The sequence below is a fragment of the Pseudomonas haemolytica genome (assembly GCF_009659625.1).
GTDB classification, from domain to species: domain Bacteria; phylum Pseudomonadota; class Gammaproteobacteria; order Pseudomonadales; family Pseudomonadaceae; genus Aquipseudomonas; species Aquipseudomonas haemolytica.
In genome coordinates this window covers 1-55,080 of sequence record NZ_VOIW01000011.1, presented here as the reverse complement: position 1 = coordinate 55,080, position 55,080 = coordinate 1, and the positions used below count along the sequence as shown (strand labels likewise).

At 60.1% G+C, this 55,080-nt stretch carries 57 protein-coding genes and 2 pseudogenes (1 of these 59 only partly in view); 37 read left to right on the top strand and 22 right to left on the bottom strand.

Going from position 1 to position 55,080, the window contains the following annotated elements:
• The 17 genes from rplE to bfr all read left to right on the top strand — a co-directional run.
• Positions 1-525: the 3' portion of a 50S ribosomal protein L5 gene (gene rplE / locus FRT59_RS26515; protein ID WP_003194642.1), read on the top strand. The gene continues 15 nt to the left of window position 1, outside the view; 525 of the gene's 540 nt are visible here — the last part of the coding sequence; its start codon lies off the left edge, out of view; it ends in the stop codon at positions 523-525.
• 13 nt (positions 526-538) lie between these two features.
• The gene (rpsN, locus tag FRT59_RS26510) at positions 539-844 is read left to right on the top strand and encodes a 30S ribosomal protein S14 (RefSeq protein WP_003176414.1); all 306 of its coding nucleotides are present in this window, start codon (positions 539-541) and stop codon (positions 842-844) included.
• 208 nt (positions 845-1,052) lie between these two features.
• Positions 1,053-1,445, top strand: coding sequence for a 30S ribosomal protein S8 (rpsH, locus tag FRT59_RS26505; RefSeq protein WP_003176413.1), 393 nt, complete (start codon positions 1,053-1,055; stop codon positions 1,443-1,445).
• A gap of 12 nt (positions 1,446-1,457) precedes the next feature.
• Positions 1,458-1,991: a 50S ribosomal protein L6 gene (rplF, locus tag FRT59_RS26500; protein ID WP_003176412.1), complete on the top strand. Its 534-nt coding sequence runs from the start codon at positions 1,458-1,460 to the stop codon at positions 1,989-1,991.
• 10 nt (positions 1,992-2,001) lie between these two features.
• Positions 2,002-2,352: a 50S ribosomal protein L18 gene (rplR, locus tag FRT59_RS26495; RefSeq protein ID WP_003186037.1), complete on the top strand. Its 351-nt coding sequence runs from the start codon at positions 2,002-2,004 to the stop codon at positions 2,350-2,352.
• Positions 2,353-2,355: 3 nt separating this feature from the next.
• On the top strand, positions 2,356-2,856 hold the full coding sequence (rpsE, locus tag FRT59_RS26490; protein ID WP_003176409.1) for a 30S ribosomal protein S5: 501 nt from the start codon (positions 2,356-2,358) through the stop codon (positions 2,854-2,856).
• A gap of 2 nt (positions 2,857-2,858) precedes the next feature.
• Complete coding sequence (rpmD, locus tag FRT59_RS26485; protein ID WP_003176408.1) at positions 2,859-3,035, top strand: 50S ribosomal protein L30; 177 nt, start codon at positions 2,859-2,861, stop codon at positions 3,033-3,035.
• A 3-nt stretch (positions 3,036-3,038) separates the two neighbouring features.
• Positions 3,039-3,476 carry a 50S ribosomal protein L15 gene (rplO, locus tag FRT59_RS26480; RefSeq protein WP_003176407.1) on the top strand — a complete coding sequence of 146 codons (438 nt, stop codon included), beginning with the start codon at positions 3,039-3,041 and terminating at the stop codon, positions 3,474-3,476.
• Positions 3,477-4,805, top strand: coding sequence for a preprotein translocase subunit SecY (gene secY, locus FRT59_RS26475; protein ID WP_003194637.1), 1,329 nt, complete (start codon positions 3,477-3,479; stop codon positions 4,803-4,805).
• Between the two features lie 27 nt (positions 4,806-4,832).
• On the top strand, positions 4,833-4,949 hold the full coding sequence (gene rpmJ / locus FRT59_RS26470) for a 50S ribosomal protein L36 (protein ID WP_002555468.1): 117 nt from the start codon (positions 4,833-4,835) through the stop codon (positions 4,947-4,949).
• Positions 4,950-5,078: 129 nt separating this feature from the next.
• Positions 5,079-5,435, top strand: coding sequence for a 30S ribosomal protein S13 (gene rpsM, locus FRT59_RS26465; protein ID WP_003194635.1), 357 nt, complete (start codon positions 5,079-5,081; stop codon positions 5,433-5,435).
• Positions 5,436-5,465: 30 nt separating this feature from the next.
• A complete protein-coding gene (rpsK, locus tag FRT59_RS26460; protein ID WP_002555466.1) occupies positions 5,466-5,855 on the top strand; it encodes a 30S ribosomal protein S11 in 390 nt (129 codons plus the stop codon).
• A gap of 18 nt (positions 5,856-5,873) precedes the next feature.
• Positions 5,874-6,494 (top strand): 30S ribosomal protein S4, encoded by a 621-nt coding sequence (rpsD, locus tag FRT59_RS26455; RefSeq protein WP_003210056.1) that lies wholly within the window; start codon positions 5,874-5,876, stop codon positions 6,492-6,494.
• 22 nt (positions 6,495-6,516) lie between these two features.
• On the top strand, positions 6,517-7,518 hold the full coding sequence (locus FRT59_RS26450; protein ID WP_003176403.1) for a DNA-directed RNA polymerase subunit alpha: 1,002 nt from the start codon (positions 6,517-6,519) through the stop codon (positions 7,516-7,518).
• Positions 7,519-7,559: 41 nt separating this feature from the next.
• Positions 7,560-7,946 (top strand): 50S ribosomal protein L17, encoded by a 387-nt coding sequence (gene rplQ / locus FRT59_RS26445; protein WP_003176402.1) that lies wholly within the window; start codon positions 7,560-7,562, stop codon positions 7,944-7,946.
• Between the two features lie 238 nt (positions 7,947-8,184).
• Positions 8,185-9,633: a catalase gene (locus FRT59_RS26440; protein ID WP_153872793.1), complete on the top strand. Its 1,449-nt coding sequence runs from the start codon at positions 8,185-8,187 to the stop codon at positions 9,631-9,633.
• Between the two features lie 155 nt (positions 9,634-9,788).
• Positions 9,789-10,253, top strand: coding sequence for a bacterioferritin (gene bfr, locus FRT59_RS26435; RefSeq protein WP_003176400.1), 465 nt, complete (start codon positions 9,789-9,791; stop codon positions 10,251-10,253).
• 65 nt (positions 10,254-10,318) lie between these two features.
• Here bfr and uvrA read toward each other — a convergent pair whose 3' ends face one another.
• Entirely contained in the window at positions 10,319-13,153 is a 2,835-nt protein-coding gene (gene uvrA / locus FRT59_RS26430; protein WP_034116047.1) for an excinuclease ABC subunit UvrA, read from the bottom strand.
• Between the two features lie 178 nt (positions 13,154-13,331).
• Between uvrA and FRT59_RS26425 the strand changes: the two genes are divergently transcribed.
• The 3 genes from FRT59_RS26425 (at position 13,332) to tam (ending at position 16,207) form a co-directional block, all read left to right on the top strand.
• Positions 13,332-14,726, top strand: a complete 1,395-nt coding sequence (locus tag FRT59_RS26425) for an MFS transporter (protein WP_034116046.1) — start codon at positions 13,332-13,334, stop codon at positions 14,724-14,726.
• A gap of 9 nt (positions 14,727-14,735) precedes the next feature.
• Entirely contained in the window at positions 14,736-15,263 is a 528-nt protein-coding gene (locus FRT59_RS26420; RefSeq protein ID WP_010467282.1) for a single-stranded DNA-binding protein, read from the top strand.
• 182 nt (positions 15,264-15,445) lie between these two features.
• Complete coding sequence (tam, locus tag FRT59_RS26415; protein WP_153872792.1) at positions 15,446-16,207, top strand: trans-aconitate 2-methyltransferase; 762 nt, start codon at positions 15,446-15,448, stop codon at positions 16,205-16,207.
• 21 nt (positions 16,208-16,228) lie between these two features.
• Here the strand turns inward: tam and FRT59_RS26410 are convergent, their stop codons facing one another.
• On the bottom strand, positions 16,229-16,792 hold the full coding sequence (locus FRT59_RS26410) for a cysteine hydrolase family protein (protein WP_153872791.1): 564 nt from the start codon (positions 16,790-16,792) through the stop codon (positions 16,229-16,231).
• Positions 16,793-16,888: 96 nt separating this feature from the next.
• Between FRT59_RS26410 and FRT59_RS26405 the strand changes: the two genes are divergently transcribed.
• The 3 genes from FRT59_RS26405 to FRT59_RS26395 all read left to right on the top strand — a co-directional run bounded on the left by FRT59_RS26405 (position 16,889) and on the right by FRT59_RS26395 (position 19,888).
• On the top strand, positions 16,889-17,860 hold the full coding sequence (locus tag FRT59_RS26405) for a GlxA family transcriptional regulator (protein ID WP_153872790.1): 972 nt from the start codon (positions 16,889-16,891) through the stop codon (positions 17,858-17,860).
• A gap of 173 nt (positions 17,861-18,033) precedes the next feature.
• On the top strand, positions 18,034-19,143 hold the full coding sequence (locus FRT59_RS26400) for a DUF3182 family protein (RefSeq protein WP_153872789.1): 1,110 nt from the start codon (positions 18,034-18,036) through the stop codon (positions 19,141-19,143).
• Entirely contained in the window at positions 19,133-19,888 is a 756-nt protein-coding gene (locus FRT59_RS26395) for an alpha/beta hydrolase family protein (protein ID WP_034116041.1), read from the top strand. The genes FRT59_RS26400 and FRT59_RS26395 overlap by 11 nt, the downstream gene beginning before the upstream one ends.
• Before the next feature lie 4 nt (positions 19,889-19,892).
• Here the strand turns inward: FRT59_RS26395 and FRT59_RS26390 are convergent, their stop codons facing one another.
• The 4 genes and pseudogenes from FRT59_RS26390 to FRT59_RS27350 form a co-directional block, all read right to left on the bottom strand.
• Positions 19,893-20,849 carry a lysylphosphatidylglycerol synthase domain-containing protein gene (locus tag FRT59_RS26390; protein WP_153872788.1) on the bottom strand — a complete coding sequence of 319 codons (957 nt, stop codon included), beginning with the start codon at positions 20,847-20,849 and terminating at the stop codon, positions 19,893-19,895.
• Positions 20,839-22,101 (bottom strand): cardiolipin synthase ClsB, encoded by a 1,263-nt coding sequence (clsB, locus tag FRT59_RS26385; RefSeq protein WP_153839503.1) that lies wholly within the window; start codon positions 22,099-22,101, stop codon positions 20,839-20,841. Before clsB ends, FRT59_RS26390 begins: the two co-directional genes overlap by 11 nt.
• Entirely contained in the window at positions 22,098-22,874 is a 777-nt protein-coding gene (locus tag FRT59_RS26380; RefSeq protein ID WP_153872787.1) for an endonuclease/exonuclease/phosphatase family protein, read from the bottom strand. Before FRT59_RS26380 ends, clsB begins: the two co-directional genes overlap by 4 nt.
• Positions 22,875-22,888: 14 nt before the next feature.
• Positions 22,889-22,978: pseudogene (locus tag FRT59_RS27350) on the bottom strand (hypothetical protein); the annotation flags it as partial.
• Between the two features lie 211 nt (positions 22,979-23,189).
• Between FRT59_RS27350 and FRT59_RS26375 the strand changes: the two are divergent.
• Positions 23,190-25,280, top strand: coding sequence for a mechanosensitive ion channel family protein (locus tag FRT59_RS26375; RefSeq protein ID WP_034116037.1), 2,091 nt, complete (start codon positions 23,190-23,192; stop codon positions 25,278-25,280).
• Between the two features lie 131 nt (positions 25,281-25,411).
• On the opposite strand, the gene FRT59_RS26370 is transcribed toward FRT59_RS26375, so the two are convergent.
• A complete protein-coding gene (locus FRT59_RS26370) occupies positions 25,412-29,659 on the bottom strand; it encodes a DEAD/DEAH box helicase (RefSeq protein WP_153872786.1) in 4,248 nt (1,415 codons plus the stop codon).
• Positions 29,660-29,826: 167 nt separating this feature from the next.
• On the opposite strand from FRT59_RS26370, the gene FRT59_RS26365 reads away from it, so the two are divergent.
• On the top strand, positions 29,827-30,711 hold the full coding sequence (locus FRT59_RS26365) for a sugar nucleotide-binding protein (RefSeq protein ID WP_034116035.1): 885 nt from the start codon (positions 29,827-29,829) through the stop codon (positions 30,709-30,711).
• 136 nt (positions 30,712-30,847) lie between these two features.
• Here FRT59_RS26365 and FRT59_RS26360 read toward each other — a convergent pair whose 3' ends face one another.
• From FRT59_RS26360 to FRT59_RS26340, 5 genes are all read right to left on the bottom strand, one after another.
• Positions 30,848-31,546 carry an OmpW/AlkL family protein gene (locus FRT59_RS26360; RefSeq protein WP_034116034.1) on the bottom strand — a complete coding sequence of 233 codons (699 nt, stop codon included), beginning with the start codon at positions 31,544-31,546 and terminating at the stop codon, positions 30,848-30,850.
• Between the two features lie 93 nt (positions 31,547-31,639).
• Positions 31,640-32,161 (bottom strand): DUF3299 domain-containing protein, encoded by a 522-nt coding sequence (locus tag FRT59_RS26355; protein ID WP_034116033.1) that lies wholly within the window; start codon positions 32,159-32,161, stop codon positions 31,640-31,642.
• An 11-nt stretch (positions 32,162-32,172) separates the two neighbouring features.
• The gene (locus tag FRT59_RS26350; RefSeq protein ID WP_153872785.1) at positions 32,173-33,438 is read right to left on the bottom strand and encodes an ABC transporter permease; all 1,266 of its coding nucleotides are present in this window, start codon (positions 33,436-33,438) and stop codon (positions 32,173-32,175) included.
• A gap of 1 nt (position 33,439) precedes the next feature.
• On the bottom strand, positions 33,440-34,150 hold the full coding sequence (locus FRT59_RS26345; protein WP_153839498.1) for an ABC transporter ATP-binding protein: 711 nt from the start codon (positions 34,148-34,150) through the stop codon (positions 33,440-33,442).
• A gap of 6 nt (positions 34,151-34,156) precedes the next feature.
• Positions 34,157-34,756 (bottom strand): DUF2796 domain-containing protein, encoded by a 600-nt coding sequence (locus FRT59_RS26340; RefSeq protein ID WP_153872784.1) that lies wholly within the window; start codon positions 34,754-34,756, stop codon positions 34,157-34,159.
• A gap of 129 nt (positions 34,757-34,885) precedes the next feature.
• Between FRT59_RS26340 and FRT59_RS26335 the strand changes: the two genes are divergently transcribed.
• Entirely contained in the window at positions 34,886-35,227 is a 342-nt protein-coding gene (locus tag FRT59_RS26335) for a hypothetical protein (RefSeq protein WP_153872783.1), read from the top strand.
• On the opposite strand, the gene trxA is transcribed toward FRT59_RS26335, so the two are convergent.
• The 3 genes from trxA to FRT59_RS26320 are packed head-to-tail and all read right to left on the bottom strand — an operon-like array spanning position 35,224 to position 37,244.
• The gene (trxA, locus tag FRT59_RS26330; RefSeq protein WP_153872782.1) at positions 35,224-36,096 is read right to left on the bottom strand and encodes a thioredoxin; all 873 of its coding nucleotides are present in this window, start codon (positions 36,094-36,096) and stop codon (positions 35,224-35,226) included. The two genes, FRT59_RS26335 and trxA, sit on opposite strands and share 4 nt — an antisense overlap.
• A 33-nt stretch (positions 36,097-36,129) precedes the next feature.
• On the bottom strand, positions 36,130-36,792 hold the full coding sequence (locus FRT59_RS26325) for a class I SAM-dependent methyltransferase (RefSeq protein ID WP_153872781.1): 663 nt from the start codon (positions 36,790-36,792) through the stop codon (positions 36,130-36,132).
• Positions 36,789-37,244 (bottom strand): YbaY family lipoprotein, encoded by a 456-nt coding sequence (locus tag FRT59_RS26320; RefSeq protein ID WP_153872780.1) that lies wholly within the window; start codon positions 37,242-37,244, stop codon positions 36,789-36,791. The genes FRT59_RS26325 and FRT59_RS26320 overlap by 4 nt, the downstream gene beginning before the upstream one ends.
• A gap of 139 nt (positions 37,245-37,383) precedes the next feature.
• Between FRT59_RS26320 and nrdR the strand changes: the two genes are divergently transcribed.
• From nrdR to FRT59_RS26265, 11 genes are all read left to right on the top strand, one after another.
• Entirely contained in the window at positions 37,384-37,848 is a 465-nt protein-coding gene (gene nrdR, locus FRT59_RS26315) for a transcriptional regulator NrdR (RefSeq protein WP_034116025.1), read from the top strand.
• The gene (gene ribD, locus FRT59_RS26310) at positions 37,845-38,981 is read left to right on the top strand and encodes a bifunctional diaminohydroxyphosphoribosylaminopyrimidine deaminase/5-amino-6-(5-phosphoribosylamino)uracil reductase RibD (protein ID WP_034116024.1); all 1,137 of its coding nucleotides are present in this window, start codon (positions 37,845-37,847) and stop codon (positions 38,979-38,981) included. The genes nrdR and ribD overlap by 4 nt, the downstream gene beginning before the upstream one ends.
• A gap of 48 nt (positions 38,982-39,029) precedes the next feature.
• Entirely contained in the window at positions 39,030-39,692 is a 663-nt protein-coding gene (locus FRT59_RS26305) for a riboflavin synthase (protein ID WP_017135994.1), read from the top strand.
• Between the two features lie 15 nt (positions 39,693-39,707).
• Positions 39,708-40,799: a bifunctional 3,4-dihydroxy-2-butanone-4-phosphate synthase/GTP cyclohydrolase II gene (gene ribBA, locus FRT59_RS26300; protein WP_034116023.1), complete on the top strand. Its 1,092-nt coding sequence runs from the start codon at positions 39,708-39,710 to the stop codon at positions 40,797-40,799.
• An 88-nt stretch (positions 40,800-40,887) separates the two neighbouring features.
• Complete coding sequence (gene ribH, locus FRT59_RS26295; protein ID WP_003176356.1) at positions 40,888-41,364, top strand: 6,7-dimethyl-8-ribityllumazine synthase; 477 nt, start codon at positions 40,888-40,890, stop codon at positions 41,362-41,364.
• Positions 41,361-41,861, top strand: coding sequence for a transcription antitermination factor NusB (gene nusB, locus FRT59_RS26290; protein ID WP_034116022.1), 501 nt, complete (start codon positions 41,361-41,363; stop codon positions 41,859-41,861). The genes ribH and nusB overlap by 4 nt, the downstream gene beginning before the upstream one ends.
• A gap of 18 nt (positions 41,862-41,879) precedes the next feature.
• A complete protein-coding gene (thiL, locus tag FRT59_RS26285; RefSeq protein WP_153872779.1) occupies positions 41,880-42,845 on the top strand; it encodes a thiamine-phosphate kinase in 966 nt (321 codons plus the stop codon).
• A gap of 55 nt (positions 42,846-42,900) precedes the next feature.
• A complete protein-coding gene (locus FRT59_RS26280) occupies positions 42,901-43,626 on the top strand; it encodes a substrate-binding periplasmic protein (RefSeq protein ID WP_153839492.1) in 726 nt (241 codons plus the stop codon).
• Between the two features lie 129 nt (positions 43,627-43,755).
• Positions 43,756-44,373, top strand: a complete 618-nt coding sequence (gene ribA / locus FRT59_RS26275) for a GTP cyclohydrolase II (protein ID WP_162524966.1) — start codon at positions 43,756-43,758, stop codon at positions 44,371-44,373.
• Positions 44,370-44,789, top strand: a complete 420-nt coding sequence (locus FRT59_RS26270; RefSeq protein ID WP_198809803.1) for an MFS transporter — start codon at positions 44,370-44,372, stop codon at positions 44,787-44,789. Before ribA ends, FRT59_RS26270 begins: the two co-directional genes overlap by 4 nt.
• Complete coding sequence (locus tag FRT59_RS26265) at positions 44,786-45,571, top strand: cobalamin-binding protein (protein WP_153872778.1); 786 nt, start codon at positions 44,786-44,788, stop codon at positions 45,569-45,571. Before FRT59_RS26270 ends, FRT59_RS26265 begins: the two co-directional genes overlap by 4 nt.
• A gap of 19 nt (positions 45,572-45,590) precedes the next feature.
• Here FRT59_RS26265 and FRT59_RS26260 read toward each other — a convergent pair whose 3' ends face one another.
• The 7 genes and pseudogenes from FRT59_RS26260 to FRT59_RS26235 all read right to left on the bottom strand — a co-directional run.
• The gene (locus FRT59_RS26260; protein ID WP_153872777.1) at positions 45,591-47,477 is read right to left on the bottom strand and encodes a TonB-dependent receptor domain-containing protein; all 1,887 of its coding nucleotides are present in this window, start codon (positions 47,475-47,477) and stop codon (positions 45,591-45,593) included.
• A gap of 157 nt (positions 47,478-47,634) precedes the next feature.
• Entirely contained in the window at positions 47,635-49,533 is a 1,899-nt protein-coding gene (dxs, locus tag FRT59_RS26255; protein WP_153872776.1) for a 1-deoxy-D-xylulose-5-phosphate synthase, read from the bottom strand.
• Between the two features lie 110 nt (positions 49,534-49,643).
• A complete protein-coding gene (gene ispA, locus FRT59_RS26250; RefSeq protein WP_034116014.1) occupies positions 49,644-50,531 on the bottom strand; it encodes a (2E,6E)-farnesyl diphosphate synthase in 888 nt (295 codons plus the stop codon).
• The gene (locus FRT59_RS26245) at positions 50,528-50,770 is read right to left on the bottom strand and encodes an exodeoxyribonuclease VII small subunit (protein WP_003176346.1); all 243 of its coding nucleotides are present in this window, start codon (positions 50,768-50,770) and stop codon (positions 50,528-50,530) included. The genes ispA and FRT59_RS26245 overlap by 4 nt, the downstream gene beginning before the upstream one ends.
• A gap of 75 nt (positions 50,771-50,845) precedes the next feature.
• Positions 50,846-50,944, bottom strand: a pseudogene (locus tag FRT59_RS27345) (hypothetical protein); the annotation flags it as partial.
• Positions 50,945-51,054: 110 nt separating this feature from the next.
• Positions 51,055-51,468 (bottom strand): hypothetical protein, encoded by a 414-nt coding sequence (locus FRT59_RS27050; protein ID WP_162524955.1) that lies wholly within the window; start codon positions 51,466-51,468, stop codon positions 51,055-51,057.
• The coding region (locus FRT59_RS26235) for an RHS repeat-associated core domain-containing protein (protein WP_245223370.1) at positions 51,419-55,080 on the bottom strand (3,662 nt) is incomplete at its 5' end. The genes FRT59_RS26235 and FRT59_RS27050, both read right to left, overlap by 50 nt.

Genomic DNA, 55,080 nt, shown 5'->3' with positions numbered 1-55,080 from the left:
GAGATTTACCGGAAGGAAATCGCCCCTAAGCTTAAGGAAGAACTTAAGCTTGGGAACGTGATGGAAGTTCCGCGCGTTACCAAAATCACCCTGAACATGGGTCTGGGCGAAGCGATCGGTGACAAAAAAGTCATCGAGCACGCTGTTGCTGACCTGGAAAAGATCACCGGTCAAAAAGTCGTTGTGACTTACGCTCGGAAATCCATCGCTGGCTTTAAAGTCCGTGAAGGTTGGCCGATCGGCGTCAAAGTGACTCTGCGCCGTGAGCGTATGTACGAATTCCTGGATCGTCTGCTGTCGATCTCCCTGCCTCGGGTTCGCGACTTCCGCGGCCTGAATGCCAAGTCCTTCGATGGTCGTGGTAACTACAGCATGGGCGTGAAAGAGCAGATCATCTTCCCGGAAATCGACTACGACAAGATCGATGCTCTCCGCGGTCTGGACATCACCCTGACCACCACTGCCAAGAACGATGATGAAGGCCGCGCTCTGCTGCGTGCGTTCAAATTCCCGTTCCGCAACTGATTGGAGTAGGACCATGGCCAAGATGAGCATGAAAAACCGCGAGCTGAAGCGTCAGCTCACGGTTGCCAAGTACGCCAAGAAGCGTGCAGCACTGAAAGCAATCATCGTTGATCTGAACGCAAGTCCAGAAGCGCGTTGGGAAGCTACAGTAGCTCTGCAGAAGCAGCCACGTGACGCAAGCGCTTCGCGCATGCGTAACCGCTGCCGCCTGACCGGTCGTCCACACGGCGTTTACCGCAAGTTCGGCCTCGGCCGTAACAAACTGCGTGAAGCGGCTATGCGTGGTGACGTACCGGGTCTGGTTAAAGCCAGCTGGTAAGTACTTTCAACGTCCAGGTGGTCTGCATCGCAAGATACTGACCGCCGGTGACCTTGAATCTGGAACAAGCCCCTTTTGGGGCTTGTTTCATTTCCGGAGTATGTCTAAAATACGCGGCTCGCCTGAGCCCGTGTGTTTTACGCTCGGAGATTCTCGGTGACATATGTAGCCGCAAGGCTAATTTTTTTGTATTAGGAGCGTCTAGCCCATGAGTATGCAGGACCCGTTAGCGGACATGCTAACTCGTATCCGTAATGCCCAGATGGCTGAAAAGTCCGTCGTAAGCATGCCATCTTCCAAGTTGAAGGTAGCTGTTGCCAAAGTCCTGAAAGACGAAGGCTACATTGCGGGTTATCAGATCAGCAGCGAAATCAAACCACTGCTGTCCATCGAGCTGAAGTACTTCGAAGGCCGTTCGGTCATCGAGGAAGTGAAGCGCGTTAGCCGTCCAGGCCTGCGTCAGTACAAGTCCGCTGAAGATCTGCCGAAAGTTCGTGGCGGTCTGGGCGTGTCTATCGTCTCCACCAACAAAGGTGTGATGACGGATCGTGCTGCGCGCGCTGCCGGTGTCGGCGGCGAAGTTCTTTGCACTGTGTTCTAAGGGGGGATAAGCATGTCACGCGTCGCTAAGAACCCCGTTAAGCTGCCAGCCGGTGTCGAAGTCAAATTCGCAGGCCAACAGCTTTCGGTGAAGGGTGCCAAGGGTACTCTTGAACTGAACATCCATTCGTCCGTTGAGATCGTTGAAGAAGCTGGTGAGCTGCGTTTCGCTGCTCGCAATGGCGATCAACAAACTCGCGCAATGGCCGGTACCACGCGTGCGTTGGTAAACAACATGGTCCAGGGCGTAAGCCAAGGCTTCGAGCGTAAGCTCCAGCTGGTCGGTGTTGGTTACAAAGCGCAAGCAAAAGGCACGGTTCTGAACCTTGCCCTTGGCTTCTCGCACCCAGTGGATTACGAACTGCCGGAAGGCATCACCGCTGAGACCCCTAGCCAAACCGATATCCTGATCAAGGGTATTGATAAGCAGCTGGTAGGTCAGGTGGCCGCTGAGATCCGCGACTTCCGTCCACCAGAGCCGTACAAAGGCAAAGGTGTGCGCTACGCGGACGAAGTCGTCCGTCGTAAAGAAGCCAAGAAGAAGTAGGGCATAGCAAATGACCGACAAAAAAGTTACTCGACTGCGTCGCGCTCGCAAAGCACGCCTGAAAATGCACGAACTCGAAGTCGTGCGTCTCTGCGTGTTCCGCTCGTCGCAGCACATCTACGCCCAGGTCATCTCGGCCGACGGCAACAAAGTCCTGGCAAGCGCCTCGACTTTGGATAAAGAACTGCGTGATGGTGCCACTGGCAACATCGACGCGGCCACTAAGGTTGGCCAGCTGGTCGCTACGCGTGCTAAGGCCGCCGGCGTCTCGCAAGTGGCTTTCGACCGCTCTGGCTTCAAGTACCACGGCCGCGTGAAAGCGCTGGCTGATGCTGCTCGTGAAGCTGGGCTGGAGTTCTAAGTTATGTCAAATAACGACCAAAAGCGCGACGAAGGCTACATTGAGAAGCTGGTTCAAGTTAACCGCGTAGCCAAAACCGTTAAAGGCGGCCGTATCTTCACTTTCACCGCGTTGACCGTGGTTGGTGATGGTAAAGGGCGCGTTGGCTTCGGCCGTGGCAAGTCACGTGAAGTGCCTGCTGCGATCCAGAAGGCAATGGAAGCTGCTCGTCGCAACATGATCCAAGTTGATCTGAACGGCACCACTCTGCAGTACGCAATGAAGTCCGCTCATGGCGCTTCGAAGGTGTACATGCAGCCTGCCTCTGAAGGTACCGGTATCATCGCTGGCGGCGCTATGCGTGCTGTTCTCGAAGTTGCTGGCGTTCAGAACGTTCTGGCCAAGTGCTACGGCTCGACTAACCCGGTAAACGTGGTTCACGCCACTTTCAAGGGTTTGAAGGCTATGCAATCTCCTGAGTCGATCGCTGCCAAGCGTGGCCTGACTGTCAAGGAGATCTTCTGATCATGGCTACCGTTAAAGTAACGCTGATCAAAAGCATGACCGGCCGCATCCCTAACCACAAACTGTGCGTTAAAGGTTTGGGTCTGCGTCGCATCGGTCACACTGTAGAAGTCCAGGATACTCCCGAGAATCGCGGGATGATCAACAAGGCTTACTACATGCTGCGTGTAGAGGGTTAATCGATGAAACTCAATGATCTGAGTCCAGCGCCGGGTTCCCGTCGCGAAAAGCATCGTCCGGGCCGTGGTATCGGTAGCGGTTTGGGTAAGACTGGTGGCCGTGGCCACAAAGGTCAAACCTCCCGCTCCGGTGGCACCATCGCTCCAGGCTTTGAAGGCGGTCAACAGCCGCTGCATCGTCGCCTGCCTAAGTTCGGTTTCGTATCCCTGAAAGCCATGGATCGCGCAGAAGTGCGTCTGTCCGAGCTGGCTAAAGTGGAAGGCGACATCGTTACTGTGCAGACCCTGAAAGATGCCAACGTGATCAACGTCAACGTACAGCGTGTGAAAATCATGCTGTCCGGTGAAGTGACTCGCGCTGTCACTATCGGCAAGGGAATCGGCGCCACCAAAGGTGCGCGTTCGGCTATCGAAGCAGCTGGCGGCAAGTTCGAGGAATAAATGGCTAAGCAAGGTGCTCTCTCAGCGCTCGGCAAAGGCGGTATGTCTGAACTTTGGGCTCGTCTGCGTTTTCTGTTCCTGGCGATTATCGTCTACCGAATAGGCGCACACATCCCGGTTCCAGGTATCAACCCGGACCGACTCGCAGACCTGTTTCGACAGAATGAGGGGACCATTCTTAGCTTGTTCAACATGTTTTCCGGCGGCGCGCTGGAACGGATGAGCATCTTTGCACTGGGGATCATGCCGTACATTTCGGCATCGATCATCATGCAGCTGATGACCGCCGTCAGCCCGCAGCTGGAGCAGTTGAAGAAGGAAGGTGAAGCTGGCCGTCGCAAGATTAGCCAGTACACCCGCTACGGCACTGTCGTCCTCGCCCTGGTTCAAGCTATCGGCATGTCCGTTGGTCTGGCAGGGCAGGGCGTTGCGTTCACTGGTGACTTTGGCTTCCATTTCGTCGCGGTATCCACATTTGTGGCTGGTGCGATGTTCATGATGTGGCTGGGTGAGCAGATTACTGAGCGCGGTGTTGGCAACGGTATCTCGATGTTGATTTTCGCAGGTATCGTTGCCGGTCTTCCGAGGGCAATCGGGCAGTCTTTCGAGTCTGCGCGTCAGGGTGATATCAATATCTTCGCCCTGGTTGCCATCGGATTGCTGGCAGTAGCGATTATCGGTTTTGTGGTGTTCATTGAGCGTGGCCAGCGTCGTATTGCTGTTCACTACGCCAAGCGTCAGCAGGGCCGTAAGGTATTTGCTGCGCAGACCAGCCACTTGCCGCTGAAAGTGAATATGGCCGGTGTTATTCCGGCAATTTTCGCGAGCAGCATCTTGCTGTTTCCGGCTTCGTTGGGTACCTGGTTTGGTCAGTCTGAAAATATGGGCTGGCTGCAGGACCTCTCTCAGTCGATCGCTCCTGGTCAGCCGTTGAATATTCTGCTGTTTAGTGCAGGGATTATTTTCTTCTGCTTCTTCTATACGGCGTTGATGTTCAATCCGAAAGACGTAGCGGAAAACCTGAAGAAGTCCGGTGCCTTTATTCCGGGCATCCGTCCAGGTGAGCAGTCGGCACGCTACATTGATGGCGTTCTGACTCGTTTGACCCTGTTCGGTGCTCTATATATGACGGCCGTGTGCTTGTTGCCCCAGTTCCTGGTGGTTGCAGCAAACGTTCCGTTCTACCTTGGCGGGACCTCGTTGCTGATCGTGGTCGTGGTTGTGATGGACTTCATGTCCCAAGTACAATCGCACCTCGTTTCGCACCAGTATGAATCCCTGATGAAGAAAGCCAACCTGAAGGGTTACGGCAGCGGCATGTTGCGCTGAGTACCCATAAGGTTCGAGGAGTTGGTGATGAAAGTTCGTGCATCGGTGAAAAAGCTGTGCCGTAACTGCAAGATTATTCGCCGCGAAGGTGTTGTTCGAGTAATTTGCAGCGCGGAACCGCGTCACAAACAGCGCCAAGGCTGAGTGTGATCCGCTTGAAGCCCGGCAGCTAGTGCGCTGCCGGGTTGATTATTTGTTATTACAGCGATATTATCTCGCGCCCTATTTCTTGGCTTCCGGGGCGTAGGTAGCTGTCAATTGGAGTCCCACTGAATGGCCCGTATTGCAGGCGTTAACATTCCAGATAACAAGCACACTGTTATCTCGCTGACCTACATCTATGGTGTTGGTCGCACTACTGCGCAGAAAATTTGCGCAGTTGCTGGGGTAAACCCAGCCGCTAAGATCAAGGATCTGAGCGACGAGCAGATTGAACAGCTGCGTGGCGAAGTGGCGAAGTTCACCACTGAAGGTGATCTGCGTCGCGAAATCAACATGAAAATCAAGCGTTTGATGGACCTCGGTTGCTATCGCGGTCTGCGTCATCGTCGTGGTCTTCCAGTACGCGGTCAGCGTACCAAGACTAACGCGCGTACCCGTAAAGGTCCGCGTAAGCCGATCCGCAAGTAATCGCCCCAGCGAATCGACAGGAAAATTATCATGGCAAAACCTGCTGCTCGTCCTCGTAAAAAAGTTAAAAAGACAGTGGTTGATGGCATCGCCCACATCCATGCATCTTTTAACAACACAATCGTGACCATCACCGACCGTCAAGGTAACGCGCTTTCTTGGGCTACCTCCGGTGGTTCGGGTTTCCGCGGTTCCCGCAAATCCACCCCGTTTGCTGCTCAAGTAGCTGCTGAACGTGCTGGTCAAGCTGCGCTGGAATACGGCCTGAAAAACCTCGACGTTAACGTCAAAGGTCCAGGCCCAGGTCGTGAGTCTGCTGTCCGTGCTTTGAACGGCTGTGGCTATAAGATCGCCAGCATCACCGACGTGACGCCAATCCCGCACAACGGGTGCCGTCCGCCGAAGAAGCGCCGCGTGTAATCCAGGAGATTGTAAAGAATGGCTCGTTACATTGGTCCAAAATGCAAACTCGCTCGTCGCGAAGGCACCGATCTCTTCCTGAAGAGCGGCGTGCGCGCGATCGAATCGAAGTGCAACATTGAAGCAGCACCTGGTATCCACGGCCAACGCCGCGGTCGCCAGTCCGATTACGGCACCCAACTGCGTGAAAAGCAGAAGGTTCGTCGTATCTACGGCGTTCTCGAGCGTCAGTTCAGCGGCTACTACAAAGAAGCTGCTGGCAAGAAAGGTGCAACTGGTGAAAACCTGCTGCAACTGCTCGAATGCCGTCTGGACAACGTTGTATACCGTATGGGCTTTGGTTCGACTCGCGCCGAATCCCGTCAGCTGGTATCGCACAAATCCGTCAGCGTAAACGGCCAAACCGTTAACGTCCCGTCCTACCAGGTTCGTGCTGGTGACGTGGTCGCGATTCGCGAGAAAGCAAAAAACCAACTTCGCATTGTCCAAGCTCTCGATCTGTGTGCCCAACGTGGCCGCGTAGAATGGGTAGAAGTAGACACTGAGAAGAAGTCGGGCGTTTTCAAGAACGTTCCTGCTCGCAGTGATCTGTCCGCCGACATCAACGAAAGCCTGATTGTCGAGCTCTACTCCAAGTAAGGGCTAGAAAATAGGTGCATCCATGCAGATTTCGGTAAATGAGTTCCTGACACCCCGCCACATTGATGTGCAGGTTGTCAGTCCAACCCGCGCCAAAATTACTCTCGAGCCTCTCGAGCGTGGTTTTGGCCACACCCTGGGCAACGCGCTGCGCCGCATCCTGTTGTCCTCAATGCCCGGCTGTGCAGTAGTCGAGGCCGAGATTGACGGTGTGCTCCACGAGTACAGCGCCATCGAAGGTGTACAGGAAGACGTAATTGAAATCCTGTTGAACCTTAAAGGTCTGGCTATCAAGCTGCACGGCCGTGACGAAGTTACGCTGACCTTGTCGAAGAAGGGTTCGGGGGTGGTTACCGCTGCCGATATTCAGCTGGATCATGATGTCGAGATCGTTAACCCCGATCACGTAATCGCTAACCTGGCGTCTAACGGCGCCCTGAACATGAAGCTCACCGTAGCTCGTGGTCGTGGTTATGAACCGGCCGACTCGCGTCAGAGCGATGAAGACGAAAGCCGCAGCATTGGTCGCTTGCAGCTTGACTCTTCGTTCAGCCCGGTTCGCCGTATCGCATACGTGGTGGAAAACGCCCGTGTCGAGCAGCGTACTAACCTGGACAAGCTGGTTATTGATCTGGAAACCAACGGTACTCTGGATCCTGAAGAGGCTATCCGCCGCGCTGCAACCATTCTGCAACAGCAGTTGGCTGCGTTCGTCGACCTCAAGGGTGACAGCGAACCAGTGGTAATCGAGCAAGAAGACGAGATCGATCCGATCCTGCTTCGCCCGGTTGACGATCTGGAACTGACTGTACGTTCGGCTAACTGCCTTAAGGCGGAAAACATTTACTACATCGGCGACCTGATTCAGCGTACCGAAGTAGAACTGTTGAAGACTCCGAACCTGGGCAAGAAATCCTTGACTGAAATCAAGGACGTTCTGGCCTCCCGCGGTCTGTCCCTCGGCATGCGCCTCGACAACTGGCCGCCTGCAAGTCTTAAGAAGGACGACAAGGCGACTGCCTGATCGTCGTAATCACCGAACGTGAGTTTGGTAAGGAATGAACCATGCGTCATCGTAAAAGTGGTCGTCACCTGAGCCGTACCAGCTCGCACCGCAAGGCCATGTTCCAAAACATGGCGGTGTCGCTGTTCGAGCACGAGCTGATCAAAACTACACTGCCGAAAGCTAAAGAACTGCGTCGCGTTGCTGAGCCGCTGATCACTTTGGCCAAGACAGACAGCCTGGCTAACCGCCGTCTGGCTTTCGACCGTACTCGTTCGAAAGCTATCGTTGGTAAGCTCTTCAACGACCTGGGCAAGCGTTACGCTACCCGTGAGGGTGGCTACCTGCGCATCCTCAAGTGCGGTTTCCGCGCTGGCGACAACGCGCCTATGGCGTACGTCGAGTTGGTTGATCGTGCTACTGCTGGCGAAGCTGTATCCGCCGAGTAAGACGTCAGTCTGAATCAAAGAACCGGGCCTAGTGCCCGGTTTTTTGTGCGCGTTATAAAAGCAAGTGAGGTATTAGCTGCCACAACGGACGCTCGTGGTTATCGACACTGAAGTTTTTAGTAGTAATTTTCTATTGCCGCTTACGATTTAATGAATTTGTACACGTCATGTTGATGATCAATACTTCCCCCAGGCCGATTAGCCGGCAGTTCCAAGTCCGACCTGAGGAAGATTGCGCATGAGCCAGAATAAAGTCCTTACCACCGCCAGCGGCGCACCCGTTGCGGATAACCAGAATTCTCGTTCCGCCGGCCCGCGTGGCCCCTTGTTGCTCGATGATTTCCACTTGATCGAGAAGCTCGCTCATTTCAACCGTGAAAACATCCCGGAGCGCCGTGTGCACGCCAAAGGTTCGGGTGCATACGGTACGTTCACCGTCACAAAAGACATCACCCAATACACCAGCGCCAAGCTGTTCGAATCGGTTGGCAAGCAGACACCGACGTTCCTGCGTTTTTCCACTGTTGGTGGCGAGCGCGGTTCGGCTGACACTGAGCGCGATCCACGTGGCTTCGCCTTGAAGTTCTACACCGAAGAAGGCAACTGGGACATCGTCGGTAATAACACCCCTGTGTTCTTTATCCGTGACCCACTGAAGTTCCCGGACTTTATCCACACCCAGAAACGCCTGCCGCAAAGCAACCTGAAAAGCGCGCAGATGATGTGGGACTTCTGGTCGCACTCTCCAGAGGCGCTGCACCAGGTCACCATCCTGTTTTCGGACCGTGGTATTCCAGACGGCTACCGTCACATGCATGGCTTTGGTAGCCACACTTACAGCCTGATCAACGCCCAGGGCGAGCGTCATTGGGTGAAGTGGCACTACAAGACCAAGCAAGGTATCAAGAACCTGGCGCCGGCCGAAGCTGCACGCCTGGCCGGTACCGATCCTGATTACGCCCAGCGTGATCTGTTCGGTGCGATTGAGCGCGGTGACTTCCCGAAATGGCGCGTGTGCATCCAGATCATGACCGAGGCTCAGGCAAATGCTCATTACGAAAACCCGTTTGATGTGACCAAGACGTGGTCGCAAAAAGAGTTTCCGTTGATCGAAGTGGGTGAGTTGGAACTCAACCGCAATCCGCAGAACTATTTCGCTGAAGTGGAGCAGGCCGCGTTCGGCCCAAGCAATATGGTCCCAGGTGTTGGCCTGTCGCCAGACCGTATGCTGCAAGGTCGGGTTTTCGCCTACGCAGATGCTCACCGCTATCGCGTCGGCACCAATCACCAACAGTTGCCTGTGAATGCGCCACGCAGCCCGGTGAACAGCTATCAGCGCGACGGTTCGATGGCGTTCGGCAGTAACGGTGGTGCGGCTCCCAACTACGAGCCAAACAGTTATGCCGATGCGCCAAAGCAAGCCCCGCAGTACGCTGAGCCAGCACTGGCCCTGAGCGGCGCAGCGGATCGTTACGATCACCGTGAAGACTCTGACTACTACAGCCACGCCGGCGCGCTGTTCCGTCTGATGAACGACGAGCAGAAAGCGTTGCTTACCAGCAACATTGCCGGAGCAATGGGCGGCGTTTCCAGCGATGTGGTCCAGCGTCAATTGCAGCACTTCTACAAGGCCGACCCGGCTTACGGAGAAGCAATCGCAAATGCACTGGGTGTATCGCTTAACTGACTCTAAACGATAAGCAGAACCGCCCTCATTTGGGCGGTTTTTGCGTTATTTCAGCTACTTTTCTCGGAAAATCTTCACTTTTCTGCCGTTGATCCCGTGACCTTCAAGTCATCATGGTTCAAACTACAGACTTTCAAGCAGGGAGATGTAGGGCGATGCAAGGTCACCCCGACGTAATCGATTACCTCAACACGTTGCTGACGGGCGAACTGGCAGCTCGTGACCAATATTTCATCCATTCGCGCATGTACGAAGATTGGGGCTTTACCGAGCTCTACGAACGTATCAATCACGAGATGGAAGAAGAGGCACAGCACGCCGACGCACTGATGCGCCGTATCCTGATGCTCGAAGGCACGCCGCGTATGCGCCCTGATGATCTGGACGTGGGCACCACGGTACCTGACATGCTGGCTGCCGATCTTCGCCTCGAGTACAAGGTCCGTGCCGCACTCTGCAAAGGCATTGAGCTTTGCGAGCAGCACAACGACTACGTTACCCGGGAAATACTGCGGGTGCAGTTGAATGACACCGAAGAAGACCACACCTACTGGCTTGAAAAGCAGTTGGGCCTGATCAAGTTGATCGGCCTGGAGAATTACCTGCAATCGCAGTTCTGATTCCAGGCTACGAAAAAGCCCTTGTCACCGTGAAGTGACAGGGGCTTTTTAGTGAGCCCGAAAAATCAGGCTCGGTCGCGCGCCAACAGTGGCTTCAAGTAGTAACCCGTGTGGGACTGCGGCATCTCGGAAACTTGCTCCGGTGTGCCCACCGCGATGATCTGGCCACCCTTGGAGCCGCCTTCCGGCCCCAGGTCCACCAGCCAGTCAGCCGTCTTGATCACATCAAGATTGTGCTCGATCACCACCACGGTATTTCCGTGGTCCCGCAGGCGGTGGAGCACGTCCAACAGCTGTTGGATATCCGCGAAGTGCAGGCCGGTGGTCGGCTCGTCCAGGATGTAGAGGGTCTTGCCGGTATCACGCTTGGACAGCTCGCGAGACAGCTTGACCCGCTGCGCCTCACCACCTGACAGCGTGGTCGCCGATTGCCCCAGCTTGATATACGACAGACCTACATCCATCAGCGTCTGCAGTTTGCGCGCCAGCGCTGGCACCGCGTCGAAGAATACCCGCGCTTCCTCGATGGTCATCTCCAGGGTTTCGTGGATGCTCTTGCCCTTGTACTTGATCTCCAGCGTTTCACGGTTGTAGCGCTTGCTCTTGCACACGTCACACGGCACGTAGATGTCCGGTAGGAAGTGCATTTCAACCTTGATCAGGCCATCGCCCTGACAGGCCTCACAGCGCCCGCCCTTGACGTTGAACGAGAACCGACCAGGCCCATAGCCCCGCGAGCGGGACTCTGGAACACCGGCGAACAGCTCGCGAATCGGCGTAAACAGCCCGGTGTAGGTGGCCGGGTTGGAGCGCGGCGTACGCCCAATCGGGCTCTGGTCGATATCGACCACCTTGTCCAGGTGCTCAAGGCCCTTGATGCTGTCGTGGGCCGCCGCTTCCAGGGTGGTCGCGCCGTTCAGGGCGGTGGCACTCAGTGGGAACAGCGTGTTGTTGATCAGCGTTGACTTGCCCGAACCGGAAACACCGGTCACACAGGTCAGCAGGCCCAGCGGGATTTCCAGGTCGACATTACGCAGGTTGTTCCCGCGCGCGCCCTTGAGGTGCAGGGCCATCTTCTTGTTGCGCGGCGTACGCTTGGCGGGCACTTCGATCTTCACTCGACCAGACAGGTATTTGCCGGTCAACGAATCAGGATGTGCCATCACTTCGGCAGGCGTACCCTCGGCAACAATATGCCCACCATGCACACCCGCCCCCGGGCCGATATCGACCACGTAGTCGGCCAGGCGGATCGCGTCTTCGTCATGCTCGACCACAATGACCGTATTGCCGATATCCCGCAGGTGTTTCAATGTGCCCAGCAGGCGGTCGTTATCCCGTTGGTGCAAGCCAATCGACGGCTCGTCGAGGATATACAGAACGCCTACCAGGCCGGCACCAATCTGGCTGGCCAAACGGATCCGCTGCGCCTCACCACCAGACAAGGTATCGGCGCTACGGTCCAGGGAGAGATAGTCCAGGCCAACGTTAACCAGGAACTGCAACCGCTCGCGAATTTCCTTGAGGATCTTGTCGGCAATTTCCCCGCGACGCCCGGTCAGCTTGAGCACACCAAAGTATTCACAAGCATCGCCAATCGGCAGGTTGGTCACCGCCGGCAATGTCTTTTCGCCTACCCACACATGCCGTGCTTCACGGCGCAGGCGCGTGCCACGGCAATCCGGGCAGGGCTGTGTGCTGAGGAACTTCGCCAGCTCCTCGCGCACGCTCGCCGATTCGGTTTCGCGGTAGCGGCGTTCCAGGTTCGGCACGATGCCTTCGAATGGGTGCGAGCGCTTGACGATATCGCCGCGGTCGTTCAGGTACTTGAAATCGACATTCTGCGAACCACTGCCGTGGAGGATGACCTTCTGCTGGTCTGCCGGCAGTTGGTTGAATGGCACCTCCAGGCTGAACTTGTAATGGGACGCCAACGAACCCAGCATCTGGAAGTAGTAGACATTGCGCCTATCCCAACCACGTATCGCCCCCTCGGCCAGGGTCAGGTCGCCATTGACCAGGCGCTTGATATCGAAAAACTGCTTCACACCCAGGCCATCGCAAGTCGGGCAAGCGCCGGCCGGGTTGTTGAAGGAAAACAGCTTGGGTTCCAGCTCGCTGATGGCATGGCCACAGATCGGGCAGGCGAAACGCGCGGAGAAGATAATCTCTTCGCCCGGCTCGTCGTCCATTGGCGCCACCAGGGCAATGCCATCGGCCAGCTTCAGCGCGGTTTCGAACGATTCCGCCAATCGCTGCTGCAGGTCGGCGCGCACCTTGAAGCGGTCGACTACCACATCAATGGAGTGCTTTTTCTGCTTGTCGAGCTTGGGCGCTTCATCCAGCTCATAAAGCTTGCCGTTGATGCGCGCACGCACGAAGCCTTGGGCACGCAGCTCTTCGAAGACTGAAAGGTGTTCACCCTTGCGCTCGCGAATTACCGGCGCCAGCAGCATCAGCTTGGCGCCTTCCGGCTGGGCCAGCACCAGGTCGACCATCTGGCTGACGGTCTGGGCTTCGAGCGGAATGTCGTGGTCCGGGCAGCGGGGGATACCCACGCGGGCGTACAGCAGGCGCAGGTAGTCGTAGATCTCGGTAATGGTGCCCACGGTGGAGCGAGGGTTGTGGGAGGTCGACTTCTGTTCGATGGAGATCGCCGGCGACAGGCCTTCGATGGTGTCGACGTCGGGCTTTTCCATCATTGACAGGAACTGCCGGGCATAGGCCGACAGGGATTCGACATAGCGACGCTGACCTTCGGCATAAAGCGTGTCGAACGCCAGGGACGACTTGCCGGAGCCGGACAAACCGGTGATGACGATCAGTTTGTCCCGGGGCAGGGTCAGGTCGATGTTCTTCAGGTTGTGGGTTCTAGCCCCACGAATCAGGATCTTGTCCAAGATGGCCTCGCACGGCGGGCGTAAATAATGCCGGAGTATACGGCTAAAGACTGGATGAATATACACTGTCAAAAGGCCGCTTGCAGCCTTACATGAAAGCTGCGCGGCAAAGCGCCGCATATACCCTCTCAATCGATGGGACTGGTAGAATCGCCGCCGGTTCACACGAGGTTTTTCCATGCACGATCCCCACAGCGAACGCATGAGTAGCGGCGAGACCCGAGCGGCAAGCGGTCTGGCCCTGGTGTTCGCCTTCCGTATGCTGGGCATGTTTATGGTGTTGCCAGTGCTGGCGACCTATGGAATGGATCTCGCAGGCGCGACCCCCGCTTTGATCGGCCTCGCGATTGGCGCCTATGGCCTGACCCAGGCGATATTCCAGATCCCGTTCGGGATCATTTCCGACCGTATTGGCCGTCGCCCGGTGATTTACCTGGGGCTGATCGTGTTCGCCCTTGGCAGTGTGCTCGCAGCCCAGTCGGATTCGATCTGGGGCGTGATCGCCGGTCGTATCCTGCAGGGCGCCGGTGCGATTTCCGCCGCGGTCATGGCATTGCTGTCCGACCTGACCCGCGAACAACACCGCACCAAGGCCATGGCCATGATCGGCATGACCATCGGCCTGTCGTTTGCCGTGGCCATGGTGGTCGGCCCCTTGCTGACCCGCGCGTTCGGCTTGCACGGTCTGTTCCTGGCCACTGGCGGCATGGCGCTGTTCGGTATCGTGATCGTGGCCTTTATGGTGCCGCGCTCCACTGGCACGTTGCAGCACCGTGAGTCGGGCGTCGCCCGCCAGGCATTGCTGCCGACGCTCAAGCACCCGGACCTGCTTCGCCTGGATTTGGGTATCTTCGTGTTGCACGCCATGCTGATGTGCAGCTTCGTTGCCTTGCCCCTGGCCCTGGTGGAAAAAGCCGGGTTGCCCAAGGAACAGCACTGGTGGGTGTATCTCACCGCACTGCTGATTTCGTTCTTCGCCATGATCCCGTTCATCATCTATGGCGAGAAGAAACGCAAAATGAAACGAGTTCTGCTCGGTGCCGTCGCGACGCTGATGCTGACTGAGCTATTCTTCTGGAAGTTCGGCGATAGCCTGCGAGCACTGGTGATCGGCACGGTGGTGTTTTTCACCGCATTCAACCTGCTGGAAGCATCGCTGCCGTCGCTGATCAGTAAGGTTTCACCGGCCGGAGGCAAGGGCACGGCCATGGGGGTGTATTCCACCAGCCAGTTCCTCGGCTCTGCATTGGGCGGCATCATGGGCGGCTGGATGTTCCAGCATGGCGGTTTGTCGGTTGTGTTCCTCGGATGCGCCGGGCTGGCTGCACTTTGGCTGGTCTTTGCTGTTACCATGCGCGAACCTCCCTACGTCACAAGCCTGCGTTTGCCGCTATCGCCCGAGGCGATCCGCGAAGCCGGTCTGGTAGAGCGCCTGAAGGCCGTCGTAGGGGTAACGGATGCAGTTGTGGTCGCTGAAGAGGCGGCCATTTACATCAAATTGGACACCGAATTATTGGATCGCGCGACGCTCGAGCAACTGGTCAACCCAGTGCCGACAGCGCGCCCAGCCTAGGAGAACGTTATGGCCCGTGGGGTTAACAAAGTCATATTGGTCGGTACTTGCGGCCAGGATCCCGAAGTTCGCTACTTGCCTAACGGTAACGCCGTGACCAACCTGAGTCTGGCGACCAGCGAACAGTGGACCGACAAGCAGACCGGCCAAAAGGTCGAGAAAACCGAATGGCACCGTGTGTCGATGTTCGGCAAGGTCGCAGAGATCGCCGGTGAGTACCTGCGCAAAGGTTCGCAGGTCTACATCGAAGGCAAACTGCAAACCCGCGAGTGGGAAAAAGACGGTATCAAGCGTTACACCACCGAAATCGTGGTCGACATGCAAGGCACCATGCAACTGCTGGGCGGTCGTCCACAGCAGGGCGACCAACAAGGCGGGGGCAACAACTACCAGCAGTCCGCTCCGGCCCCACGCCAGCAGGCTCCGCGCCCGCAGCAGTCGGCACCGCAACAGTCGCGCCAGGCACCGCCTCCACAGCAGGCTGCTCCTCAACCGGCCCCGGATTTCGACAGCTTTGACGACGATATCCCGTTCTGAGGTCTAAGCCCCCGGAACAAACAAAACCCCCGATAGCGAAAGCTTCGGGGGTTTTTTGTGGCCTATACGCAGGTGCTGCGCACGGGTTCTCCGTGCACCGGCGGCACTCCAAACCTGGCATTTGTTCTCTTGAGTCACAAGATTTAGGCTGTAGCCAACCTCTCAAACGAAGGAAAGCCGTGATGACCTGGTCCGCCAAGCAATACACGATGTTCGAACAGCAGCGCACTCGCCCCGTTCGTGACCTGGTGGCGGCTATTCCCTCTACTGACGTACGCACAGCCATTGACTTGGGTTGTGGGCCGGGTAACTCCACTGAAGTGCTGGCTGAGCGTTTCCCCCAAGCGCACGTCACCGGCATCGACAGCTCCGATGACATGCTGGTCGATGCCCGTAAACGTCGACCGGCGTTGAACTTCGAGCTGGCCGATATCGGTGCCTGGAGTCCAGCCCAAACCTTCGATGTGATCCTGGCCAATGCCTCACTGCAATGGCTGCCCGACCACGCCACGCTCTACCCGCACTTGGTCAACCAACTGAACCCGGGCGGTACGCTGGCGGTGCAAACGCCAGACAACCTTGACGAGCCCGCCCACCGCCTGGCCCGCGAAATCGCGGCCGATGGCCCATGGTCCGCGAAGATCGGCGCGATCAGACACAACGAACGGCACACTGCGAGCTACTACTACGAACTGCTGAGCAAGCATTGCAGCACCGTGGATATATGGCGCACCACTTATCAGCACCCGCTGGTAGGTCACGCGGCGGTGGTGGAGTGGTTCAAGGCGTCGGCATTGCGGCCCTTTCTAGCGCCGTTGACCGACGATGAAAAAGCCGCGTTCCTACAGGAATACCAGGCGCGAATCATCCAGGCTTATCCAGCCCTGGCCGATGGCACCGTACTGCTGCCATTCCCGCGCCTGTTCATCATCGCTACACGCTAAAACCACCGACCCGTGTGGCGGTCACGCGGCCGCCACCTGTACCTTCAAGAATTCATCCGCCGACACCACGCTCGCATAGCCGAATGCCAGGGCCGCCATATACGCGCCTTGTACCTGAGCCGCCGGAATCACCTGCCCGTTGAACGCCTGATCGCGGGTGGCGCACGCATCATGGATCACCGTAACCTTGTAGCCCAGATCCGCTGCCGCCCGCACCACCGCATCAACGCACATATGGCTCATGCTACCGACTACCACCACATCGGTGATGCTGCGCTGTTCCAGCAATGTGCGCAGGTTGGTTTGGCGAAACGCATTCACAAAGTGTTTGAGCACTACGGGTTCTTCGCCCTCGTTCAACACCTTGGCGTGCAAGTGCGCGCCTTCGGAGCCCGGGGTAAAGAACGGTGCGTCGTCGCCTTCAAATTCATGCCGCACATGAATCACTGCATCGCCGGCCTGGCGAAACGCCTGTAGCACTTGCGCCGCCTTGTCCGCCGCGGCTTCCACGCCGTCGAGCGGCCACTTGCCCTGCGGGAAGTAGTCGTTCTGGATATCGATTAGGATGAGCGCCTGCTTGGCCATGTGTGTTACCTCGTGATGGGTTGATGGGCCTAGTATCTTAGCTGGCGATCAGGCCGAGGATTGGCTGCACCGACAATAACAGGGGGAGAACTGACAATGGCCGTGGAACGCGGGACTGTGGAACTGGGTGTGTTGATCTACCAAGGCGCACAACTGGCTGCGGTGCATGGCCTGACCGACCTGTTCGGGGTCGCTAATCGCATCGCCGCCGAGCATCGCACTGTTCAACTGCCACTGTTGCGGGTCAGTCACTGGCAGGTAGATGCTCACGGCACACCCGCACGCGCGTTCGACAGCCACCCAGGCCCGGACCAACCGATGATGGCCTTGCTGGTGCCACCTTCGATCGGCGAGTTCACCGAGGATCAGGCGCCGCCTGCGCTGCTGGAGTGGATCCGCCAGCAGCATGCGGCCGGCACGGTAATCGGAGGCGTGTGCATCGGCTCGATCATGCTGGCGCGCAGCGGGCTGTTGGACGGGCGCAGCGCCACCACCCACTGGTCGTCCTCGAAGTCTTTCGCGGCCCATTACCCGGCGGTACGCCTGGAAGCGGATAAGCCCATCGTCGATGACGGTGACCTGATCACCACCGCCGGGCTGATGGCCTGGTCCGAACTGGGCCTGCGCCTGGTCGACCGGCTGATGGGGCCAAGCGTCGCGGCCGATACGGCGCGGTTTCTGGTGATCGAACACAGTGACAGCGCCAGCCAGTGCGGCAGTAACTTTGCGCCGATTCTCAGGCATGGTGACAGTGCGATCCTCAAGGTCCAGCATTGGCTGCAAGCCAGTGGCGCGGTGGATGTCGGCGTGGCGGCGATGGCGCGGGAGGCGAACCTGGAAGAGCGCACCTTCCTGCGGCGCTTTCGCAATGCGACCGGTTTGAAACCCACCGAATACTGCCAGCATCTGCGGGTGGGCAAAGCACGGCAGATGCTGGAGTTCACCAACGGTACCATCGACCACATCGCCTGGACCGTGGGCTATCAGGATCCCAGCGCCTTTCGCGCGACCTTCAAGAAGATCACTGGCCTGGCACCCAGCGATTACCGCAACCGGTTTGGTGTTTGAATCGTGCAGAACGCCGTGTGGTAAAGCGCGTGTCGTGCAGAATAGAACAGGCTAACGGCCATCACTTTTTCCGCAACTGGTTGATTTATAAACCATCCGTCCAAACGCCGCGCGTTGGCCTGATCCATGCAGCTTTCATGTTACATACCCGGCTGAATGGCCAAGGGGGACGCATGACCCCAACGAATCGCAAAAAGCTGGTCGTCGCGCACTCCACGCGCGCGAGCGCGCCGCAGCATGAAATCGAAACCAACCGCGCTTTGGCCCGCTGGCTGGCGCAGATCCTCGGGCTCAAATTCGGTGGCAGCTACGATGCCGACGTGCACGCCGGCCGTGAGCTGTACTTGCTGCCCACGCAGACCCTGGTCGGGCCCGCCCAAGCGCACGAACTTAATATCAATGGGCCGGAAGATCTGTGGGGCGGGTATGTCGATCACGATTTCATCTGCACCAAAGCCATCAGCCATGGCTTGCTGAGCCCTGAGGCAAAGGCGCCTGAAGGCTGGTCGCCGGTATTCTGCGAGCGCGTGCGCGAAGTCGTGTTGGACGGCTTGAGTGTGTTCGCCCTGCAAGATGCCAGGCCCGCCGCCATCCGCTTGCTCTACAGCGGCCCGATTCGCATGAAGCCCGTGCACGACTGCGCCGGGCGGGGTCAGGAAGTTATCCACAGCCTCGATGAACTCGACACGATCCTGGCGCGCCCCGAGGCAGCCAGCGTGTTCGAAGAAGGCGTGGTGCTGGAACAAGACCTGCACGACGTGGTCACCCACAGTGTGGGCCAGAGCTTTATCGGCGATCACATTTTCAGCTACTGCGGCGAGCAGTACCTGACGCAAGACGGGCACGGCGAAGAGGTTTACGGCGGCTCCAACCTGCTGGTCGTTCCCGGCTACTACGAAGACCTGCTCAAGCTGGCGTTGCCTGCGGATGTGCGTGAAGCCATCGAGCAGGCCCAGGTATTCGACAACGCTGCCGACGAAGCCTACCCAGGCTTCTACGCCTCGCGGCGCAACTACGATATCGCCCAAGGCCTGGACAGTAACGGCCAGCGTCGCAGTGGCGTGCTCGAGCAATCCTGGCGCATGGGTGGGGCCAGTAGCGCGGAGGTCGCGGCCTTGCAGAGCTTCATCAATAACCCGGGTCTGAAGGCCATCCGTGTGTCCTCGGTGGAAACCTACGTGGACCAAGCGCTACCGGCGGATGCCATCGAAGTGTACCGAGGCCCGGCCGAAAACAGCGACTTTCTTCTCAAGTATGTGACGGTTAAAACTTATGACGGCTAGAAGCGAGAGCATCACCATCGATATAGACGACGAACAGATGAGCGGGACATTCCTCAGCCCCAAATCCAAAGTGCCCGGCGTGTTGTTCGTGCACGGTTGGGGCGGCAGTCAGGAACGTGACCTGGAGCGAGCCAAAGGCATCGCCGGCCTTGGGTGTGTATGCCTGACCTTCGACCTGCGCGGCCACGCTGGCACCGGTATCCCGTTATCCCGCGTTACCCGCGAAGACAACCTGCGCGACCTGTTGGCCGCCTACGACCGCCTGCTCTCCCACCCGGCTATCGATACGTCGGCGGTGGCGGTGGTGGGCACCAGCTATGGCGGCTACCTGGCGGCGATCCTCACCTCATTGCGCCCAGTGCGTTGGCTGGCGCTGCGGGTGCCCGCACTGTACCGCGACCAGGAATGGCTCAAGCCCAAGCGTGAGTTGGATAAAGCCGATTTGATGGATTACCGCGGCACGCTCGTGCATGCCGAAACCAACCGTGCCCTGCATGCCTGTGCGCAATTTACCGGCGATGTGCTGATCGTCGAATCAGAAACCGACGACCATGTGCCCCACGCCACCATCATGAGCTATCGCGCTGCATGCCAGCAGACCCATTCATTGACCCACCGCATCATCGATGGCGCCGACCATTCCTTGAGCGACCCGGTATCGCAGCAGGCCTACACATCGATTCTGGTCGACTGGATTACCGAGATGGTGGTGGGTGAACGGTTAAGCATCATTCAGTCGCGCTAAGGTGCTAGGCGGGTGTCTTCTTCACCCGCAACGCCTTGGCTTTCGCCTCCACCCCCAAGTACATCACCAGCGCAATCAACAGCGGGCAAATAAAATAGATCGCCCGATACGCGATCAACCCTGCCAGTAAACTCCCGCGTGACGCCTCATGCTGCAACAACCCGATGAACACCGCCTCCAGCACCCCAAGCCCGGCAGGTATATGGGTAACCACCCCGGCAATCGCGCTGATCAGCAATACCCCCAACACCAGCGGGTAATCCAGCTTGGCCGGCAGCAAGGTGAAAATCACCGCCGCCATCAGCGACCAGTTCAAGGCGCCCAGGGCCAGTTGCAAACAGGCCATGCGCAGCGACGGCAAGTTGATCTCGATGCCACGGACCGACCACGCGCGTTTTTTCGAAAACCGGCACGCTGCCAGATACCCCAAGCTCGCGATCACCAACAACACCCCCACACCTTGCAAGGCGCCGCTGCTGAGCTTCCAACCCGGCGGCATGGTGACTAGCCCGCTGCTGAACACCACGCCGGCCAACGCCATGTAGCCAAACCAATTGGTGGCCAGGCTCAGGCCGAGGATCTTGGCGATATTGCTGGTGCTCACGCCCAGTCGTGAATACAGCCGATAACGCATGGCAATGCCGCCGACCCAGGCGCTGAGGTTGAGGTTGAATGCGTAGCTGATGATCCCCACCGGCAGGATCTGCTTCCAGCGCAGCGGCTGGCGAATGTAGGTACGCCCGATCAGGTCGAAACAGGCATAGACGATAAAACTGCACAACGTCAGCGCGCCGGCGATGAGCAGCGTGCGCAGCTTGAAGTCGCCCAGGGTCTGGAACACCTCGCTCCAGTCGATGCGGCGGGCGAGCAGGGTGAACAGCACGATCAGCAGCAGGAAGAACGCAATGGTCAGCGGTTTCTTCCAGCGCTTGAACCGCGAGCTGCTGGTTTCAGACGTCATGGGCCGTACTCTCAAAAGGCTTCAAGCGCGGCTTGTGAGCCGGCAACCAGCCGGTCAGCACGGGGAAGTGGCGCATCACATGAAACACCAAAAAACCCACGGTCAGGCGCCAGAGCCACAGGCGCGGCTTGCGCTTTTCAGGCATGGTCTGGCAATGATTCTTCGCGAGTGTTTCCAAGCGTTCGTACAACTGCTGATTGAAGGCCCGGTCACGAATCAGCACGTTGGCTTCCAGGTTCAACGCCAGGCTCAGCGGGTCGAGATTGCTTGAGCCCACCGTACTCCATTCGTCATCCACCAAGGCGACCTTGCCGTGCAACGGGCGCTGGCAGTATTCGTGAATCACCACGCCATCCTTGAGCAGATAGTCGTAGAGCATGCGCGCGGCCAGCTTGGCCAGCAGCACGTCGGGCTGGCCCTGCATGATCAATTGCACCTGCACGCCACGACGCGCTGCGTTACGGATCTCCCGCAGCAGGCGATAGCCAGGGAAGAAGTAAGCGTTGGCGATCACCACCCGCTGCCGGGCTTGGCTCAAGGCGTAGATGTACGCTTCTTCGATGTCATCGCGATGCTGGATATTGTCGCGATAAACCAGACGTACCAGGCCGTCGCCTTTCTCGCTCGTCCAGGGCGATGGCCGCTGCTGGCGCCGCCGCCAGCCCCTTCGGCTGCGTATCTGGCGGCCGTTCTGGGCGAGAGCAAAATGGTGCAGGTCAGCCACTGCCGGGCCGATCACCTGCACCGCGTAATCCTGCTTGGCTTCGGGACCGAAATCGGCCAAGTGATCAGCGGAAAAATTGATCCCGCCGATAAACGCCACACTGGCGTCCACCACTACGATCTTGCGGTGCAGGCGGCGGAACCAATTAGTGCGAATGCCCAGGATCTTGGAGGCTGGGTCGAACATCTGCACCGTCACTCCGGCTTCTGCCAGCTCGCCGAGAAAGGCCGGGCTCAGCTCGCCGCAACCAAAGCCGTCGAGGCTGACCACCACCTTCACCCCGCGTTGCGCCGCTTCGATGAGGATGCCTTGCAGTTCGTGGCCGACCTTGTCTTCAAAGAGGATGAAGGTTTCCAGCAGGATCTCGCGCTGGGCACCGCGCAAGGCGTCGAACACGGCGGGAAAGTACGCCTCGCCATTTTCCAGCAACTCCACGTGGTTGCCGCTCTGCCAACCGTAATCCACGTCGCGCGCCTTGTTGTTATCCGGCGGCTGATCGGTGGCGATATGTTCTACCGCGACGTTCATAGCTCAATCTCCACCGACAGCGGTACATGATCCGAGAGATGGGACCAGGGCCGGGTGGTGAGCACCCGCGGGTTATGGATCGTCAGGTTGCGCACATAAATCCGATCCAGGGGCAGCAGCGGCAGGCGTGCCGGGAACGTGCGCGCCGGCTTGCCGTGGGCGTGGATGAACACTTCCTGAAGGCCGCTTTGGCTCAGGTCGGCCTTTTGCCGCCAGTCGTTGAAGTCGCCGGCAACCACCAACGGCGCATCGGCGGGAATCTCGCTGATACGTTGCTCCAGCAAGCGCAATTGCTGCTGGCGATGCACCTCGCGCAACCCCAGATGGATACAGATCGCATGCACCTCTTGCCCGCTGCCCGGCAGGCGCAATACGCAATGCAGCAGGCCACGGTTTTCATGACCACTTTGAGAGATATCGAGGTTGTCGTAACGCACGATCTGGAATTTCGACAGCAACGCATTGCCATGGTCGCCATGGGGGTAGACCGCATTCCGACCATAGGCAAATTGCGGCCAGATGCTGTCAGCGAGAAATTCATATTGCGGCATTTTCGGCCAGTCGCTGTAGCGCTGAGGGTGGTGTTCATGGGTGCCGTGGATTTCCTGCAGGAACACCATGTCGGCGCCCACGCTACGCACCGCCTCGCGCAGTTCGGGCAAAATGAAACGCCGATTCAGCGCAGTGAAGCCCTTGTGGATATTGACCGTCAACACGGTGAAACGCGTGATGGCAGCGGTCGGCGTGACGGGGATCAGTTCGGGATGGGTCATGGCAATACTCCTGGTTCCGGCAACTGAGTCAGCCCCTCGGGGTAGAAGTCCCCGCGCCAGGGCGTGTAGCGCCAGCCGGAAATGCCGATGTGAATCGCCGCCATGGTTGCTCCCGTGGATGATGGGTCGATTGACCTCCGTTCTGGGATGACTGCGATATTTAACTGAAAGTTTCCACATTCCTACAGGCGGTACAGGGTGCAAATGTGAGAGGACCTGCTCCCCTATTGAAAGTCAGTACCCGGCAACGCAGGGGAACGATCAAGGCTTAATCCCGTCAGTTCCTTACAGACCCTGCTGAAGGAGCCCGCTGTTTTGCTGAATCTAAAGACTGCATTACTGCTTGCCGCGCTGCTGTTGTGTGGCAACGGTGCGCTACAAGCCGCGGCCACTGCGCCCGCCACCGAAACGCCGGCAAAACCGGAGCTGCTGGTGGAGGGCGGGCTGCTCGGGGCCATCAGTTCCAGCATCGATGACGTGCAGGACAAGCTCGACCTCAACCAAAACCTCGTCGACGCCTGGCGCCTGCGCGCCGACCGGGCGGCGGATGAAGTCGGGCGGTTGGTAGACCAGACAGCCGCGCGTTCGCCGTGGAGCGTGGCCGGCGACTTCCTGTTGTTGTCCGGGGTATGGATCGGTGCTTTTGCCGTGTTGACGCTGCTGGGGCGCTGGATCGTGCAGCGGTCGGGCCGGCGTCCGTTCGTCGCACGACGCCAGCGCCTGCAAGGCTTGCTCGGCTACGTGGTGCCCTACACGATTCCAGCGCTAATCTGCCTGCCGCTGACCCTCTACGTCAGTCACTTTTTACCCGCGTCAGTGGGCCGTGCGCTGGCGCTGTGTTTTGCCTATGCCACCAGCAGCGGCATTTTTTCCACCTCGATGTTGTTGTGCGTCATCGTCATGTTCAACGTCGGGCACAAGCGGCCTGCCGTGCAGATTATTCGTGATTACTGCCCCAGACCGCTGTTCCTGATCGGCTTTCTTGCTGCCCTCAGTGACGCGCTGACCAGCCCGCAGATCGCCCGTCAGTTGGGCGGCAATATCACCAGCAGCATCGCGGTATTCACGGGCCTGTTTGCGGCGGTGATTTTTGGGGTATTGGTGGTGCGCCTGCGTCGGCCGGTGGCCCATTTGATCCGTAACCGGCCGTTGGCCCAGCGTCTCAAACACCCAGCCTTGCAGCAGTCGTTGCGGGTGTTTTCCGGGCTCTGGTATTGGCCGATTCTGTTGATGGTGCTGGTTTCGGCGGTTAACCTGATCGGTGCCGGCGACGACAATCAGAAGGCCCTGCGTTGTGCGTTGTTCACCACGCTGCTGCTGATCGGCACGGTGTTTCTCAGCACCGTGTTGCAACACCTGTTCAAGTCCCGCAGCCAGGTGTCGATCCAGCGCAGCAGTGCCTACAAGGAACGCTTTCTCAGTTTGTTGCACGCGATCTTGCGCATCGTCATGGCGATCGCGTTTATCGAGATACTTGGGCGCATCTGGGGTGTTTCGCTGTTCGAATTTGCTCAGCGCAACTCGGTGGGCCGGGCCATCAGTGACTCGCTCAGCAGCATCGGCCTGATCCTGTTGGTGACCTGGCTGTTCTGGGTGGTACTCGACACGGCGATCCAGGAAGCCCTCAAACCCCCGGTGAACAAACGCTCCAGCCGCCAGCCCAGCACGCGGGTCAAGACCATTCTGCCGCTGCTGCGTAATGCGGTGAAGATCATCCTGGTGGTGATTTGTGCGATCACGACCATGGCTAACCTGGGTATCAACGTCGCGCCACTGCTGGCGGGTGCCGGGGTGGTCGGCCTGGCCATTGGTTTCGGTTCCCAGCAATTGGTGCAGGACGTGATCACCGGCCTGTTCATCATCATCGAAGACACCCTGTCTATCGGTGACTGGGTGGTGCTCGACTCCGGCCACGCCGGCACCGTCGAGGGCCTGACCATCCGCACGTTGCGCCTGCGCGACGGCAAGGGTTTTGTGCATTCGGTGCCGTTCGGGCAGATCAAGGCGGTCACCAACCAGTCGCGGCAATTCGCCTATGCGTTCTTCTCGGTGCAGTTCACCTACGACACCGACGTGGACAAGGCCGTTGAGCTGATCCGTGAAGCAGGCCAGTCGATCCGTGACGATGTGTTCCTCAAGTACAACCTGCAAGGGCCATTGGAGGTGTTCGGCGTGGACAAGATGGATCTCAATGGCGTGGTGCTCACTGCACAGTTCCGTACGGTGTCGGGTGGGCAATATGCGGTCAGCCGGGCGTTTAACCAGCGCTTGAAAAAGCTTGTGGATAACTGCGATGAGGTGCACTTCGCGCAGACTTATCCACAGCAGGTGTTGCTGCCTAAGCGCGTGGCGCAGGTGGATGAGCCGGACGCGCTGGTGTTGACGGAGCAGGCGCGTCCTCAATAATTACAGGGTGACTGGGCCGACGCCTTCGCGAGCAAGCCCGCTCCCACATTCTGACCGTATTCCAAGGATGTACCCGGTCCCAATGTGGGAGCGGGCTTGCTCGCGAAGAGGCCCTCAAAGTCAACCTAGGTTCAATGTCTGATCAACTTTTCCTGCACCGCCTGCTGATCCAACTCGAGCAATATCTGTTGTTTACCCGCCACCATTACCGCCGCCGGCACCCCATCGCGATACACAACCCGATTACCGCTTACCGCGGGCACCTTGGCCCCCGGCAGCAGCGTACCGACCAGGTTCAACGGGTCGGCCCCACACACCGCGACCAAACTCCCATCATGGGGCCGTCTCCGGACCTCACGCAGCAACGGGATCGCCTCCGGCAACGCAAACTGCTCACCCGCCAACCCACTGACAAACCGCCCGCCACGAATCTCACCTCGCGCCTCCAGCCGGTGGAAGGTACGCAGTAACTCGCGCCAACTCGGCAGCCAATCCGCCTCGCGCTCCAGCAAACGCCAGAACACCACGCCATAACGGCGTAGCAGGGTCATTGCCACATGCTCCAGGGTTTCAGCCGAATGCGGGCCGGAGGCGGTCGACGAGCGGCGAATCAATGCCCAACGCCCGGCATCATCCATACCGCCGATAAACGCCCCGCGCCCACGTCGACTGCTGCGCGCCTGGCGCTTGCTGGCGGGCGTGGTCAGGGCGCGCAGCCCGGCGAAGCTATCGGCGTTCACCAAGCCGGCGCCTACCAGTTCCTGCAACGCAGTCTCCAGTTCGCTGCGCAGCAAATGGGCTTCGTGTATCAGCTCATCGAAAAACAGTGCGCCCTGCTCGCGCAGGGCCAGGTGGACCTTCTGCGCCTTGGGCGACAACGAGGTGCTGTCGGTGGGTTCGGTCAGCTCGCTCCACAGCGCGACCTGGCTACGGGGTAGCAAAACCACTGGTGTACTGCGCAACGCCATGGCGCTGGCCTTGTTGCTCAAGCGCGTCCATACCAGTTTGCCGCTGCGGCACAGGTCATCGAGCCACGTGGGTGAGTAATCCTTGATGCGCGCGCTGAGCAGGTCAGTGTCCCAGGCCGAAGTGGCGGCGGCATAGCCTTCGAACTGGCTGACTATCTGCGCCAGCACAGCGCTGCCCTGGCCGCGGGTGCTCTCAGACAGGTGCTGCCAATCGAACAGAAAGCGCATGAAGTCCTGCAACGCCACCGGCTCGATTTCCCTGCGCAGGCGCTTGACCGTGTAGCGATGAATACGCGCCAGCAAATGGCGTTCGCACCATTGCTCCTCACCCGCGCCGGGGGTGAAGTGGCCGCGTAGCACGTAGCCTTCCTGCTCCAGGCGTGCCAACGCCTGAGTGATCGCCGCCACCGGTAATGCCAAGGGCGCGGCGATCTCGATCAGGGTCAGCGGGCCAAAACCACTGAGGCGCGCACGCAGCACTTCCACCAATGCGTCCTCAAGGGTCCAAGGCTCATCGAAACCTGGGAGCAGCGGCAGGTCGTTAGGATAAATCGCCTGCAAACAACTCAAGCGCTCCACGGCGACCCAGATTCCGTTGTGCAACTGATAGGCCCGCCCGGCTTTGGCCAATGCCTGCAGCCATGCAGCCCATTGCGCTGTGACTTCGCTAGCGGCGATGCACGCCAGGCTCATCAGCGCCTCATGCATTTCATCCAGGCCATTGGGCGCCGGCCAGGCTTCTTCGCGTACACCGGCGATGGCGTCGGCATCCAGTGCGCCCAGGTTGTCGGTGCTCTGTGGGTCGCTCCAACGGCGGTTGAGCACCGCCTGGGTGCGGCGTTCTTCCAGGGGCGCATCGTCGAGGAAGGTGTAGGGTTTAGCGCTGAGGATTTCTGCAGCCATGGGCGAGGGCGCGGGCAGATCTCGGCTGATCAACCGCACGTCACCGCGCTCCATGCGCCGCAGCAACGCCAGCCAGGCGTCGCTGTCCATGGCTTCGTGCAGGCAGTCGTCGAGGGTCTGTTCCACCAGCGGGTGGTTGGGGATTTCGCGTTCGCTAGCGAGGTTTTCCAGGCAGGCGATCTGGTCGGGGAACACGCTGGCGATCAGGTCTTCGCTCTTCATGCGCTGGATCTGCGGCGCCACCTTGCGCCCGCCGGTATAACGCGGCAACGCCAGGGCCACGCCGGCATTCCAGCGCCAGCGCACGCCGAACAACGGCGCATCCAGCACCGCCTGGATCAGGATGTGTTCAGCACTGTTGCTGTTGAGGTAACGCCACACCTCATCCAGCGCGAAGCTGTGGCTGGTGGACAACGACAGTACGATGGCATTTTCACTGGCCGCCGCTTGCAGCTCGAAGTTGAACGTGCGGCAAAAACGCTTGCGCAGGGCCAAGCCCCAGGCTCTGTTGAGGCGGCTGCCAAACGGCGTGTGGATGATCAGTTGAGTGCCGCCGGACGCGTCGAAAAAACGCTCCATGATCAACGTGTCCTGGGACGGCAGGGCGCTCAGGGCCTGGCGCGTGCGGGCCAGGTAATCCAGTAGTTGTTCGGCGCTGGCACGATTGAGGCCCAAGGTGCCGGTGAGCCAGTCGAGGGCTGGTTGCAGGTTGCCGGGTGTGGCGCCGAGCAAGCTGTCCAACTGCCCTTGCAAGCGCGCCATGGCTATCGACAGCTCGTTGCTGCGCCCGGGCGCTTCACCCAGCCAGAACGGAATGGTCGGCGGTTGGCCCTGGGCGTCCTCGACCCGCACCTTACCGGCTTCCACCCGCAGGATGCGGTAGGAGGTGTTGCCGAGCTGGAAGATATCCCCTGCAATGCTTTCCACCGCGAAGTCTTCGTTGACGCTACCGATATTCAGGCTTTGCGGCTCCAGCAACACGCTGTAGTCGGCGTTGTCGGGGATGGTGCCGCCGCTGGTCACCGCCGTGAGCCTGGCGCCACGGCGGCCGCGCAGGGTATGGGTCACGGCGTCACGGTGCAGGTAGGCGCTGCGCATGCCTTGGCGGCCGTTATAGCCTTCGCTGAGCATCTGCAACAGGGCCTGGTAGTGGCGCTCATCCAGTTCGGCGTAGGGCGCGGCGCGGTGGATAAGCTCCAGCAGCGCCTGTTCTGGCCACTCCCTGGCGCTGACCTCGGCGATGATCTGCTGGGCCAGCACGTCCAGCGGCGCCACGGGGATGTGCAAGGTGTCCAGCTCGCCACGGCGCACGCAATCGAGCAGGGCGGCGCATTCGATCAGGTCGTCGCGGGTAGTGGCGAACAGGCGCCCTTTGGGCGTGCCGCCGACCTGGTGCCCGGAGCGGCCGACCCGTTGCAGAAAACCATTGATCGAACCGGGCGAGCCGATCTGGCAGACCAGATCCACCTCGCCGATATCTATCCCCAACTCCAGGGACGCGGTGGCGATCAACACTTGCAGTTCGCCAGCCTTGAGGCGTTGCTCGGCGTCCAGGCGCAGCTCCTTGGCCAGGCTGCCATGGTGGGCCGCCACGGCGGTCTTGCCCAGGCGCTCGCTCAAGTGGCGGGCCAGGCGTTCGGCCAGGCGTCGGGTGTTGACGAATACCAGCGTGGTGCGGTGCTCGCGGGCCAATAGCGCAAGGCGGTCGTAAATCAGTTCCCACACATCGTTGGCCATCACCGCCGAAAGCGGCACCGGTGGTACTTCGATCGCCAGGTCGCGGGGGCGAGCGTGGCCGATATCGACGATGGCGCAATCACACCCGGTGCCGACCAAAAAGCGTGCGACGGCTTCGATGGGTTTTTGCGTGGCCGACAAACCGATGCGCGTCAACGGCTCGTCACACAGTGCTTGCAGGCGCTCCAGGCTTAGCGCCAGGTGACTGCCGCGCTTGCCGGCGGCGATGGCGTGGATTTCATCGACGATCACCGTGCGCGTGCTGGCGAGCATACGCCGGCCGGAATCCGAACCCAGCAGCACGTAGAGCGATTCCGGGGTGGTCACCAGGATATGCGGCGCGCGCTTGCGCATCTGCGTGCGGTCTTTTTGCGGGGTGTCGCCGGTGCGCACGGCGGTGCGGATGACCAGCGGTGGCAGGCCCAGCTTTTCAAGGTGCTCGGTTATGCCAGCCAACGGGGTTTGCAGGTTGATCTGGATGTCATTGGAAAGTGCCTTGAGCGGCGATACGTAGACCACCCGTGTTTCATCCGGCAGGTGCCCACCGTTGGCCAAGCCTTGATGCACCAGTTCGTCCAGCACCGCGAGAAAGGCGGTAAGGGTCTTGCCGGAACCGGTGGGCGCGGCGATCAGCGTTGAGCGGCGCTGGCGAATCAGGGGCCACGCCTGGGCCTGTGCGCCGGTCACCGAAGGGAAAGTGTTACGGAACCAGGTGCTGACGGCGGGGTGGAATCCGTCCAGTGCGCTGTCCGTTGATTCGGGGCTGTTCATGTAGTGATTGATGCCACCTGCTCCAACAAGTTGCAAACACGTACTTTATCCGTGACGGTTGCGCTACAAACCCGCAAAATGCAACGATTCTGGAATAAACCTACGGCAAGGCTCACGCGCCTGCCGACAACAACCATCGTTCCAAACAGACCGGGCCTGCTCAATCTATGCGAATGCGCCTTATGTTACTGGGCGGCGGGAATGCCCTCGGGCAGGCGCTGATTCGCCTCGGTGCAGAGGAAGACATCGGTTTCCTCGCACCCAAACCGCCCCAAGACGGCTGGGATGCCGCGAGCCTCACCCAATTGCTCGACGACACCCGTCCCGATGCGTTGATCAACCTCGCCTACTATTTCGACTGGTTTCAGGCCGAAGCCGTGAGCGAAACCCGCCTGGCCAGCCAGGAATTCGCTATCGAGCGCTTGGCTGAACTGTGCCAACACCACAGCATCACCCTGTTGCAACCGTCCAGCTACCGCGTGTTCGATGGCTCCCGCGCCACCGCCTACAGCGAAAAAGACGAGCCGGTGCCCCTGGGCCTGCGCGGCCAGGCGTTATGGCGTATCGAACAAAGCGTGCGCGCCACCTGCCCGCAACATGTGCTGCTGCGGTTTGGCTGGTTGCTGGATGACAGTATCGACGGCACCCTCGGGCGTTTCCTGGCCCGGGCCGAGAAACCCGATGAGTTACTGATGGCGGACGACCGGCGCGGCAACCCGACCCCGGTAGACGATGCCGCACGGGTGATCATCTCGGTGCTCAAGCAGCTCGATTGCGCGGCGCCGCTGTGGGGCACCTACCACTACGCCGGGCATGAGGCGACCACGCCGCTGGCCCTGGGCCAGGCGATCCTCACCGAAGCGCGTAACTTCCACGCGCTGGCCATCGAGTCACCGACCGCCCAGGCCCACGCTGCCCGGCCGGATGCGGCGGATGAACCGCAGCACGCGGTACTGGCCTGCAAGAAAATCCTGCATACCTTTGGTATCAAGCCACGGGCGTGGCGGGCAGGGCTTCCGGCGCTATTGGATCGGTTCTACCGCCACAGCTGAAATACCACAAAACCAAATGTGGGAGGGGGCTTGCTCCCGATAGCAGAGTGTCAGTCAACAGATTTATCGACTGGTCCACCGCTATCGGGAGCAAGCCCCCTCCCACATTGGTTTTGTAGTGGTCGTGAAATGTTGCTTAGAACTTGTAACCGATACCCACCATGTAAACCATCGGATCCACGTCCACATTGACCTTGGCCCGAGTGCCCTGGCCCAGTGCATTGTTATCCACAGTCGCTTTGGTGCTGATGTCGATATAGCGCGCCTGGGCGTTGATCATCCACTTGTCGTTGATCATGTAGTCGGCGCCGATCTGCGCGGCCCAGCCCCAGGAGTTCTCGGCCTTGAAGTTGCTGAAACCGGCTTGTTCGGCCCGACCGCCAACGTGTTCATCGTAGATCCAGGTGTAGTTGATACCGGCGCCGACATACGGCTGGAAGGCCGACTTGTTGTCCAGCGGGTAGTACACGACGCTCAGGGTCGGCGGCAGGTGTTTGAGCGAGCCGAGCTTGCCGTTGGCGGCGCCGAGCGCAGTGTTCTTGATCTTCACGTCATGCTCGAACGGCGTGGCCGCCAGCAATTCGATACCGACGTGGTCGGTAATCATGTAGGCGAAGTTCAAGCCCAGTTGCGTGTCGCTGCTCATGGTCGCCTTGCCGCCCAGGTTGGTGCCGGCCAACGGGCCCTGGTCAACCTTGACTTTGCCGCTGTCGGCCTCTGGGTTGACGGTGATTGCACCGGCACGCACCAGAATATCGCCCGCTTGGTGAGCGTGTGCGACCGGGGCGACGAGGGCGAGCGCGAAGAGGGACGCGCCGAGCAGAGACTTGTTCATGGGAGCTCCAAAGGACGTTAAAAGTTGTACGTCCAATGGTAAAGATCGTTCCGTTCGGTCTGTTGACTCAGCTCAATGAAAGGGTGATCAGCGCTACTCCTGCAGCTCGTACATGTAAATCTTCTCGGCATCCATCTGGTAACCAGCGTCGGCCAGTTCACTCGACGACGGCTTGACCTGCATCGCGCCTTCGATCCAGTAAGGCTGATACAGCTCATCGAGTTTCACCCCGACCTCGCTTTTCACATGCACGATCTGGTTCGACGGCGGTGGCGGCACATGGATGCACGCGCCGAAATACGGTACCAGCAGAAACTCGGTGGTGCGGCCTTCCTCGTTGACTTCCAGCGGCACAATATACCCCGGCAGGCGGATGTGCTTTGCGTCGAGGCTCTGCACCACCGGCGCGTTGGGCAGGTCCTGCTTGGCCGCAGGCGCCGCTTCGACGGACAAGGCATCGGCCATGTTCGACAGGTCGTGCAGCGGTTTCATATTGGGGATTTCCGGCGGCGCATCCGGTGGGATCATCTCTTGCCAGGACAAGTCCCTGGGCTGCTCATCCGCCCACACGGGCACGCTGACCAGCAGCAACAGGGCAAACAGGGCACGACGCATCGAAGGCTTCCTCATAAACGAATGGACAGGCCGTCGGCCAAAGATTGTCGATAGGCGCGCCATGCAGGCACGCTGCCCATCAACAGCGCTGCGGCGAGGATACCGGCGAGCAGGGTCCATTCATATTCGCTCGGCCACGACATCGGCAAGTCGAGTCCGTAGTTGGCCTGCAAATAACCCCGTGAGGCGGCGATGCACACGTACAGCAGACCCACGCCCGCCACCACGCCGGACAACGCCAGGGCGAAGGCTTCGAAGATCAGCAGGCTCGCGATATGCCACGGGCGTGCACCCACCGAACGCAGGATCGCCATTTCGCGGCGGCGTTCGTTGAGGCTGGTAAGGATCGCCGTGAGCATGCCGATCAAGCCGGTCAGCACCACGAACAGCGAGATCACGAACAGGGCTTTTTCGGCGGTGCCCATCATGCTCCACAGCTCTTGCAACGCCACGCCCGGCAGGATCGCCAGCATCGGCTCACCGCGGAACTCATTGATCTGCCGTTGCAGGGCAAAGGTGGAAATCTTGTTGTTCAGGCCAAGCATGAACGCGGTAATGGCTTGCGGGGTCAGGTCCATATTGCGCGCCTGGTCGGCGCTGATGCGGCCTTTGCCCTGGGCCGGCACACCGTTGTGCCAGTCGATATGGATCGCTTCCATGCCGCCCAGGCTGATATGCAGCGTGCGGTCTATCGGGGTGCCGGTGCGCTTGAGGATGCCGACCACGGTGAAGGGTTTGTCGTCGTGCTTGACCAGGCTGACCACCGCCACGCCGTGGGCAAGTACCAGCTTGTCGCCGAGCTTGTAATGCAGGGCGTCGGCGACTTCGGCGCCGAGCACCACTTCAAAAGGGTCGGTGGCGAAGGCGCGGCCGCTGGCCAGTTCGAGGTTTTGCTTGCGCCCGTACTGGTAGTGCTCGAAATAGGATTCGTTGGTGCCCATCACCCGGTAGCCGCGATGGGAGTCGCCGAGGGAAATCGGAATCGCCCATTTCACCTGGGGGCTGGCGGCGAAGTGCTCGTAGCTGTCCCAACGGATATTGTTGGTGGCGTTGCCAATGCGGAACACCGAGTACAGCAGCAGGTTCACCGAGCCGGAGCGGGCACCGACGATCAGGTCGGTACCGCTGATGGTGCTGGCGAAACTGTTGCGCGCCTCAACGCGCACGCGTTCCACTGCGAGCAACAAGCAGACGGACAGCGCGATAGCGAAGGCCGTGAGGATCGCGGTAAAGCGGCGGTTAGCCAGGCTGGCCATGGCTAGACGGAACAGATACATCTCAAACCTCTGCGGGCGTGGCGGCGCGATTGAGTTCGGCCAGCGACAGGTTGCGGTCGAACAGCGACGCCAGGCTCTGGTCATGGCTGACAAACAACAGGCTGGCGCCAGCGTCGCGGCATTCAGCGAACAGTAGCTGGATGAACGCTTCGCGGGCGTCGTAGTCCAGGGCTGACGTGGGTTCGTCAGCGATTACCAGCTCCGGTTGGCCGATCAACGCACGGGCAGCGGCCACCCGTTGTTGCTGGCCGATGGACAGCGAGTCGGCGCGGCGCTCCAGCAAGTCCTTGTCCTGCAAGCCCAGGTGCGCGAGCAAGGTCGCGGCTGCCTGGTCGACACTGCCATGGCGATGCTTGGCCCGCTGTGCGCGCAGCTTGGAAAAGTGGCAGGGCAACTCGACGTTTTCGCGCACCGACAGGAACGGCAGCAGGTTGAACTGCTGGAAGATGTAGCCCGTGTGGTCGACACGGAAACGATCACGGGCGCCGGCCGAGAGTTCGGTCAACTCCTGGCCGAGCAGGCGGATGCTGCCTTGGCTGGGTTTCTGCACGCCCCCCAACAGCCCCAGCAGCGTGGTCTTGCCACTGCCGCTCGGGCCCTTGAGGAACAGGGTTTCCCCGGGCTCCAGGCGGAACGCGGGGATGTCCAGCAACTGCGGGTGGCCTGGCCAGTTGAAGCCCAGGTCGGACAGTTCGATCAATGCGTGGGTCATGTGAACTCAGAACTTCAGGGTGGCTGCGGTGGCCGTTGCGTCAACGCCTTGCTGGCCGCTTGGGCCGATCAGTTGTACCTGAATTTTCTGGGTAGCTGGGAAGGTCTTGAACACTTGGCTCAGATCGAGGTTGCCCAGGGCTGTCGGCGTGGCGCAAGTGAACTGGTAGTGGGCGTGGATCTCGCTATGGTCGTGATGGTGTTCGTGGGCGGCAGCGCCTTTGCCATCGGTGGCGTGGTCGTCTTCGTCATGATCGGCCTGCGGCTTGTCGCCAAACAGCGGGCTGTTGAGCGCCTGGCTGCTGACCACGCAACCGGCGGCCTTGGGCAGGTTGAACAGGGCCAGTGGGTTTTCAAGCTGTTTGCGCGCGGCGGCGACCTTGGATTTGTCCGCTGCGCTGGTGGCCACATGTTCGAAACCCACCAGGTTCATGGCCGGGCTTTCCAGCTCCAGCTCCAGGGTTTGGCCGTCCAGTACGGCATTGACGCGACCGACACCGTGTTCATGGGCGCCGAGGCTGCCGTGCTCGTGGTCATGGTCTTCGTGAGCATGAGCGACAGCCAGTGGCAGCAGGGCAAACGGCAAAGCGAGCAGCAAACGGCGCATGAGAGAGCTCCAGGATGAAAGTTTTGTTATGTGATCTTATAACAATAATCTCGAGAGTTTGACCGCCCGCTTGGTGTTGCGCAAGCTGCATGGGAGCATGCCCGTCAGAAAAATGCAGGAGTAAGGACGATGTTGCGAATTCGTGGAACCATCGGCGATCTGCCGGTGGACTTGACCCTGGAGCTGGACGACGGCGATTGGGCACGGCTGGGCGCACAACTACAAGCAGTCCCAACGCCAAGCGCGCCAACCGTGGCGCCGGTGAAACAGAGCGAGGACCTGTGGCAGAACGCCCAGGATTTGCTGCGCAAGGCCGGGCAACTCAATGGCCTGGAATTGCTCGATCAACTGGAAGGGTTGGCCGGCGATGCCGGGGCGGGCAAGCGCCTGTTGGTGCGCTTGCGTCATAGCGCCAAGGTGAAGGTGAGCAGCGGCGGGGATACGCCGCTGTACAGTTGGATCGGTGATTAGTACAGCGCAGCAAACAACTTGCGGCGGTACACCGTAACCAGCGGGTGATCATTGCCCAGCAGTTCGAATACCTGTAGCAAGGTCTTGTGGGGCAAGCCCTCGTTGTAGCTGCGGTTGCGGATAAACAACTTGAGCAAACCTTCCAATGCCGCGTCGTATTGCTGGCGCGCCAGTTGCTGGATCGCCAACTGATAGGCCGCTTCGTCGTCCTGCGGGTTTTGCGCCAGGCGACTTTTCAGCTCAGCGGCGTCCGGCAAATCCGCAGCCTGGCGCAGGAAGGTGATTTGCGCCTTGGCCCCGGCCAGGGCGGCCTTGTGGTCGTCGCCCTTCACCGCGTCGAGCACGGTCTGGGCTTCACCCAACTCACCGCGCTCAGCCAGGCAGCGTGCATACAGGATCAGGGCTGCGGCGTTGGTATTGTCCTCGCCCAATAGCGCCACCAACAGCGCTTCGGCTTCGCTGATACGCCCTTCGCTGAACAACGCCTGAGCCTGTTCCAGCGGGTCTGCCGCAGCCGGTGGCGGCATCTGCACATGGGGCTCGAGCATCGCCCGCACCGCCGACTCCGGTTGTGCCCCGGCAAACCCGTCCACTGGCTGGCCATCCTTAAACAGCACCACCGTCGGCAGGCTCTGAATGCCAAAACGCGCCACGATGTCCTGTTCGGCCTCGCAATCGACCTTGGCCAACAGCAACTCGCCCTGATAACTCTCGGCAATCTGCGCCAGCATCGGCATCAGCGCCTTGCACGGCGCGCACCACTCGGCCCAGAAATCGACCAGTACAGGCTTTTCGAAGGAGTTCTGGATGACTGCCTGGTCGAAGTTGGCGGTGGTGACATCGAAGATGTACGGCGTGGGCTCACTCATGGGGCGTCTCGAATAAAGCGGGAATGGGGGCAACTATAAGGGCTGGCGCCGCGAATGGTACAGGCTCACCTTGCGAAACTCCCAAGGCTCGGCCAAGTCCGGCAGGGTCAGTGCGTCCAGTATCTCCAGGCGTTGATAATGCGGGTGCTGGAAATCCCGCACTCGCGAATCCGCCACCAGTGCTTCGCGGCCACGGGTGAGGAATTGATCCAGCAGTGGCAGGTTGGCGCGGTCGTAGAGCACGTCGGCCACCAGGATCAGGTCGAAGCGGTCGGCTTCGGCGAAGAAGTCCTCTGAGTAGCCAAGCTCCACCGCGTTGAGTTCGGCGTTCGCACGGCAAGACTCCAAGGCCAGCGGGTCCAGGTCACAGGCCACCACTTCCAGGGCGCCCGCTTTTACTGCGGCAATCCCGGCCACGCCGGAACCGGCGCCGAAATCCAGTACGCGTTTGCCGGCGACCCACTCGGGATGCGCCGCCAGGTAGCGCGCCAACGCCAGGCCGCTGGCCCAGCAAAAACTCCAGTAGGGCGGCTCATGCAGGATGCGCCGGGTTTCTTCCTGGCTGAAGGCACGGTCCATATTATCGGCGTCGAGCAGCCACAAGGACAATTCGGTGCCCGGCAGCGGGCTGGGCACCAATTGCGCGTCGCCGATCAGCTCGCTCAGGGCACGTTGCAGGCCCAGCGGTGGCGTCATGGCGCCTTGACGAGTTGCAGGGGGCCAGTGCTCTGGGTGATCGCTTGGGTAACGCGCACGGCGGGCAGGTGCAGGATCAACTGGCCGGACTGGCTGGCGCGACCGCGCAGTTCAACCCGTGCACCGGCCGGGAAGGCTTCAGGGTTGAAACGCAGGCGGAAGGCCAGGGGCTTGCCGTTGCCGCTCAGCACACTGCTGGCGAGCAGTTGTTGCGGGCGCGAGCGGTCGTCGATCACCAGCAGCGCCATTTCGACTTCGGCGCCGGCGGGCACGTTGGTCAGGCTGCCGCTGATTTCCCGTTGAAAGGCGGGCAGGGAGCCGAGGTCTTCAATGCCTGGGACTTTTTTCTCTTGCGCGGGTGTCGGTTGAGGCGCGGCCGGCTTGGGGGCCTCGCTGCTGCAGGCGACCAGAAAACTGAACAGGGTGAGCACAACGAGTGGTCGTAACTGCATGTACGGCTCCAGAAAGGACAAAATCCGTGGCTTAAAAATATGAAACATATAAGCCTGCCTATATACCGTAAAGGCTATGGCTTGTCTTGCCACGGGGATGCGCTACCATGGCCCTCCCATTTTTTGTTGCCTGCCAACCATGCACTGTCCCTTCTGCGGTGCCAACGACACCAAGGTCATTGACTCGCGTCTGGTCGCCGAGGGCGATCAAGTGCGTCGCCGGCGCGAATGCCTGGCCTGTGGTGAACGTTTCACCACCTTCGAAACCGCCGAACTGGTATTGCCCCGTCTGATCAAGTCCGACGGCAGCCGCCAGCCTTTCGACGAAGAAAAACTGCGCGCCGGTATGCAGCGCGCCCTGGAAAAACGCCCGGTGAGTGTCGAGCGCCTGGAAGCGGCGCTGGCGCATATCAAGCACCAGCTGCGGGCGACCGGCGAGCGCGAGGTCAAGAGCCTGGTCGTCGGTGAGCTGGTGATGGGCGAGCTGCAAAAGCTCGACGAAGTCGCCTATATCCGTTTTGCCTCGGTGTATCGACGCTTCCAGGACCTCAATGAGTTCCGCGAAGAGATCGACCGCCTGGCCCGTGAGCCGGTGAAGAAATGAACCCACCTAGCGCTGAACAGGCGGTCCTCGACGCCCATTACATGGCCCGCGCCCTCGAATTGGCGCGCAAGGGTCTGTACACCACCCACCCCAACCCGCGGGTTGGCTGCGTGATCGTGCGTGACGGGCAGATTGTCGGTGAAGGCTGGCATGAGCGCACCGGCGAGCCCCATGCCGAGCCGAACGCCTTGCGCGCCGCTGGCGACAAGGCCCGGGGCGCGACGGTGTACGTCACTCTTGAGCCGTGCAGCCATCATGGCCGTACGCCGCCTTGCGCCGATGCACTGGTGACGGCCGGCGTGGCGCGGGTTGTCGCAGGCATGCAGGACCCCAACCCGGAAGTGGCCGGGCGCGGCATGCAGCGCCTGGCCCAGGCCGGTATCGAGGTGCGCAGCGGTGTGCTGGAAGCTGAGGCGCGGGCGCTTAACCCCGGTTTCCTCAAGCGCATGGAACACGGCCTGCCGTTTGTGCGGGTCAAGTTGGCGATGAGCCTGGACGGCCGCACGGCGATGGCCAGTGGCGAAAGCCAATGGATCACCGGCCCCGCTGCCCGCGCTGCGGTACAACGCCTGCGCGCCCAGGCCAGTGTGGTGCTGACCGGTGCCGACACGGTATTGGCCGATGGTGCCCGCCTGACCGTACGCGCCGCCGAACTGGGCCTGGATGAAGCAACCACTGCCCTGGCCATGTCACGCCCACCGCTGCGTGTGCTGATCGACGGTCGTTTGCGGGTGCCGCTCAATGCTCCGTTTTTCAAGGCTGGCCCGGCATTGGTCATCACCTGCGTCACCGCGCAAAACCAGTACCCTCGTGGCCCCGAGTGCCTGGTGGTACCGGGCGTGGAAGGCCAGGTTGACTTGCGCTCGGCGCTGGTCGCCCTCGCGGCCCGTGGCGTCAACGACGTATTGGTGGAGGCCGGCCCAAGCCTGGCGGGTGCGTTTGCCCAACAAGGCCTGGTGGATGAGTACGTGATATTCATCGCCGGCAAGTTCCTCGGCTCTGCCGCCCGGCCTTTACTGGACTGGCCGCTCGAGAAGCTCGCCGATGCCCCCCAACTCAAGATCACTGAAATGCGCGCTGTAGGCGACGACTGGCGAGTCACTGCCATTCCCGTCCCGGCAGCGAGCGTATAATTCCCGGCCTGCGCTTGAGCGTCAGCCCCTCGTTTTCAGGAGAACGAAATGTTCACCGGCATTATCGAATCCATCGGCAGCATCCGTGCAATGACCCCCAAAGGCGGCGATGTCCGCCTGCTGGTTGAAACCGGCAAGCTGGACCTCGGCGACGTCAAGCTGGGCGATAGCATCGCCGTCAGCGGCGTGTGCCTGACCGTCATCGAGTTGCCGGGCAACGGCTTTGCCGCCGATGTCAGCCGGGAAACCCTGGACTGCACCGCGATGAACGACCTCAAAGCCGGCAGCCCGGTCAACCTGGAAAAAGCCCTGACGCCTACCACCCGCCTGGGTGGTCACTTGGTCAGCGGCCATGTCGACGGTGTCGGCGAAGTGGTGGCCCGCAGCGAAAATGCCCGCGCTGTTGAGTTTCGCATCCGCGCGCCGAAAGAGCTGGCCAAGTACATCGCCCACAAAGGCTCGATCACCGTCGATGGCACCAGCCTGACCGTGAACGCCGTGAATGGCGCCGAATTTGAACTGACCATCATTCCCCACACCCTCAGCGAAACCATCATGGCCTCGTACCAGCCGGGTCGCCGGGTGAACCTGGAAGTGGACTTGCTTGCCCGTTACCTGGAGCGCCTGCTTATGGGCGACAAGGCCGCAGAGCCTGCATCCGGGAACATCACCGAAAGTTTTCTGGCCGCTAACGGCTACCTGAAATCCTGACCAAGGGGGTGCCGCGTGGCGCTCAATAGCATCGAAGAACTGGTTGAAGACATCCGCCAAGGCAAGATGGTCATCCTTATGGATGACGAAGATCGCGAGAACGAAGGCGATATCATCATGGCCGCCGAGGCGTGCAAGCCTGAGCACATCAACTTCATGGCCAAGCACGCTCGCGGGCTGATCTGCATGCCCATGAGTCGCGAACGCTGCGAATTGCTCAAGCTGCCGTTGATGGCGCCGCGCAATGGCTCGGGGTTTGGCACCAAGTTCACCGTTTCGATTGAAGCCACCACGGGCGTCACCACCGGCATCTCCGCCGCTGATCGCGCCCGCACCGTGCAAGCCGCTGCTGCGAAAGACGCCAAGGCTGAAGACATTGTCAGCCCAGGCCACATCTTTCCGCTGATGGCCCAACCGGGCGGCACCCTGGCACGCGCTGGCCACACCGAAGCCGCCTGCGACCTGGCGCGCATGGCCGGTTTCGAGCCAAGCGGGGTGATCTGCGAAGTGATGAATGACGACGGCACCATGGCCCGTCGTACTGAACTTGAAGCCTTTGCCGCCGAGCACAACCTCAAGATCGGCACCATTGCCGACCTGATTCACTACCGCATGATCCACGAACGTACCGTTCAGCGGATTGCCGAGCAGCCGCTGGACAGCGAACTGGGCCAATTCAATTTGGTGACCTACCGTGATTCAGTGGAGGGCGACGTGCACATGGCCCTGACCCTGGGCAACATTTGCGCGGAAGAACCGACCCTGGTGCGGGTGCACAACATGGACCCATTGCGCGACCTGTTGATGGTCAAGCAGCCGGGCCGCTGGAGCCTGCGCGCCGCCATGGCTGCGGTCTCCGAGGCCGGCAGCGGTGTGGTGCTGTTGCTCGGTCACCCTTTGGACGGCGATGTATTGTTGGCGCATATCCGCGAAACCGCTGACGCCGTGCCGGCGAAAAAACCGACTACCTACAGCATCGTCGGTGCCGGTTCGCAGATCCTGCGTGACCTCGGTGTACGCAAAATGCGCCTGATGAGCGCACCGATGAAATTTAATGCGATATCCGGTTTCGACCTGGAAGTTGTAGAATACGTGCCCTCCGAATAAAGGCTGGCGATTTTTGCCCCTTGTTCGCGGTTAAATCATCACTGAGGGACGCACTTTTCGCGTCCCGGCTCTTTAAGAGATTTGTCGAATGACCCTGAAGACCATCGAAGGTACCTTCATCGCCCCTAAAGGCCGCTATGCCCTGGTAGTTGGCCGCTTCAACAGCTTCGTGGTTGAAAGCCTGGTAAGCGGTGCCGTTGACGCCCTGGTTCGCCACGGTGTGAGCGAGAGCGACATCACCATTATCCGTGCCCCTGGCGCCTTCGAAATTCCACTGGTTGCGCAAAAAGTTGCTCAGCAGGGTGAATACGCGGCGATCATCGCCCTGGGCGCGGTCATTCGTGGCGGTACCCCGCACTTCGAATACGTGGCTGGCGAATGCACCAAGGGCCTGGCCCAGGTGTCCATGGAGTTCGGCGTGCCGGTTGCTTTCGGCGTACTGACCGTTGATTCCATCGAGCAAGCCATCGAGCGTTCCGGCACCAAGGCCGGTAATAAAGGCGCTGAAGCTGCCTTGTCCGCCCTGGAAATGGTCAGCCTGCTGTCGCAGTTGGAGGCCAAGTGATTTCCGACGAGAGCGATCAGTTCAACCCAAAGGACCCGCGCCCAACAGACGCCGGTAAGCCATCCAAGAGCGAAAAACGTCGTGGCGCCCGTCAGCTTGCGACTCAGGCGCTGTACCAGCGTCACATGGCTAAAACCTCGCTGAACGAAATCGAAGCGCAGTTTCGCGTCGACAACGATTTCAGCTTGGCGGATGCCAGCTACTTCCACGACATCCTGCATGGTGTTCCGGCCAGCATGGCCGAGATCGATGCTGCGCTGGCGCCATGCCTGGACCTGACTCTCGAAGAGCTGGACCCGGTTGAACTGGCCGTACTGCGCCTGTCCACCTGGGAGCTGCTCAAGCGCGTTGACGTGCCGTACCGTGTGGTGATCAACGAAGGTATCGAGCTGGCGAAAGTCTACGGTTCGACCGACGGCCACAAGTTCGTCAACGGCGTGCTCGACAAGCTGGCCCCGCGCCTGCGTGAAGCCGAAGTGAAGGAACACAAGCGCTAACCTGCGCTTGAGTCCCGCATGGGCGAGTTCGAGCTGATCCGCAAGTTCTTCGCCGCCGCGCCCTGTGCGCAGGGCGGCGAAGGCATTGCCCTGGGGATCGGCGACGACTGCGCCTTGCTGGCGCTGCCCGCCGGGGAGCAGCTGGCTGTATCTACCGATACGTTAGTGGCCGGCGTGCACTTTGCCGATCCGTGTGACCCGTTCCTGCTCGGCCAGCGCTCGCTGGCTGTGGCGGTGAGCGACCTGGCTGCCATGGGCGCCCACCCTCTCGCTTTTACCCTCGCCTTGACCACACCGACCGTCGATGCCGATTGGCTGCAACGCTATGCCCAGGGTTTGAACGCCATGGCGCAAAGCTGCGGCGTGAGCTTGGTGGGCGGCGATACCACCCGTGGGCCGCTGAGCCTGACCCTGACCGTGTTTGGCCGGGTGCCGGCCGGGCTGGCATTGACGCGCAGCGGTGCCCGGCCGGGTGACCTGCTGTGTGTCGGCGGTGAGCTGGGCAATGCGGCCGGCGCTTTGCCCTTGGTATTGGGCCAACGCACGGCGGACGCGGCAATCGCCGAGCCGCTGCTCGCCCATTACTGGTCGCCGCAACCGCAGTTGGCCCTGGGGCTGGCGCTGCGGGGCAAGGCGACTGCGGCGATGGATATCTCCGACGGCCTCTTGGCCGATTGTGGGCATATCGCCAAGGCATCGGCGGTCAGCCTGGTGGTCGAACGTCACAGGTTGCCGTTGTCCACAGCCTTGCTGGCGTTTGTCGGTGAAGACCAGGCCCGTGTGGCGGCGTTGAGCGGTGGCGATGACTACGTGCTGGTGTTCACCTTGCCGGCGTCCCAGCTGGCGCCGTTGCAGGCGGACGGCTGGCCGGTGCATGTGATCGGTCGGGTCGAGGCCGGGCAGGGCGTGACGCTGCTCGACAGCAGCGGCCAGGACATCACTCCTGCCGTGCGCGGCTATCAGCATTTTCGCCAGGCGCCGTAAGCCGGCGACCTGCGCTACCCTTTATACGTTTATTCCCGAGTAGGAGGCCGTCACCATGGCTTTACGCCGCTGGCTGCTGATCGTGCTGTGTGCCTTCGCCCCCTTGGTCCAGGCGGGCGAGGTGCCCGTGCCGGGCAAGATCGTGCTGGCCAGTGAGCAGTGGAACGACTACACCAACAAGGATGGCAGCGGCCTGGCGTGGGACCTGTTGCGCCAGATCTTCGAGCCGGCGGGCATCACCGTGCAAACCCGCAGCGTGCCCTATACCCGCTCGGTCGGCCTGGCCCAGCGTGGCGAGGTGGATGGTTGGGTCGGTTCCTATCGCGACGAGGCCAGTGGCGTGTTGTACCCGCACTGGAACTTCGACTCCGATCATATCTACGCCCTCGGGCTGGCAACTGCGCCCACGCCGACGCTGGCGACGCTGGGCAACTACCGTCTGGCCTGGGTACGCGGCTACAAGTACGAGGAATACCTGCCCAGCGTGCGCCGCTTCAACCCGATCGAGCGGCGCAACGGTATCCTGCCGATGTTGGAACACGGTCGCGCCGATTTCTATATCGACGCCCTCACCGAGGCCAAGTACGTGCTCAGTCAGTCTCAAGACCCGGCGCTATTCAAACTTACGCATATCGCCGAACTGCCGCTCTACATCGGCTTTGCCGACACCGAGCGTGGGCGGGCATTGATGGGGGTGTATGACCAGCGTTTGACCCTTCTGGTAAAGACTGGCGAACTCAAGCCGATTTTCGAGCACTGGAAACAGCCGTATCCGTTCTGACGCCCATAGAACTGTCTCGAAGGCCAATCGAACCTATTGATCTTTATCAGCGATAATTCAGCTTAAGCGTCTGTAGGAACCTGCTGTTACAATGGCCGCCTCTGTGAAATCTGAAATCAGGAGCACACGGTGCCCGTCGTTTTCGTCGCCGCTTCCAAGCTGCCTACCCCTTTTGCCACGTTCACCATGAATGGCTTTCTCGAAGAAGCCACCGGGCGCGAGCACGTTGTGCTCAGCCTGGGCGACATCACGGATGGCGCGCCGGTACTGGGGCGTGTGCATTCCGAATGCCTGACCGGCGATGCGCTGTTCAGCCAGCGCTGCGACTGCGGCTCGCAACTGGAAGCCGCCATGCGCGCCATCGCCCGTGAAGGCCGTGGCGTGTTGTTGTATTTGCGTCAGGAAGGCCGTGGCATTGGCCTGCTGAACAAGATCCGCGCCTACGAACTACAAGATGGCGGCGCCGACACCGTGGAAGCCAACGAGCGCCTGGGTTTTGCCGCCGACCAGCGCGACTACGCCATCTGCCTGCCGATGCTCGAGCACCTGGGCGTGAAATCCCTGCGGCTGATGACCAACAACCCGCGCAAGGTCAAAGCCTTGACCGAGATGGGCATCACCGTGGCCGAGCGCGTGCCGCTGCACACCGGGCACAACCCGCACAACAAACTCTACCTGGCCACCAAAGCCAGCAAGCTCGACCACATGATGGGCAACGAGCACCAGGGCGAGGTCGACCGCGCGTGACCCGAGGCCAGGTGAAACGGCGACTGTCCTTCAACTGGTGGCAGTACCTGGCCCTGGCATTGCTGCCCCTGTTCGTGATCAACCTGCTGTTTGGCCGCGCTGATTCCCTGCTGCCGGTACTGGCCATGCCGTTCTTCATCGCCGGTGTGGCCTCGATGTTTCTCAGCCTGCGTTATTTCCATGGCTATAAACACGCGCTGATCGCCACCTCCGAAGCCCTTGATACCGCAGAAGAACCGGCTGCCTGGATCACCCTTGCGGCGCGTCGGCGCACAGCCTTGCTGGTGGCCGCGCTGCCGGCCTGGATCGGCGCACTGGCGGTGTTCGTCGGCCTGGAGGCAGTGCCGTTGTTTCTGCTGGCACTGTCGACGCTGGTGCTGTTCTACCTCTATCGCATACCGCGTCAGTTGGGATGAGCCGCTACTGGCTGGCGCTGCTGCTGGTATTCAGCACCCAGGTGTTGGCGGTCGAGCGCGTCGTCAGCCTGGCGCCGTCGCTGTCTGAAATCGTCGCTGAGCTGGGCGCCGCCGACCTGCTGGTGGGCGTGCTCGATGGCGGCGAACGGCCGCCAGCACTGGCAAAGGTGCCGTCGGTCGGACATTACGGCCAATTGGACATGGAGCGTCTGCTCAGCCTCAAGCCCGATTTGATCCTGCTGTGGCCCGGCAGCGTTGGCCCAGCCCAGCGCGAGCAGCTGCAGCGCCTGAATATCCCGGTGTACGTCGCCGAGCCCCATAGCCTTGAACAACTGACCACCCAGGTGCAGGCTATTGCCGAGCAATTGGGCCGCCCCCAGGCTGGTCGAATGTTGGCCGATAAGCTGCGCCAACGCCTCGTCGAACTTCGCCAGCGTTATCGGCGCACCGAGCCGTTGCGGGCGTTTTATCAAGTTTGGAATCAGCCGCTGTATACCGTGGGCGGTGGGCAGATCATCAGCGATGCGCTGCAGGTGTGCGGGGCGCGCAATGTGTTCGATGACCTCAAGCTGCCGGCACCGCAGGTCAGTGTGGAATCGGTATTGCAGCGTAATCCCGAGGTGATTCTGGTGGGTGACCAGGCGCAGATGGATGCGTGGAAAGCCTGGCCAATGATGGCGGCGCGGGTACGGTTAGTGCCGGACAAGGGCCTGGAACGGCCCAGCGGACAGATGTTGGAAGCGGTGGCGCGGTTGTGTCAGGTGATAGCACCTAACCTGTGATGACGTCGGTTCAGACAATTCAGATCTCAGGTGTCCAAGTCACCCCAAACATCCACATCCGACCCTCTTCGCGATAATTCTGATAATCCTGTAAGTAGCTATACTTCGCCCGCGCATAGGACTTGTCCAGCACGTTATCGACCTTCAGCGACAGCGATATTTCCCGGTTCAACGCCCAACTGCTGCGCAGCCCTAGCAGCGCATAACCGCCCAAGGCATTGCGGTTGGCTTCATCGTCGTAGCTGCTGCTGATTGCCTGCCAGCTCGCGCCGACGCCCAATTGATCGAACTGCCGGTCCAGATCCAGGTTCAGGGTACGGCGCGCACGACGTGCGAGTGTGTGGCCGCTGTCACGGTCACGTGGGTCGATGATCGAGAGCCCCAGGTTGCCCTGCCAGCCAAACAACTCCTGCTTGAGTGCCGCTTCAAAGCCGTTGATCCGCGCCGACGCCACGTTTTGCGGCTTGCCGGCGTCGAGGATGATCGCGTCGCTCAAGTCGGTGCGGTATAGCGAGGCTTCCAGGCGCGTGCTGTCTGTCAGTTGGCTGCGCCATTGCAGCTCATAGCTCTTCGACGTTTCCGGTTGCAGGTTGGGGTTGCTGTATTGCGTGAGGGGATAATAGAGGTCGTTGAAGGTCGGCGCGCGGAAACCTTCGCTGTAGCTCAAGAGCAGGTCATTGTCAGGGTTGACCGGCAGCGTGAGGGTGCCGCTCCAGCTGTTTTGGCCACCGAATTGCTGATTCTGGTCACGGCGCAGGCCCAACTCAGTAGAAAACCACTCACTATGGAAGCGGTGTTGCACAAAGGCCGCGCGGTTCCAGCGACTGTTCTCGGTAAAGGTGGTGGAACCATGGAAGCGGTCTTCATACCAGTCGCCACCGACGATCAGGCTGTTCTGCTCATTCAGGGTCAGGTCGTTTTGCCAGTTGACCGAATCGCGGTAGGTATTGAACGCACTGAAGTCATCACTAAGGGTATCGCGCTTGGTGTCGCGGTTTTCGCTGTGACCCAGTTCCAGACGCGACTGCCAGACTTCATTGAACTTGGCATCGACATAACCGCTGGCGCTGCTCACGGTGTAGTCGGTGTAGGGTTTCTGGCCGACGCTTTTCCCGGTGGCGTCGTCGTAGCGGCCAAAACTGTTGTCGTATTCCGACTTACCGCGGTTATCCAGCAGGTTGAAACCCACTTCCAGTTCATCGCTGAAGGAATGGCTGAGGTTCAGGCTGATGGACTGGTTGCGATAGGCATCATGATCGCCGTCGCTTGGGAACGACGCGTGGCTCGAGTTGATCCCGGCGGTCTCATCCAGGCTTGCCCCCAGGTTGAAGCGCGTGTGTTCGTCACCGCCCGACAGGCCCAGACTGCGCTCCCACGTCTGGTTGCTGCCAAACCCCAGCCTCAGGCGTGGCTGCAAGCCTTGCTCGGCGTTGCGTCGGGTAAACACCTGGATCACACCGCCAATGGCATCGCTGCCGTAAATCACCGAGCGTGAGCCGCGCAACACCTCTACCCGTTCAATCTGATCGACGTTGAGGTACTGCAGGCCGCTGTCGCCGGAAGTGGTATTGGCGATGCGTTGCCCGTCCACCAGCACCAGGCTTTGCGCCGACTTTGTGCCGCGAATGAAGATCCCCGGCAAACTGCCACGCCCACCCGTTGGTGCGACTTGCACACCGGGCACGCGGCTGAGCAGGTCGGTGACGCTGCTGGGCTGCAGGCGGTCGATGTCGGCGCGGGTGAAGACGGTGTTGGCGGCGCTGCTGTCGTTACGCGCCTGCACTTGGCGGTTGGCGCTGATGACCACGTCAGAGAGCTTCAGCGCGTCGTCCCGCTCGAAGCTGTCGGCCAGCAGATCAGCGGCGGGGAGCAGCAGGAAGGGCAAGGCGAAGCGAAGGCGATTCATGGGCTGTCCATAGAATTTGAAGATGGCATAAAACCAATGTGGGAGCGGGCTTGCTCGCGAATGCGGTGGCACATTCAACATCTCGGTTGACTGATACTCCGCATTCGCGAGCAAGCCCGCTCCCACATTTTAGTTCCGGTTCACCCGGGCGATTGGGTTACAGGTTGAGCATCGCCATGCGCCTGCGCACGGAAGCTTCAATGCCAGCCTCATCCAGCCCGCATTCGGCCAGCATCTGCGCCGGCTTGGCATGCTCGACATACAGATCCGGCAAGCCCAGGTGCAGTACCGACTTGAGAATGTTCTCCCGCGCCAGGAATTCGCTGACCGCCGCACCGGCGCCGCCCATGATCGCGTTCTCTTCGACAGTCACCAGCAACTCATGGCCAGCGGCAATCTCGCGCACCAGCGCTTCATCCAGCGGTTTGACGAAGCGCATATCGACCACGGTGGCATCGATCTTCTCGGCGACTTTCAGCGCTTCGGCCAGTTGCACACCAAATACCAAGAGTGCGGTCTTGCTGCCTTGGCGACGCACGATGCCTTTACCGATTTCAATCGGCTCCAGGTCTTTCTCGATCACAGCGTTAGGGCCATTGCCCCGCGGGTAACGCACGGCGGCCGGGCCGTTGTACAGATGGCCGGTGCTGAGCATCTTGCGCAGTTCGTTCTCATCGCTCGGCGTCATCACCAACATGCCGGGGATGCAGCGCAGGTAGGACAGGTCGAAACTGCCGGCGTGGGTCGGGCCGTCTTCGCCCACCAGGCCGGCGCGGTCGATGGCGAACAGTACGTCGAGGTTCTGCACCGCCACATCGTGAACGAGCTGGTCATAACCGCGTTGCAGGAAGGTGGAGTAGATCGCCACCACCGGCTTGGCGCCTTCGCAGGCCATGCCGGCAGCGAAGGTGACAGCGTGCTGCTCGGCAATCGCCACGTCGAAGTAGCGCAGCGGGAAACGCTCGCTGAACGCCACGAGGTCGGAGCCTTCCTTCATCGCTGGGGTAACGCCCACCAAGCGCGGGTCGGCGGCGGCCATGTCGCACAGCCACTCGCCAAACACACCGGAATACTTCGGCCCGCTGGCCTTCTTCGGCGCGGCGGCGGGCGCATCCAGGGGTTCAAGCTTGGTAATTGCGTGGTAACCAATCGGGTCGACTTCCGCGGGAGCGAAGCCTTTGCCTTTCTTGGTGACGATATGCAGGAACTGCGGGCCCTTGAGGTCGCGCATGTTACGCAGGGTGGCGATCAGGGTTGGCAGGTCGTGGCCGTCGATAGGGCCGATGTAGTTCCAGCCCAGCTCTTCGAACAGGGTGCCAGGCACCAGCATGCCCTTGGCATATTCTTCGGTGCGACGGGCGATTTCCCACGCGCCAGGCAGGCGCGAGAGCACTTTCTTGCTGCCTTCGCGCATGCTGGCGTAGGTGCGGCTGGAAAGGATCTTCGCCAGGTAATTGGACAGGCCGCCGACATTGCGCGAGATCGACATGTCGTTGTCGTTGAGGATCACCAACATGTTGGCGTCCACTTCCGGCGCATGGTTGAGCGCTTCGAAGGCCATGCCGGCGGTCAGCGCGCCATCCCCGATCACGGCAATCGCCTTGCGGTCGCTGCCTTGCAGGCGAGCGGCAATCGCCATGCCCAGCGCTGCACTGATGGAGGTGCTGGAGTGGCCGACGCCAAAGGTGTCGTACTCGCTCTCCGAACGTCGCGGGAAGGCGGCCAGGCCGTCCTTCTGGCGCAGGCTGCCCATACGCTCGCGGCGGCCGGTGAGGATTTTGTGCGGATACGCCTGATGGCCCACGTCCCATACCAGCCGGTCGTCCGGGGTGTCGAACACGTAATGTAGGGCGATGGTCAGCTCGATCACGCCCAACCCGGCGCCGAAATGCCCACCGGTCTGGCCGACCGTGTAGAGCAATTCCAGGCGCAACTCATCGGCCAGGGTTTCCAGCTCGGCTTCACCCAGTCGACGCAGGCCGTCCGGCGTGGCAGCGCGGTCGAGCAGTGGCGTGGACGGGCGTTTGCGGGGAATCTCTTGAAACGTCGTGGGCATCAGGCGAATCGTTATAGGTATAGAAGAGGCGGCAGTTTACCTCAAGCGGTGCAAACTGCCCACGCAGGGCGCCGAACTTGACCGATATGCGGCGCAAATGGCCGCGGCAGTCAGTGGCGGCGTTCGACGATATACCGCGCCAGGTCACGCAGTGGCTCGGCCGCCGCGTCGAAAGGTCGCAGGGCATCCAGGGCCTGGTCACGCAGCTCAATGGCATACGCCTTGGCGGCTTCCAGCCCAAGCAGTGCAGGATACGTCGGCTTGTCCCGTGCGATATCGGCACCTTGGCGCTTGCCGAGGGTGGCGGTGTCGCTTTCCACGTCGAGAATATCGTCCTGCACCTGGAACGCCAGGCCGATGGCCCGGGAATAGGTGTGCAGGGCCGCCAATTGCGCGGTTTCGGCACGGCCACTGGCGAGTGCGCCCAACTGCACGGCGGCTTCGATCAAAGCGCCGGTCTTGTGGCGATGCATATGTTCGAGGGCTTTTTGATCCAGCTTGAGGCTGACCGAACCCATGTCGATGGCTTGCCCGCCGACCATGCCGGCCGGGCCTGCGGCGTGGGCCAAGGCGGTGACCATGCGCAGGCGGATCTCGGCGTTGACGCTGCTCAAGCGCGGGTCCAGCAATGCGCTGAACGCCAGGCTCTGCAAGCCATCGCCGGCCAGGATCGCATAGGCTTCATCAAAGGCTTTATGGGTCGTGGGCTGGCCGCGACGTAAATCGTCGTCGTCCATCGCTGGCAAATCGTCATGCACCAGGGAATACGCGTGGATCAACTCCACCGCACAGGCCGCGCCATTGGCCTCGGCTGCCGGCGCTCCCAGGGCTTCACAGGCCGCGTACGCCAGCAACGGGCGCACACGCTTGCCGCCATTCATCACGCTGTAGCGCATGGCTTCATAGAGGCGCGTCATTTCCGGGCTTGGCGCAACAAACAAGGGCTCCAGCGCCGCATTCACCCGGGCTTGGCTACTGGCCTGATACGCGTCGATCATTCCGGCTGTTCCGCATCGAAAGGTTCTTCGGCCAACTCCCCGTCACGCTCAAGCAGCACCTGGACCTTCTGCTCCGCCTGCGCCAGCGCGCTCTGACAGTCGCGGGTCAGGCCGATGCCTTGCTCAAACGCCGTCAACGAGTCCTCCAGCGACAACTCGCCGTTCTCCAGACGCTCGACCAGAGTTTGCAGGTCGGCGAGGGATTGTTCGAAATCGAGTGCAACTTTTTTGCGGGCCATGGCGGCAATTCCGGTAGACGGTAAACCGGCGCGACACTAGCAGACATGGGGGATGGGGGCAAATGAGTGGGGCTGTTACTCGTAGGTAGGATTGATCTGATAACGCGTGCTGCGGCCGCCTGCGGGGAGGCGTATCAGGCAGTTTTTTTCCAGTAGGTCGGCAAGGTGGCGTGTTGTCAGGTTCAGCGTGGGTGATCCATGGAGGAATGCATGGGTGGGGTGAGCCGAATAGAGGGGGTTATTCGGCTCATTTGGTGAGCCGATTGTGCGAGCTATTTCGCATGTCAGTGAAAACAGGCGTCGATTCTTTCGACTTTTAGTTTGATAAAATGGTCGTTGCATTCTGGATGGTCGTAATGTACGCCCTCGACATTAAGAGATGTGAAAGACATTAAGATTTCATTGTGCAGGTCTCCGTAAAGTACATATGAATAACCGCGATTTGTATGTTTTATCAGTGTGTTAGTTTCGCCGGTCCGCTCAATTTCGTAGTTTTCGGAAAGATTTAATGTGAGTTCTACGTCATACGTCTTGCCCACTTCAAGCTCGTAGGGGCAATAGCTGGCGAAGCAGTTTATAGTCGTTCCTTCGATGATCAAAGTTACGTCTTCTTCTATATGTTCGTTGAGCGCTACAACTTTTGCTTTTTTATAAGTGTTGGTTGTAAGGTCTGATGGTTTTGTCAGTGGCGTCGCCATTTATCATCCTCCAGAAGTCTTTCCCACTTTTGGTATGTAAGGTGGTTATGTTGCCGTCTGTATTCGTACCCGCGAATGCGAATTTGGCTTGGCCCGTTCTATTCGTTCCCATGAGTAAGGCATATCCTGTTGTCGATTTGCTTTTGTAGAGGTAGTTGATAGGAATCCCTTCGTTCACGACATGTCGTGCCGTGAGTAAATATTCATTGGGGGTCTCTACTCCGAATTCTGGCCCATGCTTTTCGTAATGCTCGTTTAGTTTTTGCTTGCTGGCAAACTCCGTTGGACGGGTTGTTACGGTTGGCTGGTTTGGTTCGCCTGTATTTACCTTAGCTGTATCTGCCGGCTCTTCAACGTCTGCTTGCGATTTGCATCCGTCCTCCCCAGGACACTTACTTAAGCCTAGCGGATCCACCCACCCTGTCGGATTGGGCACGTACTGGTAGCCATTGACCCCACCCGCCAACTTCACCGGATCCGGCGTCAGGTAGCGACCAATATCCGGATTGTAGTAGCGATGGCGGTTGTAGTGCAGCCCGCTTTCCTGATCGAAGTATTGACCCTGGAACCTTAGCGGATTGTCGATTTTACCTACGTCGAGCCGGGCGATCTGGCCGTAGGCGCGGTAGTGGGCGGACCAGACTATTTCGCCTTCGGGAGTGGTGAGTTCTTGCGGTGTGCCTAGGTGGTCCAGTTGGTAGTGGTAGGGCGTGGTGTCCTTTGGACCAAACCCTTCCAGCAGCGCCAATGGGCGGAAGCTGTCCGGTTCATAGATGTAGCTGCGATGACAGTCCGCATGGTGTTCGGCAATCAGCTTGTCGCCTTGCCAGAAGAATTCCGTGGTCTTGCCATCCACGGTCTTGCTGATGCGCCGCCCAAAGGGGTCATAGCGGTAACTGGCGGTTTCGCCGTTGGGCTTTTTGACGCTGATCAGCCGATGCTGGCAGTCGTAACGATATTCGGTGACGAGTTGCTGGCCCTTGCCGCGCCGTTCGCGGATGAGGTTGCCGAAGGCGTCGTAGTCGTAATGGCGGTCGCCTTGGATCACCAGGCGGTTGGCCGCGACGATGTCTGGGCCGGGGCGATCTTGCATCAGCAGGTTGCCCGCAGGGTTCTGGCCGAAGCGTTCCTGTACGTCTTGCGAATGGTTGGCGCGGGTCAGGCGATTGAGTGGGTCGTAGTTGTAGTGATGCTCGCCTTTGCGGGTGTCGTTCAGGCGGGTGAGGTTGCCGGACCTGTCGTAGTCGTAATGACGTTGGTAGAGATAGTTTTGTTGTTGGGTGACGGCGTGGGCGTGCAGTCGGTTCTGGTCGTCGTAGTGGTAGTGGCTGAGCAGTTGACCTTGTTGGCGTTGGTGTTCGCGACCGCTCTTGAATAGGTGTGAGGTGAGGACTTCGCCGTTGAGTTCGACAGTGGCGAGGTGGCCGCCTTTGTCGTGGTTGAAGGTAAGGCGGTTGTTGTCAGGCAGGCGTAATTTTTGTAACTGGCCGCAGGCGTCGTAGCTATAGCGCAAGGTGCCCCAGCCTTGGTGTTCGGCGGTGAGACGGTTTTGGCGGTCGTACTCGTAGGCTAACGCCCAGTGGCCGTCCTCGACGCTGAGGAGATTGCCTTGGCGGTCGTAGGCATAATCGACCACGCTGCTATCGGGCAGGGTTTTTCGTACGAGGCGTCCGGCGTGATCGCGCTCGTAGCGGGTGACCAACGTAGAGCCATCGTCACCGTATTCGGTCTTTTCCTGCAGGTTGCTGTTGAGGTCGTAGGCATACGCGGTACGTTGGCCGTCAAAGCCGGTTTCCTGCTGGATCAGGCCGTTGGGGTGGTAGTCGAGTTGGTAGGTTTCGCCGACTTCGTTTTCGATTTCGGTCAGCAGTAAGCGAACATTGTCGTAGCGATATTTGACCTGGGTGCCGTCGGCGTTGATGCGACGGCTGATCAGGTGCAGGCCGTCGGCGTATTCGTAGCGGGTTACGTGGCCGAGTTCGTCGCGTTCGGCGATGATTTTTCCGTAGGGGTTGTAGCTGAATTCCCTGAAAGCGCCGCCTGGCAATACGAGGCGAATCAACCGACCGACGCAGTCCCATTGATACTGAGTCAGCGCGCCATGTTCATCCTCACGACCAATCTGCCGTCCAAGGTCGTCATAGCGATAGCGCTTAACCCCGCCATTGGGCAGCTGTTCTTCAACGAGCTGCCCACGCTCATTCCACACCAACCGATGACAACTGTGATCCGGGTACCAAACCCCGGTCAGTTGCCCATGTTTGTTGTAGCTGTAGTCGGTCGCGTTGCCATCCGGATCAATCTTGCGGATAACATCGCCCTGATCATTACGCTCATATTTCCAGACCGCCTCACCACGCCGTACAACTCTTACAAAACCGTTGTCATGCTCGTAGGACGTCGGTTCATCATCCCCCGGAAACAACGCCACCAAGCGTCCAGCTTCGTCGTACTGATACGCCGTCACCGCCCCCAGCGGGTCTTGCTCGACGGTTAGCCGGCCTTTTTCATCGTAGGATTTGAAGTGCTGGGCGCCGTCCGGATCAATCCGCTGCACCAATCGCGCCCGGTCGTCATGGACATACACTTCCTGGCTACCATCGGCGTTATGCACGGTGACGCGCCCGTCATCCCTCCAGGCATAGCGCGTGTCCATCTGCGAAAAGCTCGCCCAATGCCGGACACAGCGAGCCGCCTTGCCGGAGCCTTCCCACGCCCAAAAGAAACTCGCCCCACCGGCCAACTGCCGCTCAACAATGACGTGCTGATCGTCGTACCGATAACGCTCGCTCTCACCGACGGCACTGGTCGCGCAAACCAGTCGTCCATCTTCGTCATAGGCGTAGGAAACGACGTTCTGCTCGGTCACCCAGACGTAGGGCTGACGGCCTGTGGCGCGATGAACCTGGTAGTCCACCGCGATGATGCGATCAAGCTTATAGCGCAGAAGCAGCGAACGGCCACAACCGTTATCCAGCCGCTCAATCCGCCCTGAATGATCACGGCAAATGCGCAGGCGGTTGTCATACGCATCGCTGATCGAAACCAGCACACCGTCGCGAAAGTGATAAAACCGTGACGCCTGGGCCAGCACTAACTCATCAGGCGTCGACCCCAAGTAGATCGCCGCTTCCGCCAGGCTATTGGTGATCGCGGGTCGAGCAGATGTGGGCAAGGGCAGGGTGGTCGAGCGGTTCTCATGATCGGTCCACACCACCGAATCACCCGACACACAGAGCCTATGCGCCAGCGAATGACTCCACCCAAACCCCAACCCACACTCCAGTTCCACCGCACTGGTGCGATACAACCGTGTCCACTCAAACGGCAAAACACCGTCCAGCGCACCGTCGGTAAGGGTCAGTAATTCCTCCCCGGTAACCATCGATACCGGGCAGCCATTGGTGGCCGTTTTATTCGCTGGAGCCGCCGCATCCCCCTTCGGATTCGAAGCCACGACAGGCACATCATCGACGTGCTCTTTGTGCTTCAGCACTGCGTTCTGCCGCGCCCGCCAGCGCATCTGCATCGTGCCTTGCTTCAGCCCGCCGACCACCCCGCGAACCGCCACCGCCTTGTAGCGGTCCACCGCCTGCATGAACTTGGTGAGAA

What these genes read in the sequence shown, in the direction of transcription:
- nrdR (WP_034116025.1), top strand. Translation starts at nt 37,384, where the DNA reads ATGCACTGTCCCTTCTGCGGTGCCAACGACACCAAGGTCATTGACTCG.
- tam (WP_153872792.1), top strand. Translation starts at nt 15,446, where the DNA reads ATGACCTGGTCCGCCAAGCAATACACGATGTTCGAACAGCAGCGCACT.
- bfr (WP_003176400.1), top strand. Translation starts at nt 9,789, where the DNA reads ATGCAAGGTCACCCCGACGTAATCGATTACCTCAACACGTTGCTGACG.
- FRT59_RS26260 (WP_153872777.1), bottom strand. Translation starts at nt 47,477, where the DNA reads ATGAATCGCCTTCGCTTCGCCTTGCCCTTCCTGCTGCTCCCCGCCGCT.
- ribH (WP_003176356.1), top strand. Translation starts at nt 40,888, where the DNA reads ATGACCCTGAAGACCATCGAAGGTACCTTCATCGCCCCTAAAGGCCGC.
- FRT59_RS26425 (WP_034116046.1), top strand. Translation starts at nt 13,332, where the DNA reads ATGCACGATCCCCACAGCGAACGCATGAGTAGCGGCGAGACCCGAGCG.
- FRT59_RS26265 (WP_153872778.1), top strand. Translation starts at nt 44,786, where the DNA reads ATGAGCCGCTACTGGCTGGCGCTGCTGCTGGTATTCAGCACCCAGGTG.
- rpsK (WP_002555466.1), top strand. Translation starts at nt 5,466, where the DNA reads ATGGCAAAACCTGCTGCTCGTCCTCGTAAAAAAGTTAAAAAGACAGTG.
- FRT59_RS26400 (WP_153872789.1), top strand. Translation starts at nt 18,034, where the DNA reads ATGACCCCAACGAATCGCAAAAAGCTGGTCGTCGCGCACTCCACGCGC.
- FRT59_RS26335 (WP_153872783.1), top strand. Translation starts at nt 34,886, where the DNA reads ATGTTGCGAATTCGTGGAACCATCGGCGATCTGCCGGTGGACTTGACC.
- rpmJ (WP_002555468.1), top strand. Translation starts at nt 4,833, where the DNA reads ATGAAAGTTCGTGCATCGGTGAAAAAGCTGTGCCGTAACTGCAAGATT.
- FRT59_RS26405 (WP_153872790.1), top strand. Translation starts at nt 16,889, where the DNA reads ATGGCCGTGGAACGCGGGACTGTGGAACTGGGTGTGTTGATCTACCAA.
- rplQ (WP_003176402.1), top strand. Translation starts at nt 7,560, where the DNA reads ATGCGTCATCGTAAAAGTGGTCGTCACCTGAGCCGTACCAGCTCGCAC.
- FRT59_RS26280 (WP_153839492.1), top strand. Translation starts at nt 42,901, where the DNA reads ATGGCTTTACGCCGCTGGCTGCTGATCGTGCTGTGTGCCTTCGCCCCC.
- FRT59_RS26370 (WP_153872786.1), bottom strand. Translation starts at nt 29,659, where the DNA reads ATGAACAGCCCCGAATCAACGGACAGCGCACTGGACGGATTCCACCCC.
- FRT59_RS26390 (WP_153872788.1), bottom strand. Translation starts at nt 20,849, where the DNA reads ATGACGTCTGAAACCAGCAGCTCGCGGTTCAAGCGCTGGAAGAAACCG.
- rplO (WP_003176407.1), top strand. Translation starts at nt 3,039, where the DNA reads ATGAAACTCAATGATCTGAGTCCAGCGCCGGGTTCCCGTCGCGAAAAG.
- FRT59_RS26355 (WP_034116033.1), bottom strand. Translation starts at nt 32,161, where the DNA reads ATGCGTCGTGCCCTGTTTGCCCTGTTGCTGCTGGTCAGCGTGCCCGTG.
- FRT59_RS26360 (WP_034116034.1), bottom strand. Translation starts at nt 31,546, where the DNA reads ATGAACAAGTCTCTGCTCGGCGCGTCCCTCTTCGCGCTCGCCCTCGTC.
- secY (WP_003194637.1), top strand. Translation starts at nt 3,477, where the DNA reads ATGGCTAAGCAAGGTGCTCTCTCAGCGCTCGGCAAAGGCGGTATGTCT.
- rpsM (WP_003194635.1), top strand. Translation starts at nt 5,079, where the DNA reads ATGGCCCGTATTGCAGGCGTTAACATTCCAGATAACAAGCACACTGTT.
- clsB (WP_153839503.1), bottom strand. Translation starts at nt 22,101, where the DNA reads ATGAACGTCGCGGTAGAACATATCGCCACCGATCAGCCGCCGGATAAC.
- FRT59_RS26420 (WP_010467282.1), top strand. Translation starts at nt 14,736, where the DNA reads ATGGCCCGTGGGGTTAACAAAGTCATATTGGTCGGTACTTGCGGCCAG.
- FRT59_RS26345 (WP_153839498.1), bottom strand. Translation starts at nt 34,150, where the DNA reads ATGACCCACGCATTGATCGAACTGTCCGACCTGGGCTTCAACTGGCCA.
- ispA (WP_034116014.1), bottom strand. Translation starts at nt 50,531, where the DNA reads ATGATCGACGCGTATCAGGCCAGTAGCCAAGCCCGGGTGAATGCGGCG.
- FRT59_RS26320 (WP_153872780.1), bottom strand. Translation starts at nt 37,244, where the DNA reads ATGCAGTTACGACCACTCGTTGTGCTCACCCTGTTCAGTTTTCTGGTC.
- rpsN (WP_003176414.1), top strand. Translation starts at nt 539, where the DNA reads ATGGCCAAGATGAGCATGAAAAACCGCGAGCTGAAGCGTCAGCTCACG.
- rpsE (WP_003176409.1), top strand. Translation starts at nt 2,356, where the DNA reads ATGTCAAATAACGACCAAAAGCGCGACGAAGGCTACATTGAGAAGCTG.
- FRT59_RS26305 (WP_017135994.1), top strand. Translation starts at nt 39,030, where the DNA reads ATGTTCACCGGCATTATCGAATCCATCGGCAGCATCCGTGCAATGACC.
- FRT59_RS27050 (WP_162524955.1), bottom strand. Translation starts at nt 51,468, where the DNA reads ATGGCGACGCCACTGACAAAACCATCAGACCTTACAACCAACACTTAT.
- FRT59_RS26245 (WP_003176346.1), bottom strand. Translation starts at nt 50,770, where the DNA reads ATGGCCCGCAAAAAAGTTGCACTCGATTTCGAACAATCCCTCGCCGAC.
- FRT59_RS26325 (WP_153872781.1), bottom strand. Translation starts at nt 36,792, where the DNA reads ATGACGCCACCGCTGGGCCTGCAACGTGCCCTGAGCGAGCTGATCGGC.
- FRT59_RS26450 (WP_003176403.1), top strand. Translation starts at nt 6,517, where the DNA reads ATGCAGATTTCGGTAAATGAGTTCCTGACACCCCGCCACATTGATGTG.
- rpsD (WP_003210056.1), top strand. Translation starts at nt 5,874, where the DNA reads ATGGCTCGTTACATTGGTCCAAAATGCAAACTCGCTCGTCGCGAAGGC.
- rplF (WP_003176412.1), top strand. Translation starts at nt 1,458, where the DNA reads ATGTCACGCGTCGCTAAGAACCCCGTTAAGCTGCCAGCCGGTGTCGAA.
- FRT59_RS26395 (WP_034116041.1), top strand. Translation starts at nt 19,133, where the DNA reads ATGACGGCTAGAAGCGAGAGCATCACCATCGATATAGACGACGAACAG.
- FRT59_RS26440 (WP_153872793.1), top strand. Translation starts at nt 8,185, where the DNA reads ATGAGCCAGAATAAAGTCCTTACCACCGCCAGCGGCGCACCCGTTGCG.
- rpmD (WP_003176408.1), top strand. Translation starts at nt 2,859, where the DNA reads ATGGCTACCGTTAAAGTAACGCTGATCAAAAGCATGACCGGCCGCATC.
- FRT59_RS26350 (WP_153872785.1), bottom strand. Translation starts at nt 33,438, where the DNA reads ATGTATCTGTTCCGTCTAGCCATGGCCAGCCTGGCTAACCGCCGCTTT.
- thiL (WP_153872779.1), top strand. Translation starts at nt 41,880, where the DNA reads ATGGGCGAGTTCGAGCTGATCCGCAAGTTCTTCGCCGCCGCGCCCTGT.
- rpsH (WP_003176413.1), top strand. Translation starts at nt 1,053, where the DNA reads ATGAGTATGCAGGACCCGTTAGCGGACATGCTAACTCGTATCCGTAAT.
- FRT59_RS26340 (WP_153872784.1), bottom strand. Translation starts at nt 34,756, where the DNA reads ATGCGCCGTTTGCTGCTCGCTTTGCCGTTTGCCCTGCTGCCACTGGCT.
- rplR (WP_003186037.1), top strand. Translation starts at nt 2,002, where the DNA reads ATGACCGACAAAAAAGTTACTCGACTGCGTCGCGCTCGCAAAGCACGC.
- FRT59_RS26410 (WP_153872791.1), bottom strand. Translation starts at nt 16,792, where the DNA reads ATGGCCAAGCAGGCGCTCATCCTAATCGATATCCAGAACGACTACTTC.
- FRT59_RS26380 (WP_153872787.1), bottom strand. Translation starts at nt 22,874, where the DNA reads ATGACCCATCCCGAACTGATCCCCGTCACGCCGACCGCTGCCATCACG.
- FRT59_RS26365 (WP_034116035.1), top strand. Translation starts at nt 29,827, where the DNA reads ATGCGAATGCGCCTTATGTTACTGGGCGGCGGGAATGCCCTCGGGCAG.
- trxA (WP_153872782.1), bottom strand. Translation starts at nt 36,096, where the DNA reads ATGAGTGAGCCCACGCCGTACATCTTCGATGTCACCACCGCCAACTTC.
- dxs (WP_153872776.1), bottom strand. Translation starts at nt 49,533, where the DNA reads ATGCCCACGACGTTTCAAGAGATTCCCCGCAAACGCCCGTCCACGCCA.
- ribD (WP_034116024.1), top strand. Translation starts at nt 37,845, where the DNA reads ATGAACCCACCTAGCGCTGAACAGGCGGTCCTCGACGCCCATTACATG.